The 57,192-nt window shown below is 37.2% G+C and carries 66 protein-coding genes, 1 tRNA gene, 1 other RNA gene, 3 pseudogenes and 1 riboswitch (2 of these 72 only partly in view); of the genes and pseudogenes, 53 read left to right on the forward strand and 18 right to left on the reverse strand.

Annotated elements, in window-relative coordinates; translation table 11 throughout:
- The 3 genes in view from VK90_RS02690 to VK90_RS02700 are tightly spaced (at most 51 nt apart) and all read right to left on the reverse strand, a layout consistent with a single transcriptional unit that may run on beyond the window.
- On the reverse strand, positions 1 to 362 hold the 5' portion of the coding sequence (locus tag VK90_RS02690) for a flavodoxin family protein (protein WP_048370277.1). The gene continues 184 nt to the left of window position 1, outside the view; 362 of the gene's 546 nt are visible here — the first part of the coding sequence; its start codon is at positions 360 to 362; the stop codon falls past the left edge of the window.
- 4 nt (positions 363 to 366) lie between these two features.
- Positions 367 to 735, reverse strand: a complete 369-nt coding sequence (locus VK90_RS02695; RefSeq protein ID WP_048370279.1) for a MerR family transcriptional regulator — start codon at positions 733 to 735, stop codon at positions 367 to 369.
- Positions 736 to 786: 51 nt separating this feature from the next.
- Positions 787 to 1,680: a LysR family transcriptional regulator gene (locus VK90_RS02700; protein WP_048370280.1), complete on the reverse strand. Its 894-nt coding sequence runs from the start codon at positions 1,678 to 1,680 to the stop codon at positions 787 to 789.
- Positions 1,681 to 1,832: 152 nt separating this feature from the next.
- Here VK90_RS02700 and VK90_RS02705 point away from each other — a divergent pair, with 152 nt between their 5' ends.
- Positions 1,833 to 2,855, forward strand: coding sequence for a YeiH family protein (locus tag VK90_RS02705; protein WP_002174197.1), 1,023 nt, complete (start codon positions 1,833 to 1,835; stop codon positions 2,853 to 2,855).
- Positions 2,856 to 2,876: 21 nt separating this feature from the next.
- On the opposite strand, the gene VK90_RS27940 is transcribed toward VK90_RS02705, so the two are convergent.
- Entirely contained in the window at positions 2,877 to 3,890 is a 1,014-nt protein-coding gene (locus VK90_RS27940) for a phosphotransferase enzyme family protein (protein ID WP_082147756.1), read from the reverse strand.
- Between the two features lie 96 nt (positions 3,891 to 3,986).
- Between VK90_RS27940 and VK90_RS27500 the strand changes: the two genes are divergently transcribed.
- The 21 genes and pseudogenes from VK90_RS27500 to VK90_RS02805 all read left to right on the forward strand — a co-directional run bounded on the left by VK90_RS27500 (position 3,987) and on the right by VK90_RS02805 (position 22,771).
- On the forward strand, positions 3,987 to 4,175 hold the full coding sequence (locus VK90_RS27500; protein ID WP_082147757.1) for a helix-turn-helix transcriptional regulator: 189 nt from the start codon (positions 3,987 to 3,989) through the stop codon (positions 4,173 to 4,175).
- 11 nt (positions 4,176 to 4,186) lie between these two features.
- Complete coding sequence (locus tag VK90_RS02715; RefSeq protein WP_048370281.1) at positions 4,187 to 4,441, forward strand: hypothetical protein; 255 nt, start codon at positions 4,187 to 4,189, stop codon at positions 4,439 to 4,441.
- 27 nt (positions 4,442 to 4,468) lie between these two features.
- Positions 4,469 to 4,696, forward strand: coding sequence for a hypothetical protein (locus VK90_RS02720; protein WP_048370283.1), 228 nt, complete (start codon positions 4,469 to 4,471; stop codon positions 4,694 to 4,696).
- Positions 4,697 to 4,796: 100 nt separating this feature from the next.
- A complete protein-coding gene (locus VK90_RS02725) occupies positions 4,797 to 5,558 on the forward strand; it encodes a MerR family transcriptional regulator (protein ID WP_048370285.1) in 762 nt (253 codons plus the stop codon).
- Positions 5,555 to 6,175, forward strand: a complete 621-nt coding sequence (locus VK90_RS02730; RefSeq protein ID WP_048370286.1) for a hypothetical protein — start codon at positions 5,555 to 5,557, stop codon at positions 6,173 to 6,175. Before VK90_RS02725 ends, VK90_RS02730 begins: the two co-directional genes overlap by 4 nt.
- 83 nt (positions 6,176 to 6,258) lie before the next feature.
- A pseudogene (locus VK90_RS31330) lies at positions 6,259 to 6,357 on the forward strand (DUF4362 domain-containing protein); the annotation flags it as partial.
- Between the two features lie 151 nt (positions 6,358 to 6,508).
- A complete protein-coding gene (gene uvrB / locus VK90_RS02735; RefSeq protein ID WP_048370288.1) occupies positions 6,509 to 8,485 on the forward strand; it encodes an excinuclease ABC subunit B in 1,977 nt (658 codons plus the stop codon).
- A gap of 5 nt (positions 8,486 to 8,490) precedes the next feature.
- The gene (gene uvrA, locus VK90_RS02740; RefSeq protein ID WP_048370291.1) at positions 8,491 to 11,361 is read left to right on the forward strand and encodes an excinuclease ABC subunit UvrA; all 2,871 of its coding nucleotides are present in this window, start codon (positions 8,491 to 8,493) and stop codon (positions 11,359 to 11,361) included.
- Between the two features lie 239 nt (positions 11,362 to 11,600).
- Complete coding sequence (locus VK90_RS02745) at positions 11,601 to 11,981, forward strand: phage holin family protein (protein WP_002174188.1); 381 nt, start codon at positions 11,601 to 11,603, stop codon at positions 11,979 to 11,981.
- A 156-nt stretch (positions 11,982 to 12,137) separates the two neighbouring features.
- Positions 12,138 to 13,067: an HPr(Ser) kinase/phosphatase gene (hprK, locus tag VK90_RS02750; RefSeq protein WP_053081318.1), complete on the forward strand. Its 930-nt coding sequence runs from the start codon at positions 12,138 to 12,140 to the stop codon at positions 13,065 to 13,067.
- Between the two features lie 24 nt (positions 13,068 to 13,091).
- Positions 13,092 to 13,904, forward strand: a complete 813-nt coding sequence (lgt, locus tag VK90_RS02755; RefSeq protein WP_048370294.1) for a prolipoprotein diacylglyceryl transferase — start codon at positions 13,092 to 13,094, stop codon at positions 13,902 to 13,904.
- Positions 13,905 to 13,970: 66 nt separating this feature from the next.
- Positions 13,971 to 14,618, forward strand: coding sequence for a pyrophosphatase PpaX (gene ppaX, locus VK90_RS02760; protein WP_048370380.1), 648 nt, complete (start codon positions 13,971 to 13,973; stop codon positions 14,616 to 14,618).
- A gap of 120 nt (positions 14,619 to 14,738) precedes the next feature.
- On the forward strand, positions 14,739 to 15,245 hold the full coding sequence (locus VK90_RS02765; protein ID WP_048370296.1) for an acyltransferase: 507 nt from the start codon (positions 14,739 to 14,741) through the stop codon (positions 15,243 to 15,245).
- A gap of 145 nt (positions 15,246 to 15,390) precedes the next feature.
- Complete coding sequence (locus tag VK90_RS02770; RefSeq protein ID WP_048370300.1) at positions 15,391 to 16,902, forward strand: tetratricopeptide repeat protein; 1,512 nt, start codon at positions 15,391 to 15,393, stop codon at positions 16,900 to 16,902.
- A gap of 84 nt (positions 16,903 to 16,986) precedes the next feature.
- Complete coding sequence (trxB, locus tag VK90_RS02775; RefSeq protein WP_002174182.1) at positions 16,987 to 17,943, forward strand: thioredoxin-disulfide reductase; 957 nt, start codon at positions 16,987 to 16,989, stop codon at positions 17,941 to 17,943.
- 163 nt (positions 17,944 to 18,106) lie between these two features.
- Positions 18,107 to 18,913 carry a DUF368 domain-containing protein gene (locus VK90_RS02780; RefSeq protein ID WP_048370302.1) on the forward strand — a complete coding sequence of 269 codons (807 nt, stop codon included), beginning with the start codon at positions 18,107 to 18,109 and terminating at the stop codon, positions 18,911 to 18,913.
- 228 nt (positions 18,914 to 19,141) lie between these two features.
- Positions 19,142 to 19,600, forward strand: a complete 459-nt coding sequence (locus VK90_RS02785) for an NUDIX hydrolase (RefSeq protein WP_001190083.1) — start codon at positions 19,142 to 19,144, stop codon at positions 19,598 to 19,600.
- 20 nt (positions 19,601 to 19,620) lie between these two features.
- On the forward strand, positions 19,621 to 20,502 hold the full coding sequence (gene rapZ / locus VK90_RS02790) for an RNase adapter RapZ (protein WP_025148220.1): 882 nt from the start codon (positions 19,621 to 19,623) through the stop codon (positions 20,500 to 20,502).
- 3 nt (positions 20,503 to 20,505) lie between these two features.
- On the forward strand, positions 20,506 to 21,459 hold the full coding sequence (locus VK90_RS02795) for a gluconeogenesis factor YvcK family protein (protein WP_025148221.1): 954 nt from the start codon (positions 20,506 to 20,508) through the stop codon (positions 21,457 to 21,459).
- Positions 21,460 to 21,548: 89 nt separating this feature from the next.
- Positions 21,549 to 22,499: a DNA-binding protein WhiA gene (gene whiA, locus VK90_RS02800; protein ID WP_002174179.1), complete on the forward strand. Its 951-nt coding sequence runs from the start codon at positions 21,549 to 21,551 to the stop codon at positions 22,497 to 22,499.
- Between the two features lie 23 nt (positions 22,500 to 22,522).
- On the forward strand, positions 22,523 to 22,771 hold the full coding sequence (locus VK90_RS02805; RefSeq protein WP_048370305.1) for an HPr family phosphocarrier protein: 249 nt from the start codon (positions 22,523 to 22,525) through the stop codon (positions 22,769 to 22,771).
- A gap of 333 nt (positions 22,772 to 23,104) precedes the next feature.
- On the opposite strand, the gene clpP is transcribed toward VK90_RS02805, so the two are convergent.
- The 8 genes from clpP to VK90_RS02845 form a co-directional block, all read right to left on the reverse strand.
- On the reverse strand, positions 23,105 to 23,686 hold the full coding sequence (gene clpP / locus VK90_RS02810) for an ATP-dependent Clp endopeptidase proteolytic subunit ClpP (RefSeq protein ID WP_001049156.1): 582 nt from the start codon (positions 23,684 to 23,686) through the stop codon (positions 23,105 to 23,107).
- A gap of 241 nt (positions 23,687 to 23,927) precedes the next feature.
- Positions 23,928 to 24,797 (reverse strand): DUF421 domain-containing protein, encoded by an 870-nt coding sequence (locus tag VK90_RS02815; RefSeq protein WP_025148223.1) that lies wholly within the window; start codon positions 24,795 to 24,797, stop codon positions 23,928 to 23,930.
- Positions 24,798 to 24,817: 20 nt separating this feature from the next.
- On the reverse strand, positions 24,818 to 25,024 hold the full coding sequence (locus VK90_RS02820; protein WP_002174176.1) for a DUF1657 domain-containing protein: 207 nt from the start codon (positions 25,022 to 25,024) through the stop codon (positions 24,818 to 24,820).
- Between the two features lie 11 nt (positions 25,025 to 25,035).
- The gene (gene spoVAE / locus VK90_RS02825) at positions 25,036 to 25,386 is read right to left on the reverse strand and encodes a stage V sporulation protein AE (RefSeq protein ID WP_002174175.1); all 351 of its coding nucleotides are present in this window, start codon (positions 25,384 to 25,386) and stop codon (positions 25,036 to 25,038) included.
- Positions 25,383 to 26,399 (reverse strand): stage V sporulation protein AD, encoded by a 1,017-nt coding sequence (gene spoVAD / locus VK90_RS02830; RefSeq protein ID WP_048370307.1) that lies wholly within the window; start codon positions 26,397 to 26,399, stop codon positions 25,383 to 25,385. Before spoVAD ends, spoVAE begins: the two co-directional genes overlap by 4 nt.
- A complete protein-coding gene (gene spoVAC / locus VK90_RS02835; RefSeq protein ID WP_025148225.1) occupies positions 26,400 to 26,876 on the reverse strand; it encodes a stage V sporulation protein AC in 477 nt (158 codons plus the stop codon).
- Positions 26,877 to 26,905: 29 nt separating this feature from the next.
- On the reverse strand, positions 26,906 to 27,394 hold the full coding sequence (locus VK90_RS02840) for a YhcN/YlaJ family sporulation lipoprotein (RefSeq protein WP_048370310.1): 489 nt from the start codon (positions 27,392 to 27,394) through the stop codon (positions 26,906 to 26,908).
- Between the two features lie 114 nt (positions 27,395 to 27,508).
- Entirely contained in the window at positions 27,509 to 27,715 is a 207-nt protein-coding gene (locus VK90_RS02845) for a DUF1657 domain-containing protein (protein ID WP_000216167.1), read from the reverse strand.
- A 206-nt stretch (positions 27,716 to 27,921) separates the two neighbouring features.
- Here VK90_RS02845 and VK90_RS02850 point away from each other — a divergent pair.
- The 9 genes from VK90_RS02850 (at position 27,922) to eno (ending at position 36,977) form a co-directional block, all read left to right on the forward strand.
- A tRNA-Arg gene (locus VK90_RS02850) sits at positions 27,922 to 27,997 on the forward strand.
- A 257-nt stretch (positions 27,998 to 28,254) separates the two neighbouring features.
- A complete protein-coding gene (rpoN, locus tag VK90_RS02855; RefSeq protein ID WP_048370313.1) occupies positions 28,255 to 29,562 on the forward strand; it encodes an RNA polymerase factor sigma-54 in 1,308 nt (435 codons plus the stop codon).
- 9 nt (positions 29,563 to 29,571) lie between these two features.
- On the forward strand, positions 29,572 to 29,817 hold the full coding sequence (locus VK90_RS02860; protein ID WP_002174170.1) for a glutaredoxin family protein: 246 nt from the start codon (positions 29,572 to 29,574) through the stop codon (positions 29,815 to 29,817).
- 135 nt (positions 29,818 to 29,952) lie between these two features.
- Complete coding sequence (gene cggR / locus VK90_RS02865; protein ID WP_002174169.1) at positions 29,953 to 30,981, forward strand: gapA transcriptional regulator CggR; 1,029 nt, start codon at positions 29,953 to 29,955, stop codon at positions 30,979 to 30,981.
- Positions 30,982 to 31,008: 27 nt separating this feature from the next.
- Complete coding sequence (gene gap / locus VK90_RS02870) at positions 31,009 to 32,013, forward strand: type I glyceraldehyde-3-phosphate dehydrogenase (protein WP_000161236.1); 1,005 nt, start codon at positions 31,009 to 31,011, stop codon at positions 32,011 to 32,013.
- Between the two features lie 139 nt (positions 32,014 to 32,152).
- The gene (locus tag VK90_RS02875; RefSeq protein ID WP_001036331.1) at positions 32,153 to 33,337 is read left to right on the forward strand and encodes a phosphoglycerate kinase; all 1,185 of its coding nucleotides are present in this window, start codon (positions 32,153 to 32,155) and stop codon (positions 33,335 to 33,337) included.
- Between the two features lie 32 nt (positions 33,338 to 33,369).
- The gene (tpiA, locus tag VK90_RS02880; protein ID WP_002174167.1) at positions 33,370 to 34,125 is read left to right on the forward strand and encodes a triose-phosphate isomerase; all 756 of its coding nucleotides are present in this window, start codon (positions 33,370 to 33,372) and stop codon (positions 34,123 to 34,125) included.
- On the forward strand, positions 34,122 to 35,651 hold the full coding sequence (gene gpmI, locus VK90_RS02885; protein WP_001231161.1) for a 2,3-bisphosphoglycerate-independent phosphoglycerate mutase: 1,530 nt from the start codon (positions 34,122 to 34,124) through the stop codon (positions 35,649 to 35,651). Before tpiA ends, gpmI begins: the two co-directional genes overlap by 4 nt.
- Positions 35,652 to 35,681: 30 nt before the next feature.
- Entirely contained in the window at positions 35,682 to 36,977 is a 1,296-nt protein-coding gene (gene eno, locus VK90_RS02890) for a phosphopyruvate hydratase (protein ID WP_048370317.1), read from the forward strand.
- A gap of 56 nt (positions 36,978 to 37,033) precedes the next feature.
- Here the strand turns inward: eno and VK90_RS31335 are convergent.
- Positions 37,034 to 37,108 (reverse strand): annotated as a pseudogene (locus VK90_RS31335) (nucleoside hydrolase); the annotation flags it as partial.
- Positions 37,109 to 37,452: 344 nt separating this feature from the next.
- Between VK90_RS31335 and VK90_RS02895 the strand changes: the two are divergent.
- The 13 genes from VK90_RS02895 to VK90_RS02950 all read left to right on the forward strand — a co-directional run bounded on the left by VK90_RS02895 (position 37,453) and on the right by VK90_RS02950 (position 50,865).
- On the forward strand, positions 37,453 to 37,830 hold the full coding sequence (locus tag VK90_RS02895) for a CidA/LrgA family holin-like protein (protein WP_175546533.1): 378 nt from the start codon (positions 37,453 to 37,455) through the stop codon (positions 37,828 to 37,830).
- Positions 37,827 to 38,519, forward strand: coding sequence for an LrgB family protein (locus tag VK90_RS02900; RefSeq protein ID WP_002174165.1), 693 nt, complete (start codon positions 37,827 to 37,829; stop codon positions 38,517 to 38,519). The genes VK90_RS02895 and VK90_RS02900 overlap by 4 nt, the downstream gene beginning before the upstream one ends.
- A gap of 94 nt (positions 38,520 to 38,613) precedes the next feature.
- Positions 38,614 to 38,847: a preprotein translocase subunit SecG gene (gene secG, locus VK90_RS02905; protein ID WP_002174164.1), complete on the forward strand. Its 234-nt coding sequence runs from the start codon at positions 38,614 to 38,616 to the stop codon at positions 38,845 to 38,847.
- 163 nt (positions 38,848 to 39,010) lie between these two features.
- Positions 39,011 to 39,751, forward strand: coding sequence for an alpha/beta hydrolase (locus VK90_RS02910; protein WP_165615140.1), 741 nt, complete (start codon positions 39,011 to 39,013; stop codon positions 39,749 to 39,751).
- Between the two features lie 166 nt (positions 39,752 to 39,917).
- Positions 39,918 to 42,350 carry a ribonuclease R gene (gene rnr, locus VK90_RS02915; protein ID WP_048370321.1) on the forward strand — a complete coding sequence of 811 codons (2,433 nt, stop codon included), beginning with the start codon at positions 39,918 to 39,920 and terminating at the stop codon, positions 42,348 to 42,350.
- Positions 42,351 to 42,597: 247 nt separating this feature from the next.
- Positions 42,598 to 43,065: an SsrA-binding protein gene (gene smpB, locus VK90_RS02920; RefSeq protein ID WP_048370323.1), complete on the forward strand. Its 468-nt coding sequence runs from the start codon at positions 42,598 to 42,600 to the stop codon at positions 43,063 to 43,065.
- Between the two features lie 125 nt (positions 43,066 to 43,190).
- Positions 43,191 to 43,545, forward strand: a transfer-messenger RNA (tmRNA) gene (ssrA, locus tag VK90_RS27955).
- A 614-nt stretch (positions 43,546 to 44,159) separates the two neighbouring features.
- Positions 44,160 to 45,320 (forward strand): DUF4046 domain-containing protein, encoded by a 1,161-nt coding sequence (locus VK90_RS02925; protein WP_048370325.1) that lies wholly within the window; start codon positions 44,160 to 44,162, stop codon positions 45,318 to 45,320.
- Between the two features lie 312 nt (positions 45,321 to 45,632).
- Positions 45,633 to 46,340 carry a response regulator transcription factor gene (locus VK90_RS02930; protein ID WP_048370327.1) on the forward strand — a complete coding sequence of 236 codons (708 nt, stop codon included), beginning with the start codon at positions 45,633 to 45,635 and terminating at the stop codon, positions 46,338 to 46,340.
- Positions 46,340 to 47,326, forward strand: coding sequence for a sensor histidine kinase (locus tag VK90_RS02935; RefSeq protein WP_048370329.1), 987 nt, complete (start codon positions 46,340 to 46,342; stop codon positions 47,324 to 47,326). Before VK90_RS02930 ends, VK90_RS02935 begins: the two co-directional genes overlap by 1 nt.
- Before the next feature lie 132 nt (positions 47,327 to 47,458).
- Entirely contained in the window at positions 47,459 to 48,229 is a 771-nt protein-coding gene (locus VK90_RS02940) for an ABC transporter ATP-binding protein (RefSeq protein WP_048370331.1), read from the forward strand.
- Positions 48,204 to 50,150 carry an FtsX-like permease family protein gene (locus VK90_RS02945; RefSeq protein ID WP_048370332.1) on the forward strand — a complete coding sequence of 649 codons (1,947 nt, stop codon included), beginning with the start codon at positions 48,204 to 48,206 and terminating at the stop codon, positions 50,148 to 50,150. Before VK90_RS02940 ends, VK90_RS02945 begins: the two co-directional genes overlap by 26 nt.
- A 34-nt stretch (positions 50,151 to 50,184) precedes the next feature.
- Entirely contained in the window at positions 50,185 to 50,865 is a 681-nt protein-coding gene (locus VK90_RS02950) for a lipoprotein BA_5634 family protein (RefSeq protein WP_048370334.1), read from the forward strand.
- Between the two features lie 296 nt (positions 50,866 to 51,161).
- On the opposite strand, the gene VK90_RS02955 is transcribed toward VK90_RS02950, so the two are convergent.
- Both VK90_RS02955 and VK90_RS02960 read right to left on the reverse strand, forming a co-directional pair.
- Complete coding sequence (locus tag VK90_RS02955; RefSeq protein WP_442853648.1) at positions 51,162 to 51,521, reverse strand: ArsR/SmtB family transcription factor; 360 nt, start codon at positions 51,519 to 51,521, stop codon at positions 51,162 to 51,164.
- Positions 51,484 to 51,723, reverse strand: a complete 240-nt coding sequence (locus VK90_RS02960) for a hypothetical protein (RefSeq protein WP_048370336.1) — start codon at positions 51,721 to 51,723, stop codon at positions 51,484 to 51,486. Before VK90_RS02960 ends, VK90_RS02955 begins: the two co-directional genes overlap by 38 nt.
- A gap of 138 nt (positions 51,724 to 51,861) precedes the next feature.
- Here VK90_RS02960 and VK90_RS30480 point away from each other — a divergent pair.
- The 7 genes and pseudogenes from VK90_RS30480 to VK90_RS02990 form a co-directional block, all read left to right on the forward strand.
- A pseudogene (locus VK90_RS30480) lies at positions 51,862 to 52,146 on the forward strand (nuclease-related domain-containing protein); the annotation flags it as partial.
- 55 nt (positions 52,147 to 52,201) lie between these two features.
- A complete protein-coding gene (psiE, locus tag VK90_RS02965; protein WP_048370338.1) occupies positions 52,202 to 52,606 on the forward strand; it encodes a phosphate-starvation-inducible protein PsiE in 405 nt (134 codons plus the stop codon).
- Positions 52,607 to 52,748: 142 nt separating this feature from the next.
- Complete coding sequence (speG, locus tag VK90_RS02970; protein ID WP_048370341.1) at positions 52,749 to 53,264, forward strand: spermidine N1-acetyltransferase; 516 nt, start codon at positions 52,749 to 52,751, stop codon at positions 53,262 to 53,264.
- A gap of 153 nt (positions 53,265 to 53,417) precedes the next feature.
- Positions 53,418 to 53,624: a DUF3955 domain-containing protein gene (locus tag VK90_RS02975; protein WP_048370343.1), complete on the forward strand. Its 207-nt coding sequence runs from the start codon at positions 53,418 to 53,420 to the stop codon at positions 53,622 to 53,624.
- Between the two features lie 33 nt (positions 53,625 to 53,657).
- The gene (locus VK90_RS02980) at positions 53,658 to 54,137 is read left to right on the forward strand and encodes a DUF2975 domain-containing protein (RefSeq protein WP_048370346.1); all 480 of its coding nucleotides are present in this window, start codon (positions 53,658 to 53,660) and stop codon (positions 54,135 to 54,137) included.
- An 11-nt stretch (positions 54,138 to 54,148) separates the two neighbouring features.
- Positions 54,149 to 54,361 (forward strand): helix-turn-helix domain-containing protein, encoded by a 213-nt coding sequence (locus tag VK90_RS02985; RefSeq protein WP_025148244.1) that lies wholly within the window; start codon positions 54,149 to 54,151, stop codon positions 54,359 to 54,361.
- Positions 54,361 to 54,573, forward strand: coding sequence for a DUF3955 domain-containing protein (locus VK90_RS02990; RefSeq protein ID WP_048370348.1), 213 nt, complete (start codon positions 54,361 to 54,363; stop codon positions 54,571 to 54,573). Before VK90_RS02985 ends, VK90_RS02990 begins: the two co-directional genes overlap by 1 nt.
- 294 nt (positions 54,574 to 54,867) lie before the next feature.
- On the opposite strand, the gene VK90_RS02995 is transcribed toward VK90_RS02990, so the two are convergent.
- Complete coding sequence (locus VK90_RS02995; protein ID WP_002174148.1) at positions 54,868 to 55,146, reverse strand: hypothetical protein; 279 nt, start codon at positions 55,144 to 55,146, stop codon at positions 54,868 to 54,870.
- Positions 55,147 to 55,311: 165 nt separating this feature from the next.
- Between VK90_RS02995 and VK90_RS03000 the strand changes: the two genes are divergently transcribed.
- The gene (locus tag VK90_RS03000; protein ID WP_048370350.1) at positions 55,312 to 55,551 is read left to right on the forward strand and encodes a DUF3947 family protein; all 240 of its coding nucleotides are present in this window, start codon (positions 55,312 to 55,314) and stop codon (positions 55,549 to 55,551) included.
- A 32-nt stretch (positions 55,552 to 55,583) separates the two neighbouring features.
- Here VK90_RS03000 and crcB (VK90_RS03005) read toward each other — a convergent pair whose 3' ends face one another.
- Complete coding sequence (crcB, locus tag VK90_RS03005; protein WP_048370352.1) at positions 55,584 to 55,940, reverse strand: fluoride efflux transporter CrcB; 357 nt, start codon at positions 55,938 to 55,940, stop codon at positions 55,584 to 55,586.
- Entirely contained in the window at positions 55,937 to 56,341 is a 405-nt protein-coding gene (gene crcB, locus VK90_RS03010; protein WP_048370354.1) for a fluoride efflux transporter CrcB, read from the reverse strand. Before crcB (VK90_RS03010) ends, crcB (VK90_RS03005) begins: the two co-directional genes overlap by 4 nt.
- Before the next feature lie 54 nt (positions 56,342 to 56,395).
- A riboswitch (Fluoride riboswitch) is annotated at positions 56,396 to 56,455 on the reverse strand.
- Positions 56,456 to 56,614: 159 nt separating this feature from the next.
- Between crcB (VK90_RS03010) and VK90_RS03015 the strand changes: the two genes are divergently transcribed.
- Positions 56,615 to 57,192 carry the 5' portion of an endonuclease/exonuclease/phosphatase family protein gene (locus VK90_RS03015; RefSeq protein ID WP_048370356.1) on the forward strand. The gene runs 481 nt beyond the window's last position, so 578 of the gene's 1,059 nt are visible here — the first part of the coding sequence; the start codon lies at positions 56,615 to 56,617; the stop codon falls past the right edge of the window.

Consider the following 57,192-nt stretch of genomic DNA (forward strand, 5'->3'; position numbering starts at 1 on the left):
TTATCTCCACCAACGATGACAACGTACATTTTTTTACCTTTCATTTTTTCTTTGAAATGAAGGGATTTATCGCGTAGACTTTGAGACCAGCGATCGACGAAGTTCTTCATATGACCGCTCATTCCATACCAGTATAGCGGCGTTGCAAAGATGATTGTATCGTGTTCTAGCATGCGCTCAATTAACTGTTGGTAATCGTCATTTACAGGTTGGAATCCTTCCGCATCATGGCGCTGATCTGTAATAGGATGAACGGTATGGTCGCGCAAATAAATTTGCTCCGCTTCGGTTCCGTCAATCATCATATGTGTTAAGGCTTCCGTATTTCCGTTTTCTCTTGAACTACCGTGTATAACAAACATGTCATCATTCCTTTTCTTTTGCTTGTTTTAAGAGTGAAACGTGTTTTTGCAAGTTGGCTTGAATACTAGAGAGCAATTCGATTTGTTTCGTAACTTCACATAGCTTATCTTCGTAAAGTGTGAGAATGCTACTGCATGGATTTTCGTATAAATGCGGCTCGATTTCAAGGCAGCGCAGCATTCGTGCTGTTTCTTCTAAATTTAGGCCAAGCTGTAAGTACATTTGAATAAGTGCTACCTTTTCGATGGCACTTTTATCAAAATCACGATAACCATTTTCGAGACGGTTTGAAGGGAGCAATCCCTTTTCTTCGTAATGTCTTAGTGAACGTTCGCTAACCCCTGTTTCTTTTGATAACTCCCCAATTCGCACTGTATTTCACTCCTTTTACATGTATTGTAAACCTTCACACTAATGTGAAGGTCAACTCTGTTTTTTTGCAAAAGAATCTACATGATTTAAAAAGACTTGAATGGCTTTAGAAGGGATGAAATATTTGCCGCGTACGATGGAGAACGGGCGGATTAGCTTTTCGTTAGGTACGGGGACGTGGAATAGTTCTTTTGCTAATAATTCTTTCCGCACGGTCCAATCCGAAAGTATAGCGATGCCAAGCCCAGCAGCGACGGCTTCCTTCACGCTTTGTATACTGCTGAATGTAAAGAAGCGCTTCATTTTTAAGTGATGTTGGTGTATAAAGCGATCGCTATAGGCGCGTGTGCCAGAACCGCTCTCCCTTAATACCCAGACTTGATCTTGGAGAGTATTTTCATTTATTTCCTCGGTATGGAGCAATGGATGGTTTGGCGTGACGACAAGCTTCATCTCATCTTGCATAAAAGTTTCAACATCTACGTCGGCGTATACGACTTGGCCTTCCACTAAGCCGATATCAATTTGATTAGAGCGAATGCTTTGCAAAACTTCTTCTGTATTGGAGATGAATGTATGAACTTCGACGTGCGGGTTTTCATTAGCATAGCGCGCTAATATTTTGGGAAGTAAGTATTCACCAATTGTAAAGCTAGCGCCGATCCGCAGCGTTCCCGTTACGACGTTGTGCAATTCATTAATTTCTTGTTTCGCATCTTCATAAAGTGAGAGCATTTGCTTTGCGTGTATGTATAAAATATTTCCTGCCTCTGTAACTTGGACGTGCTTTGGGGAGCGCTGAATAAGTGTAGTTCCAAACTCATTTTCTAAGTTGCGAATGTGCATACTAACACCAGGTTGTGAAAGATTTAATAGCTCTGCAGCGCGCGAGAAATGCTTTTGTTCAACAACGGTCACAAAAATCTTTAAAATGTCGACGTTCATCGGATGTGCTCCTTTATTTTTGCTTTCATTTTATCATAAGTTTTTTTGATGATTGAGATTTAATATTGATATTAAACTTATCATTAAAACTCTCTTATAATGTAACTAGAAAGAACATGCATGTTCCAATACGATTATTGGGGTGGTACAAAGTGGAACAAACACTTGTTATACAAAAGAAGAAGCGTCTTGGTTTTTCGCAAGGGGTTGGGATTACGTTATTAATCGCCATTGCTGCGAAATATTTAGCGGAGCTTCCATTTTTAAATATTATGGGACAATTAGTAATCGCTATTCTAATCGGGATGGTTTGGCGAGCAGCGATTGGAATCCCTCACGAAGCGATAGCGGGAACGAACTTTGCGAGTAAGAAGTTGCTTCGCTTCGGAATCATCTTACTTGGAATGCGATTAAATCTTGTAGATATTGCGAAGGCGGGGCCGAAAGTATTGGTCATCGCTGCGGTTGTTATTACATTTACAATTTTCGTTGTCTATGGACTAACGAAAGTATTTAAAGTAGAAAAGAAATTAGGAATTTTAACAGCATGCGGGACGGCAATTTGTGGCGCGGCTGCGGTCGTGGCAATTGCACCGCAAGTGAAAGCGAAAGATGAGGAAACAGCAGTTGGGGCAGCGATTATTGCTATTTTAGGTACGATATTTACACTTATTTATACGCTATTATATCCAGTGCTTGGCTTTTCTCCGTATGGTTACGGCGTATTCTCAGGCGCGACACTACATGAAATCGCTCATGTTATCGCGGCCGCGGCTCCAGGCGGAAGTACGGCAGTTGATATTGCTGTTATCGTAAAATTAACACGCGTTGCAATGCTTGTACCAGTAGCGATATTAATTGGATTATGGTTTGGTAAGAGCGAGGGAAGCAAAGAAAAAGGATCGTGGCGCGATCTTCCGATTCCTTGGTTCATCTTCGGATTTTTAGCAATGAGTGCGGTGCATTCGCTTGGGATTATCCCAGAAGTTGTTGCCGGATATATTGTAGTAATTGCGTACATGCTTATCGCAATGGCGATGGCAGGGCTCGGTTTAAATGTCGAGTTTAAAACGTTCCGCAAATTAGGAAGTAGAGCATTTGTGGCAGGGCTGATTGGCTCGGTTTGTCTTTCGGTGCTTGGATACGTTCTTGTATATGCGTTAGGATTTATGTAGTAGCAAAGAAGGAGGCATCCCTTAGATGCCTCCTTCTTTTTCGTAATGTAATAAATTAAGCATAATTGATAATTGTCTTTCTACTTCAGTAAATTGTTTCTCTCTCACAAGTTTGATGATTTTTTGAGTTCGCCTAAAGCGAAATGGACGTACGACTTGGATAATCAGAGGTAAGGTTTTCATTTCTAATCTAGAGAGAGGCCTTTCCTTCATATAAGCATATAAAAATTCGTAAAAACAATCATCTTTATCATCACCCATAAGTTCATAAGCTAAAAAGATCCCTTCTCCGGCGAGGTGATTAATAAATACCTCATCTCCGGCAATATTGAAATCAATTAGCGATTCGAATACATCGCTATCGTCTAATAAAATATTGTTAGGAGAGAAGTCACCTTGTACAGCCCCTTTTGGTAAGTCATTCCATACCATTTGTAACTTCTTTCGTTTTTTATAAAAAAGTGTAAATACTTCATTCACTAATGTTTGATCAACTTCAGCATCTTTTAAGCTGTCTTTTAAAAGGTTGGATTCTAATTCTATATCATCATATACGCCAGGTGCATCAGAAGTATTCCCTCCAAACATTCCCCAATATGTGCCGTAATCGAAATGAATGTGGTGTTTTTCGGAAATAGCGTGCGTTTTACCTAGCAAACTTCCTAAAGTATGTAGTAGCGATTTATTTATTTCCTCGTCTGCTACCTCTCTTCCAGGCATCCATTCTTCCACGGTAATAGGAAATGGGATTTCAAATGAATGGGCAGGTAAGTAATATCGTCTATCATTCGTTTTAAATCGTCGTGGTACTGGAATATCATTTTCGATAAGAGCATGGCAAAATTCTCCTTGTATTTGAAGTCCTTCTAGCGTGGTGAAAGGGTCTCTATAAAACCGGATTAATAGTTTGTAATTAGTTGTAGTACAGGTGATGAGTATATCTTTATCTTTAGAAAAGCGTATTACTTCATAGTGAAAGGGTTCTTCTATACAGAATGCTTGTAACAAGCATTGTATTGTAGTGTTTTCAAACATAATAGTTTCCTCCGATATAAGGTACTTAAATGTATATTTCCATACGGCGAAAATTTTACCTTTTTTTGTAAAGATATCTTCACTTGAAACTGGAAAATATTTATAATTAAAGAATTGCGAAAACAAAATCATATAACACAAATTGAAATGGCGAAGGCGATGCAAGTGACACGGCAGACAATCGTGGTGATTGAGAACCATCACTATAACCCGAGTCTAGAGTTAGCCCTAAAAATCGCTAAATATTTTGGAATGAAAGTGGAGGAAATATTTACGCTGGAGTAAGGAGAGAGAAAATGCAAGATGAGTTTGAGAGATTTCAATCGGATAAAGCGTTTAAATATGTAGGGTTATTTTTCGCGATTAGTTTAGCTGTATGGAGTTTGTATAATTTAATTGTTTACGGAAGCGCTGGAACACCGTTCATTCTATTTGATGTTGGACAGTTTGTATATTACGGTGTGAATTATTGGCCAAAGTGGAAATTTAGAAATAAGAAAGAGGCTGATAATGAGTATGGCATCAACGAGTGTGTTAGCAACAAAGACTAGTAAATAGATAGATAAAGGGGAAGCGGAATGGGATTACCGATATTATGTGTCGCTACGGCTATATTTGCTTTATTTTGGGGAATGCAAAATTTCTCTCGTAATCCAGTGCCAAGTGTATGTATTATGATTGGTACTGTAGGCTTATCGTACTATTTATTAAATTCAGCACATTATCATAAAACGGCAACGAGTGTTGTTATTGGAGTGATTATATTATCGTGTGGGTGCGCTATACAAAAGGTGTTATTTCCATAAAAGCTGTTTATACAAAAAGTATAAACAGCTTTTTGTATTTTTTTTACAAATCACTTGAAAGTTACGTTACGTCATCTTTTATAATGAAAGAGAAGAGGTGATGGCAGTGATTTCGATTCAAGAACTTACGAAGGAAACAGGGGTTACGGTAAGAACGTTACGCTATTATGATCAAATCGATTTATTAAAGCCGAGTGGGAAAACAGATGGAGGACACCGGTTATATAGCGAGAGAGATGTTATTCGTTTGCAGCAAATTTTATTTTTAAAAGAAATGGGTTTTTCATTAAAAGAGATTACGAATATGTTAATAACAGGTGAGCTCAATTTAAAAGTATCGCTTGAAAAGCAACTTAAGTTTGTGCAAGAAGAACAGAAAAAGTTCAATCGAATGGAACGTATTTTACAGGCAGTTGTTTATTCAGTGGATGTGGAAGGGGAACTGGATTGGAAAGTTATGTTTGAACTCATTCAGCTTTCGAAACAGTCTCCTCGTATACGTGAAATGTTTCAAAATGAAGTTTTTTCCAAACAAGAACAAAAGTTGCTTCATAATTTACCGAACATGAGTGAAGAAGACCCAAACGTTTTAGAATGGGTCGATTTATTAAAGCAATTACGTAACTTTATGAAAGACGGTAAGGAAGCATCTTGTGATGAAGTACAAGGGGCAACAAAGAAATTAATGCAGAAATGTTTAGAGATGGCAAATGGTGATGAAGCATTTTTAGATAAATTGTGGGAAGTAAGAAAGTCAAAGGAAGATTCGCAGAAAATGAGTATGTATCCAATTGAAGAAGAGCTTCTAGTATATATGGATGAGGCTTTTCGTATATATGACGAAAGGGAGAAGGATAAATGAGTATACTCGCAGAATATCGATGGTATTTTTTAATTGGGGCAGAGATTGTATTTTGGTTATCCGCTATCGGCTTCTTTTTACTAAGGTATGGATTTCGCTTGAAAAAGGCGAGCTTTATTATGGGGATTGTGCTGCTAGTCAATGAAGTATTTATTTTAACTTTAGGGGTAGTGGATTATTATCAAACAGGGAAGTTCTCTAATTTCCAGATCATTACGGTAATCATCTTATTATATGCAGTTTTTTATGGGAAAAAGGATTTGAGAAAACTAGATATATTTGTGCAGAAACTAGTTGCGAAATGGCGCAATGAACCGATTCCTATTATTGAAGAACAAATCGAATTGACAGGTATGGCTTATGCGAAGCAGGAAATGAAAAATTGGGCTTTGCATCTTATTTTATTCGTTGCTGTTCATATGTTCTTTTTCTTCGTGTATGGGCTTATCCCATTTGAACAATGGGGAAATTGGTTAGAGTCAGGAATCGTTTTAAATAAAGCAGCAAGTCGTGTAAGCCAAGTGTGGGCGATTATTCTTTTAGTGGATACAGTTATTTCATTTTCATATGTGATTTTTCCTAAGAAGGAGAAAGGGAAAGAGAAGCTACTTTCATAGAGGAAAGTAGCTTTTGTAATTTTAGTATAGGTTTCTTTTTAGGGTATACAAACAGTTTGTATAGGAGAGGATGACAATAGGAAAAAGAGTCGCGTGAAGTAGAGGTTGTTTATAGGTTAATAGATTGTACGAGTGAAAATGGATGCAATGGATATGACTTATTATATGTACCTATAAAATAAAATTGATAGAGGAAGGTAGTGTTTACTCCTTCCTTTTTCTATGTATAACTTGTCGAAAATTTTACCGAATATCTGTTCGTTTTTTTAGGTTTTTTATGGGTATTCGTGTTAAAATAATAATACAGATTTTTATGAGGAGGTCGGTTTTTAGTTGGAACATCAATTTGAAATTATCTCAGCGTATTCCCCGCAAGGTGATCAACCAGTAGCGATAGAGAAGCTTGTAGAGGGAATTAATAGTGGAAAGAAAAAGCAAGTGTTGCTTGGAGCGACAGGAACGGGTAAGACATTTACGATTTCAAATGTCATTAAAGAAGTGCAGAAGCCAACACTTGTAATGGCTCATAATAAAACGTTAGCTGGACAGTTATATAGTGAGTTGAAAGATTTTTTCCCTAACAATTCTGTTGAGTATTTTGTTAGTTATTACGATTATTATCAGCCAGAAGCGTATGTGCCGCAAACAGATACGTTTATTGAAAAAGATGCACAGATTAATGATGAAATCGATAAATTACGCCACTCGGCAACGTCTGCTTTATTTGAACGAGATGATGTTATTATCGTTGCGAGTGTGTCGTGCATATACGGTTTAGGTTCTCCGGAAGAATACCGCGAGTTAGTTGTTTCACTTCGAGTTGGTATGGAAAAGGACCGCAATCAATTGCTTCGTGAACTTGTTGATGTACAGTATGGACGTAATGATATTGATTTCAAGCGTGGTACATTCCGTGTGCGCGGAGATGTAGTTGAAATCTTCCCGGCATCACTTGATGAGCATTGTATTCGAATTGAATTTTTCGGTGATGAAATCGATCGTATTCGTGAAGTAAATGCATTAACAGGTGAAGTATTAGCAGAACGTGATCATGTAGCAATCTTCCCAGCATCTCACTTCGTTACACGTGAAGAAAAAATGAAGGTCGCTATTGAAAATATTGAAAAAGAATTAGAAGAGCGTTTAAAAGAATTAAACGATAACGGTAAGTTGTTAGAAGCGCAGCGTATAGAACAACGTACACGTTATGATTTAGAAATGATGCGCGAGATGGGCTTTTGTTCAGGGATTGAAAATTATTCCCGTCATTTAACACTTCGTCCAGCGGGTGCAACACCGTATACGTTATTAGACTATTTTTCAGAGGATTTCTTAATTGTTATGGATGAGTCGCACGTATCAGTGCCGCAAGTAAGAGCGATGTATAACGGGGACCAAGCACGTAAGCAAGTGCTTGTGGATCATGGATTCCGTCTGCCATCAGCTTTAGATAATAGACCGCTCATGTTTGATGAGTTTGAAGAGAAAACGAATCAAGTTATTTACGTTTCGGCAACGCCAGGACCATACGAGTTAGAGCAGTCACCGGAGGTAATAGAACAAATTATTCGTCCAACAGGGCTTTTGGATCCACCAATTGATATACGACCAATTGAAGGGCAAATTGATGATTTATTAGGAGAGATTCAAGATCGCATTGCAAAAAATGAACGTGTATTAATTACGACTTTAACGAAAAAAATGTCAGAGGATTTAACGGATTACTTAAAAGATGTAGGAATTAAAGTGAACTATCTTCACTCTGAAGTTAAAACGTTAGAACGTATTGAAATCATTCGTGACCTTCGTCTTGGTAAGTTTGATGTACTTGTCGGTATTAACTTATTACGAGAAGGATTAGATATTCCAGAAGTATCACTTGTAGCTATTTTAGATGCTGATAAAGAAGGATTCCTACGTTCAGAGCGTTCGTTAATTCAAACGATTGGTCGTGCAGCACGTAATGAAAACGGTCAAGTTATTATGTACGCAGATCGCATAACAAGATCAATGGGAATTGCGATTGAAGAAACGCAGCGTCGGCGCCAGTTGCAAGAAGCTTACAATAAAGAGCATGGTATTACACCGAAGACGATTCAAAAAGGAGTACGTGACGTTATTCGTGCGACAACAGCAGCTGAGGATACGGAAACATATGAAGCAGCACCAGCTAAGAAGATGACGAAAAAAGAACGTGAAAAGACAATTGCAAAGATGGAAGCAGAGATGAAAGAAGCAGCAAAAGCGTTAGATTTCGAGCGTGCAGCTGAATTAAGAGACTTACTATTAGAATTAAAAGCGGAAGGGTGACAAGAGTGAGTAAAGATTTTATTGTTGTAAAAGGTGCTAGAGCGCATAATTTAAAAAATATTGACGTAACCATTCCGAGAAATCAGCTTGTTGTTGTGACGGGATTGTCTGGTTCGGGGAAATCATCGTTAGCATTCGATACGATTTATGCAGAAGGACAGCGCAGATATGTGGAATCTTTATCTGCGTACGCACGTCAGTTTTTAGGACAAATGGATAAGCCGGATGTTGATATGATTGAAGGCTTATCTCCAGCGATTTCAATTGATCAAAAAACGACGAGTCGTAATCCTCGTTCAACGGTTGGAACGGTAACGGAAATTTATGATTATTTACGTTTATTATTCGCGCGAATTGGTACGCCGATTTGTCCGAATCATGGAATTGAAATTACATCACAAACAGTGGAACAGATGGTAGACCGTGTACTTGAATATCCTGAACGTACGAAGTTGCAAGTGCTAGCGCCTATCGTGTCAGGGCGTAAAGGTGCACACGTGAAAGTACTAGAAGATATTAAGAAGCAAGGTTATGTTCGTGTGCGCGTGGATGGAGAGATGCTGGATGTATCTGAAGAGATTACGTTAGATAAAAATAAGAAGCATTCAATTGAAGTTGTTATTGACCGTATTGTTGTGAAAGAAGGAATTGCAAGCCGACTTGCAGATTCACTCGAAAGTGCTTTAAAGCTTGGCGGAGGCCGAGTTTTAATCGATGTAATGGGAGAAGAAGAACTTCTATTTAGTGAACATCATGCTTGTCCGCATTGTGGTTTTTCAATCGGGGAATTAGAGCCACGTATGTTCTCCTTCAATAGCCCATTTGGTGCATGTCCTTCTTGTGATGGACTAGGTTCAAAGCTAGAGGTAGATTTAGAACTTGTTATTCCGAACTGGGATTTATCACTAAATGAACATGCGATTGCTCCTTGGGAACCGACAAGTTCGCAATATTACCCGCAATTATTAAAATCTGTGTGTAATCATTACGGCATCGATATGGATATGCCGGTGAAAGATATACCGAAAGATTTATTTGATAAAGTGTTGTACGGAAGCGGTGAAGAGAAGGTTTATTTCCGCTATGTGAATGAATTTGGTCAAGTAAAGGAAAATGAGATTTTATTTGAAGGCGTTATTCCAAATATCGAGCGTCGTTATCGTGAGACGAGTTCTGATTATATTCGCGAACAAATGGAAAAGTATATGGCAGAGCAAGCTTGTCCGAAGTGTAAAGGCGGACGCTTAAAGCCTGAGAGTTTAGCTGTTTTCGTTGGTGATAAAACGATTGCCGATGTAACAAAATATTCCGTTCAAGAAGTACAGGACTTCTTTTCAAATGTTGAATTAACCGAGAAACAACAAAAAATTGCTCATTTAATTTTGAGAGAAATTCAGGAGCGCGTTGGGTTCTTAGTAAACGTCGGTTTAGAATATTTAACGTTAAGTCGTGCCGCAGGAACTTTATCAGGTGGTGAAGCGCAGCGTATCCGTTTAGCGACGCAAATCGGTTCTCGTCTTACGGGCGTACTTTACATTCTTGATGAGCCTTCTATCGGTTTGCATCAGCGCGATAATGATCGTCTTATTCGTACATTGCAGGAAATGCGAGATTTAGGAAATACGTTAATCGTTGTTGAGCATGATGAAGATACGATGATGGCCGCCGATTATTTGCTTGATATCGGACCTGGTGCAGGTATCCATGGTGGTCAAGTTGTATCAGCAGGTACACCAGCTGAAGTTATGCAAGACGAGAATTCATTAACAGGAAAATATTTAAGCGGTAAAGAGTTTATTCCAGTACCACTTGAACGACGTAAAGGTGACGGACGTAAAGTGGAGATTGTCGGTGCGAAAGAAAATAACTTAAAGAACGCGAAAATGTCATTTCCTCTAGGTACATTTGTCGCAGTAACAGGCGTATCTGGTTCTGGAAAAAGTACGATGATTAATGAAGTGTTATACAAATCGTTAGCTCAGAAGCTATATAAATCGAAAGCGAAGCCAGGGGCTCATAAAGAAATTAAAGGTCTTGAGCAGTTAGATAAAGTTATTGATATTGATCAATCACCAATCGGGCGTACACCACGTTCCAACCCAGCAACATATACAGGTGTATTCGATGATATTCGTGATGTGTTTGCGCAAACGAATGAGGCGAAAGTGCGTGGGTATCAAAAAGGGCGTTTCAGCTTTAACGTAAAAGGCGGCCGTTGTGAAGCGTGCCGTGGGGATGGAATTATTAAAATCGAAATGCACTTCTTACCAGATGTGTATGTTCCGTGTGAAGTTTGTCACGGTAAACGTTACAATCGTGAAACGTTAGAAGTGAAATATAAAGATAAGAACATTTCTGAAGTGTTAGAGATGACGATTGAAGATGGGGTAGAATTCTTTGCTAATATCCCGAAAATTAAGCGTAAACTTCAAACACTTGTAGATGTAGGGCTTGGTTATATGAAATTAGGACAACCAGCTACGACATTATCAGGTGGTGAGGCGCAGCGTGTGAAATTAGCTTCTGAATTACACCGTCGTTCTACAGGGCGTACGTTATACATTTTAGATGAGCCAACGACTGGTTTACATGCACATGATATTGCACGTCTTCTGGAAGTGTTGCAGCGTCTTGTTGAAAGTGGCGAGACAGTACTTGTAATCGAGCATAATTTAGATGTTATTAAAACAGCTGATTATATCGTTGATCTTGGGCCAGAAGGTGGAGACAAAGGTGGACAAATCGTTGCTTCCGGAACGCCAGAGCAAGTGGTGAAAGAAGAACGCTCGTATACAGGTAAGTATTTAAAAGAGATTTTAGATCGTGATAAAACAAGGATGAAAGAGAAAATAAAAGAAGTAGAGTTATCACAATAAGTTTGTTAGTGAAAACCGAGTGTAAAGATAAAAAATACACTCGGTTTTTATTTTATGGGGAGAAAATGGAATTTATAGAGGTTCTGCGAAAGAAAAACACCAAGGGAAATTGGTAAGATTGTTAGTAGGTATACAAGTATAAAAAATAGAATAAGCTGTTATAAGTGTTTGTACGATACTTGCGTTTATTATCTATTAGCGTATGATGAAATATATATGTTAAAAGGATGTGTAAGGAAATGAGATGGATTGTATCACTTCTTGTAAATAGCGTTGTGTTAATCGCTGTATCCGGACTTTTAAAAGGGGTTGCACCAGACGCATTTTACGTAGCAAATATACAAACTGCAATTATTGCGAGTATTATATTGGCGATTTTAAATGTGTTCGTAAAGCCGTTTTTAATTTTAATTACGCTACCAATTACTGTTGTAACTTTCGGCTTCTTCTTAATTGTTATTAATGCGATTACGTTAGAAATAGCAGATTCATTATTAGGGGATGCTTTTAATATATCCGGATTTGGTGTAGCGATTGTCGCGGCAATTTGTATTTCGATTTTTAATATGATAATTGAAAAGGCAATTGTTGAACCATTATATGAAAAAAAGAGAAAATGACAAAAAGAAAAACATTTCATCATTCGTATGAAATGTTTTTTTCTATTTATTAGAAAGCGTGTTTCTTGTTTTAAGAAAAAAATGGTACAATATCCGTTAGAATGGAATTTCACATCAAATGAGACTGAACCCGCAGCGGAGTGGAGGTTTATACATATGCCGAAAGTAAGGACAAAAGATTTAATGGAACAATTTCAATTGGAGTTAGTAAGTGGTGAAGAAGGAATTCATCGTCCGATTGATACAAGTGATTTATCACGACCTGGAATTGAAATGGCAGGATTTTTTACATATTATCCAGCTGATCGCGTGCAGCTTCTTGGAAAAACGGAGCTTACGTTCTTTGATACGTTAACGACAGAGCAAAAGCAAGAGAGAATGAAAGTGCTTTGTACTGAGGAGACACCTTGTATTATTGTAACTCGTAATCAAGATGTGCCGGATGAGTTATTACAAGCATCACGTGAATCAGGCGTGCCTTTATTACGTTCTTCTCAAACGACGACGAGATTATCAAGTCGTTTAACAAACTATTTAGAAGGTAAGTTAGCGCCAACAACTGCTGTTCATGGTGTGCTAGTAGATATTTATGGCGTTGGTGTTTTAATTACAGGTCAAAGTGGTGTCGGGAAAAGTGAGACAGCACTTGAGCTTGTAAAGCGTGGCCACCGTCTAGTTGCGGATGATAGTGTAGAAATTCGTCAAGAAGATGAAGACACATTAGTAGGAAGCTCACCTGATTTAATTGAGCACTTATTAGAAATTCGTGGTCTAGGTATCATTAACGTAATGACGTTATTCGGTGCAGGGGCGGTACGAAATTATAAGCGTATTACACTTGTTATTAATCTTGAAATTTGGGATCAAAAGAAAAATTATGATCGCTTAGGTCTTGATGAAGAGAAGATGAAGATTATTGATACAGAACTTACGAAGATTACACTTCCAGTTCGTCCTGGTCGAAACTTGGCTGTTATTATTGAAGTAGCAGCGATGAACTTCAGGTTAAAACGTATGGGAGTCAATGCGGCACAACAGTTCTCTGAACGATTAATGAGTGCGATTGAGTTAGGAAATCAAGAGTAAACTCTGGAGAGGGAGGTCATACATATGCTGTTAGGTTCTGTACCACAGCTTGACCGTGTAGCAATCCAACTTGGACCGTTCCCTGTTTATTGGTATGGGGTTATTATCGGTACAGGCGTGCTATTAGGTCTTTGGCTAGCGACTCGCGAGGGAGAAAGGCTAGGTATTCCAAAAGATACATTTATTGATCTTGTATTAATCGCAGTACCAATCGCCATTCTTTTTGCGAGAATGTACTATGTTATTTTTGAATGGGAATATTACTCTCAAAACCCGAGTCAAATTATTAATATTCGTCAAGGTGGTTTGGCGATTCATGGTGGTTTAATCGGGGCTGTTATTACAGGAATTATTTTTGCGAAAAAACGCGGACTTTCGTTTTGGAAGCTAGCGGATATTGCTGCACCGAGTATTTTACTAGGACAAGCAATTGGCCGATGGGGAAACTTTATGAACCAAGAGGCACACGGTGGTGAAGTAACGAGACAGTTTTTAGAAGGGCTTCATTTACCACAGTTTATTATTAATCAAATGTATATCGATGGTGTGTATTATCACCCGACGTTTTTATATGAATCATTATGGAACTTTGCAGGTGTTATTTTACTGCTTGCATTACGAAAAGTGAATTTACGCCGCGGTGAGCTGTTCTTTACATACTTGATTTGGTATTCAATTGGGCGCTTCTTCGTAGAAGGTTTACGTACAGATAGTTTAATGTTAGGACCACTTCGTATTGCACAAGTAATGTCAATTGGGATTGTTGTTCTTTCTATCATTTTCATTATTGTGAGACGAAAAATGGGGCAATCTGATAAAAGATATTTAGAAAATTAGAGAAAAGTAGCATCTTATATAAGATGCTGCTTCTTTCATATTCGGGCAGCGAAAGGACTAGAGATGATGAAAATAAATACAGTGTTATTTGATTTAGATGGAACGTTAATTAATACAAATGAACTTATTATTTCTTCTTTTTTACATACGTTACATACCTATTATCCAAATCAGTATAAGCGAGAAGATGTATTGCCATTTATCGGTCCATCTTTGCACGATACTTTTAGTAAGATTGATGCAAGTAAGGTTGAAGAGATGATTACATGCTATCGCCAATTTAATCACGAGCATCATGATGAATTAGTAGAAGAATATGAAACTGTATATGAAACTGTTCAAGAATTGAAGAAGCAAGGTTATAAAATCGGCATTGTTACAACGAAAGCGAGACAGACGGTTGAAATGGGATTAAAGCTTTCGAAACTTGATCAATTTTTTGATGTGGTCGTGACAATTGATGATGTGGAACATGTAAAACCACATCCAGAACCGCTTCAAAAAGCGTTGAAATTATTAGAGGCAAAACCAGAAGAAACATTGATGGTTGGTGATAATCATCATGATATTGTCGGTGGGCAAAATGCAGGTACGAAAACAGCAGCGGTTTCATGGACATTAAAAGGTAGAGCGTATTTAGAAGCGTATAAACCAGATTATGTGCTAGATAAAATGAGTGATTTACTACCAATTTTGTCCCGCATTAACGGGTAGCAAGGAAGTTATGTGGGAAGTTTGCCTGTAAAAGCCCGATTGGTTCAACTAATAATCAGTGGGGGATGAATCCCCCCACTGATTAAAGTTTCACTTTATCTGAGTAGAGGAGAGAGTTAAGTGCGACGGACAACGCGCTACCCTGTTTCAGGAGAAAATTCATTGTGGAATGTGTATAAAACTGTTTCTTTTTGGAAGGTAATGAAAAACTTTATTATTATCCAAGTCGCACGTTACACGCCATTTTTATCCGTGAAAAATTGGTTGTATCGAACGTTTTTACGGATGGAAGTAGGAAAGAAAACATCGTTTGCACTTATGGTAATGCCAGATATTATGTTTCCAGAAAAGATTACTGTGGGAGACAATTCAATTATCGGCTATAATACGACGATTTTAGCACATGAATATTTAATTCGTGAGTATCGGCTTGGAGAAATCGTCATAGGGAATGAAGTTATGATTGGAGCAAATACGACGATTTTACCAGGTGTAACGATTGGAGATGGCGCTATCGTTTCAGCTGGTACACTTGTCCATCGAGATGTACCAGCTGGATCTTTCGTAGGCGGAAATCCGATGCGTATTATTTATACGAAAGAAGAAATGGCTGCTAGAGAAGGTTGATGTTAAAAATGTAACATTTCCCTTCTCTTTTTATGAATAAAAAGGAAATAATTGATTATAATATACTGTTTTGTTTTTTACGGAATCGTTTATACTTATAGATAAAAGAATGTGTGAACGAAGAAAACAAAAAACTGGAGGATATATGGGGAAAAATCAAAGAATATATAAGGAGAACGGACAAGTTATCTCTTTTAATCAATTAGCGGATTTCTTTTATAAAAAAGGGATGAGGGCTTATAAAGGGCAAAAATTGCAAGATGCAATTAAATATTTTCGAAGAGCGGCACAAAGCGAGAAGGAGCCGTTTATTTTATGCCAATTAGCAATAGCGTTATCTGAAGCTGGTGAATATCAAGAGTCGAATCAAACATTTCTAAAGCTTGTTAGATCTAACCCGGAACTTGAACAATGCTATTATTTTATTGCAAATAATTATGCGTATATGGGCTTGTTTCAACAGGCGAAGAAGTATGCAGAGCGTTATTTAGAAGTTGCGGTGGAGAAGGAATTCGTAGAAGATACATTAGAATTGCTTGAGATTATGGAAGAGGAAGCAATGGGTCCGGAAGAGATTGAGGATGAAGATGAGCTAATTGTCATGCAGGAAGAGGCGAATCGATACATTCGTAACGGACAATTAGAAGAGGCCATTGCTACACTAGAAGTTGTTACGAAAGAATATCCAGAATTTTGGTCGGGCCATAATAATTTAGCGATTGCACATTTTCAATCAGGTAATGTAGATCAAGCGCTCAAGTTAACAGAAATGATTTTAGAGAAAAACCCTGGTAATATGCATGCGCTTTGTAATACGCTTATTTTTCTATATTCAATTGGAGAGCATAAGCAAGTAGAGACATTAGCAGGGCAGTTAGTTTCGGTATATCCAATTTCATTTGAGCACCGTTTGAAACTTGGAACAACACTTGCAACAATCGGTCATTTCGAACATGCATATAAATGGTTCAAAGTATTAAAGCGTCAAGGATACGAAGGAGACGTTAGTTTCTATTATTGGTTTGCATACTCTGCTTATATGGTGGAAGATCAGCAAGTAGCTGAAAAGATGTGGCAACATGTTGTAGAATTGCATCCTGATAAAAAGGGAAAAGAACCGTGGAATGCACTGAATTTAGCAGATGAGGGGCAAAACCTTTTATTTGAAGAATTACGAAAATCATTTCAGCAAAGTGCGACGCTAGAAGAGCAAATGCTAGCTTTATATTTAATGAATGAATTGTCAACGCCAGAGAAGGTTGGTTTCTTCTTTGATGTAACGCAAGCGAAAAATGGTGTTCCAATCGTATCGCAACTTGCAAAGTATTTCTTTTTACTTAATAGTCATAAAAGCATTCCGGCTGATTTACAGCAATTTGAACAGTGCGTGCGAATCGCGGATGCATTATACAATTATACGAAAAAAGATGATGAATTAATCGAAGAGTGTTTACATTTTTGGTTTTGTACGTTCATACGTTTATATACATCTGGGGCAATCTTTACAAATGTGTACGGTTGGTCAGCAGCAATTGAATATATTGTGCGTGGCGAACAAAGAAATAAGATGACACAGGCGGAGCTTGGAAATGTATATAATGTATCTGTAGCCACTGTACGAAAGTATGTGCAGGCTGTTAAGCGTACGCACACATAAGATAAGCAAATCATTGGGAAAAAAATGATGCTAACAGTATAATGAGGTTAACTTAACGTGTATGAATGAATAGGAGTGAATAGTGTGTCAGAAGAAAAAATTTATGATGTCATTATTATTGGTGCAGGACCAGCTGGTATGACAGCTGCAGTATATACATCTCGTGCGAATTTAAGCACACTGATGCTTGAGCGCGGTATTCCAGGCGGACAAATGGCAAATACGGAAGATGTAGAAAACTATCCAGGTTATGAGTCTATTTTAGGACCAGATCTATCAAATAAAATGTTTGAGCACGCGAAGAAATTTGGTGCTGAATATGCATACGGTGATGTGAAAGAAGTCATCGATGGTAAAGAGTACAAAACAATTGTAGCTGGTAAAAAAGAATATAAAGCACGTGCAATTATCGTTGCAAGCGGTGCAGAATATAAAAAAATTGGTGTGCCTGGTGAAAAAGAACTTGGCGGCCGTGGTGTATCATATTGTGCAGTATGTGATGGCGCATTCTTTAAAGGGAAAGAACTTGTTGTAATTGGCGGGGGAGACTCTGCTGTTGAAGAGGGTGTATATTTAACACGCTTCGCATCAAAAGTAACAATCGTTCACCGTCGTGACACTCTTCGTGCACAGAAAATTTTACAAGATCGTGCTTTCCAAAATGAGAAAGTAGATTTCATTTGGAATCACACTATAAAAGAAATTAACGATACAAATGGTAAAGTAGGAAGTGTAACACTTGTAGATGTAAACAGCGGTGAAGAACAAGAAGTCAAAACTGACGGCGTTTTCGTATACATCGGTATGCTACCATTATCAAAACCGTTTGTTGAGCTTGGTATTACAAATGAAAATGGTTATGTTGAAACGAATGAGCGTATGGAAACGAAAGTTCCTGGTATTTTCGCAGCTGGTGATGTTCGCGAAAAAATGCTTCGTCAAATTGTAACTGCAACAGGCGATGGCAGTATTGCGGCACAAAGTGCACAACACTATGTAGAAGAATTATTAGAGGAACTAAAAACTGCAACAGAAAAATAAGGGGTAATATACCTTTTGAGAAGAAAGCTACCGATAGGAGCTTTCTTTTTTTTATGTAAAAATGTCAAAATTTTGTCAAAAATAATTAGGATTATAAGCTTTCCAATTGATATACTGGACTTTACGGAAAAAATTACTATAAGAAATGAGGAATTTATTCAGTATGGAATGGCGTAATATATATCGTGGATTTTGTATGGGCGTTAGTGATTTAATTCCTGGTGTGAGCGGCGGAACAATCGCTGTTGTGTTAGGGATTTATGAACAATTGCTTGCAGCAATTAGCGGTTTCTTTAGTCGTGAATGGAAAAAACATTTAGGGTTTTTGATTCCACTTGCAGCTGGTGTGGCGGCAGCGTTCTTGACATTAAGTCATGTTATTAAATACTTACTTGCAAATCATTATGAACCAACCCAGTTTTTCTTCCTCGGTTTAATTATTAGCATTTTACCAATGTTAATGAGAGAAGCTGATGCGAAAGAAACATTTAAAGGAAATCATATCGTCGTATTGGTAATTGCAGCAATTCTTGTAGCTATAACGGCCTTCTTCAAGCCGGATAAAGCGGCAGATCCGATTACGACGTTAACAATTTTAAATACAATTGGTTTATTTTTCGCAGGATGGATGGCTAGTATGGCTATGCTTCTTCCTGGAATTAGTGGATCGTTTATTTTGTTAATTATTGGTGTGTATCCAACAGCAATTAACGCTTTAACTACATTGAATTTACCATTAATCGTGGTTATTGGTGCCGGAGTTATGGCTGGATTTGTTGTAAGTAGTAAAGGAATTAGTTATCTATTAGAGCGTTATAAGAGTATGACGTTTGCAGCAATTATTGGACTTGTTATCGGATCGATTGTAATTGTGTTCCCTGGCATTCCGACTGGTGGAATGTCAATTGTAAGTTCAATCATTACTTTTATTTTAGGATTTGCGATTGTTACTTATTTCGGTAAGAAATAAGTACTTTAATCCCCTTGATGATAAAAATCGTTAAGGGGATTTTTATGCGTTTTAATGGGAATCAGAGCGTTTAGATTGCTTGTTATAGAAAGCTTTTTTACAATTGTTTCATGTTATGTGCTTAGCAAAAGGGGACTGGCTCCTTCGTTGTAGCAATTTGTTTTTGATAGTATAATGAAATGAGTATGCAGTGAGAAATTTTGCTGCAAGTAGCTGAGGTGAAGAAACATGCAAAGAGTGACAAACTGTGTGTTAATTAGAGATAATGAAGTACTCTTACTTCAAAAACCTCGCCGAAATTGGTGGGTTGCACCAGGTGGAAAGATGGAACGTGGTGAGACGGTAAGAGAATCAGTTGTTCGCGAGTATCGTGAAGAAACAGGTATTTATTTAAAGAACCCAGCGTTAAAGGGGGTCTTCACCTTTGTCATCCAAGAAGGTGATAAGGTTGTTTCTGAATGGATGATGTTCTCCTTTTTAGCAACAGATTTTGCAGGAGAAAACAAATTAGAGAGCGAAGAAGGCATCATTGGTTGGCATACATTTGATAAAATTGATGATTTAGCAATGGCACCAGGAGATTATCACATTATTGATTATTTAATTAAAGGGAATGGTATAATCTACGGTACATTTGTATATACCCCAGATTTTGAGTTGCTTTCATATCGATTAGATCCGAGTTAAACCTTCAAGGAGAGGATACGATGACAGAGAATAATGATATAAAAATGGTAATTATTACAGGAATGTCTGGAGCTGGAAAAACGGTAGCGTTACAAAGTTTTGAAGATTTAGGATATTTTTGTGTAGATAATTTACCACCGATGTTATTGCCGAAGTTTATTGAACTTATGGCAGATTCAAAAGGAAAAATGAATAAAGTTGCACTCGGTATTGATTTACGTGGCCGAGAATTTTTTGAATATTTATGGGGAGCACTTGACGATTTATCAGAACGTACATGGATTATCCCTCATATTTTATTTTTAGATGCGAAAGATAGCACACTTGTAACTCGTTATAAAGAAACGAGACGTTCGCATCCACTTGCGCCAACTGGCTTGCCGTTAAAGGGAATTGAAGCAGAGCGTAGTTTATTAACTGATATGAAGGCGCGAGCGAATATTGTGCTTGATACATCTGATTTGAAACCGAAAGAATTACGAGAAAAAATTGTTCACTTGTTCTCAACAGAAACTGAGCAAGCATTCCGTGTAAATGTTATGTCGTTTGGATTTAAGTACGGAATTCCAATTGATGCTGATTTAGTATTTGATGTGCGTTTTTTACCAAATCCATATTATATTCCACATATGAAGCCATTAACAGGACTAGATGAAGAAGTTTCGTCATATGTGTTGAAATTTAATGAAACACATAAGTTTTTAGAGAAATTGACGGACCTCATCACTTTCATGCTGCCTCATTATAAAAGAGAAGGTAAGAGTCAACTTGTAATTGCGATTGGATGTACAGGTGGACAACATCGTTCTGTTACGCTTACAGAGTACCTTGGGAAACATTTGAAACCAGAGTATAGCGTTCATGTATCTCATCGTGATGTGGAGAAGAGAAAGGGCCATTAAGGGATGAAAAAAGAGAGAAAACCTAGAATTGTCATCATGGGAGGAGGAACTGGACTTTCTGTTTTATTAAGAGGATTAAAACAATATCCTGTTGATATCACAGCAGTTGTAACGATAGCCGACGATGGAGGCAGTTCAGGTAGACTACGTGATGAGTTAGAAATTCCACCTCCAGGTGATATTCGTAACGTACTTGTTGCGTTATCGGATGTAGAACCATTAGTGGAAGCTTTATTTCAGCACCGTTTTACAACTGGAGACGGACTGAAAGGGCATGCGTTAGGAAATTTACTATTGGCAGGTATGACTTCGATTACAGGAGACTTTTACCATGCGATTACGGAAACGAGTAAAGTGTTAAATGTCAGAGGACGTGTATTGCCAGCAGCGAATCAAAGTGCGGTGCTTCATGCAGAACTAGAAGATGGAGAAATTGTAACAGGTGAATCAAAGATCCCTTATTTCGGGAAGAAGATTAATCGTGTCTTTTTAACTCCAGAAGATGTAGAACCGCTATATGAAACGTTGACTGAAATTAAACGAGCTGATTTGCTTGTTTTCGGTCCAGGAAGTCTGTACACGAGTATATTACCGAATTTAGTTGTTAACAAAATTGGGGACGCTGTTCTTGCTGCAAAAGCGAAGAAGGTATATGTATGTAATGTTATGACGCAAGCGGGTGAAACGATGGGGTATACTGCGTTTGATCATGTGCAGGCGTTGCATGATCATTTAGGTAAACCGTTTATTGATACTGCAATTGTAAATAATCGTGATATCCCTTGTGAATTACGTAAGTTATATGAGGAAGAAATGTCGGAACCAGTTGTAGTGGATGAAGACCGTTTTGCTGAAAATGGTATTGATGTAATTCAAGATCAATTAGCGAAGTATGATGATCGTGTTGTAAGACATGATACATTAAAGTTAGCTTCTATTTTATATTCACTGTTATAAATGTGCGTTATCTCTTGATGAGGTAACGCTCCTCATTCATATAGGACAAGATTTTTGTTCCACAATAATAGTATAAGGAGGTGTTGACTGTGTCATTTGCATCAGAAACAAAGAAAGAGTTGACCAATCTTGAAGTGAAGGAATGCTGTGAGAAAGCAGAATTATCGGCGTTGCTTCGAATGAACGGATCGCTTTCTTTTTCAAATCGTCGCCTATCTATCGATATTCAAACGGAAAATGCAGCAATTGCAAGAAGGATTTATACGCTTTTGAAAAAAGGATATGATGTGACGGTAGAATTACTTGTTCGTAAAAAAATGCGATTGAAGAAAAATAATGTATATATCGTGCGGCTTGTTGAGAAGTCTCGCGAAATACTAGCAGATCTTCACATTGTTCGAGATGATTTTTCGTTTATTCGAAATATATCACAGGAATTAATTGAGAAGAAATGTTGTAAACGATCGTATTTGCGCGGTGCATTTTTAGCAGGTGGTTCAGTAAATAACCCAGAAACATCATCTTATCATTTAGAAATCTTTTCGTTATATAAGGAACATAATGATTCTATATGTGAACTGATGAACGGATTTGATTTAAATAGTAAGACGTTGGAAAGAAGAAAAGGGTACATTACGTATTTGAAAGAAGCTGAGAAAATTACAGAGTTTTTAAATATTATAGGTGCCCATAATGCACTTTTAAGATTTGAAGATATTCGAATTGTTCGCGATATGCGTAATTCAGTAAATCGTTTAGTTAACTGCGAAACGGCCAATTTAAATAAAACAATTGGTGCAGCGTTAAGGCAAATTGAGAATATCCGCTATATTGATGAGACGGTTGGTCTTGATATTTTGCCAGATAAACTAAGAGAAATTGCACAGTTACGGATAGATTATCAAGATGTAACATTGAAAGAGTTAGGTGAGATGGTATCCGGGGGGAAAATTAGTAAATCGGGTATTAATCATCGTTTGCGTAAAATCGATGAGATTGCAGAGAAATTACGCGCGGGAGAAACGGTAGCAAAAAAATAAGAGGTTAAAGGGGAAATGGAGCTGTGGTTCAAAAACGGGTTAAAGTTTCATTAAAAAACGGCTTACAAGCACGTCCGGCTGCGTTGTTTGTACAAGAGGCAAATCGTTTTCATTCTGATATTTTCATCGAGAAAGATGGAAAGGCAGTTAACGCAAAGAGCATAATGGGGATTATGAGCTTAGCAATCGGAACGGGTAGCATGATAACAATTACAACAGAAGGTTCAGATGCAGAAGAAGCTTTAGAAGCATTAGCTGCATATGTGCAATAAAAGGCTATCGCGCGTGCGCGATAGTTTTTTTATTTTGGGAGTAGTCCGATTGGTGTATGTTAACAATTAGCGGGGTATGTGGATGGTTTGCGTTTGTCGGGAATTGTCGGTAAGTCGATATATTTGTTCGAATACTAGATTGGGTATGTAAACAGGAGATTACATGATATAAAAAAGCGCCCTTTTGATAGGGCGCTTCCGCTTTTAAATGTATCCAGCTCCAGCGGCTAGAATGGTCGGTGGCTTCGCTTCTTCCGCCGAGGTAAAAAGTACCTCTTTGTCAGAAGCTCCATCCCCCTCCCATTCTAAACGAGCCGCTTCTGCTTTTAGTTATTAACGATTTGTAAAGATCTTATCGATTAAACCGTATTCTAAAGCTCTTTCAGCTGTCATGAAGTTATCGCGGTCTGTGTCGCGTTGTAAAACTTCAAGTGGTTGACCTGTACGGTCAGCAAGGATTTGGTTTAATTTTTCACGTAAGAATAGGATACGTTTTGCAGCGATTTCGATTTCAGTCGCTTGACCTTGTGCTCCGCCAAGTGGTTGGTGAATCATTACTTCACTGTTTGGAAGAGCGAAACGTTTTCCTTTTTCACCTGCTGCAAGTAAGAATGCACCCATAGATGCAGCCATACCGATACAGATTGTTGATACTTGTGGTTTAATAAACTGCATTGTATCGTAAATTGCCATACCTGCTGTGATAGAACCACCAGGGCTGTTGATATAGATGTGAATATCTTTTTCTGGATCTTGAGATTCCAAGAATAAAAGCTGGGAAACGATTGAGTTTGCTACGTTGTCATCAATTGCGCTACCAAGCATAATGATGCGGTCTTTTAATAGTCGAGAGTAAATATCGTAAGCGCGTTCTCCACGATTTGTTTGTTCAATTACTGTAGGAATTAAATTCATCTGTTATTTCCTCCTTTGAAAGCTTTCTTAGTCTTATAATACAATTATGGTCAATAAAGGTCAAACGAAACCACTTTAAATCAAAAAAATATGTAGTTGTACCATGATTTATTCGCTATGTTTTTGAAATTCCCTGCTTATGTATCTTCAACATCATAACCGAATTACATAAATTTAAACGTGATTAAAGCTGTATAAAAGGTAAAAGAACGCCTTTTATACAGAAGCGTTCTTTCATTACCTATTCTTTTAAAAGATAGGTTACTTTATTTAAGATGTTCTCGATTTGTTCCGCGTTTTTACTATACATATCACTCGCTGATTTTGATTTCGTTTCTAAAGAGAATAATTCAAGATCAGCATGGCATTTTTTTAAAGATGCTAATAATAAAGGTTTGTTCTGAGGGGATGGCATTTGGAGTTTATCATTGTAAATGTCGATAGTAAGTTGTCCGTATGAATCAACTTGAGCGAGAAAGACATTTTCAATGACAACACCAAGTTTTTCTAATTCTGAATGTAACCAAGCGCGGTTATGCCCGCTAGCAGAAAGAGGTTCATCTAGTACATTTCCATCCATAATAACAGTTTGTGTTTCTTTTTCATTTGGCACTTTTAACCCGATGTCTTTTGCTGTAAGTGGCTGGCGATCTTTCTTCAATAATACATTTAATTCACCGCTCGGTTCCAATACAGCAAATTCAACATCAGCTACGCTGAACGCATCTTTTCCTCGGAGTAGTTCAAGTAATTCGTCACTTGTATATTTTTCTTTCTTTAAGTTATCTTCGAGTATTTTTCCATCTTTTATTAATACGGTAGATTTCCCTTCAAAGAAGTCCCGAGCTGTTTTGTTCTTTAAGGAGAGGATTCCTGTGAAAAAAGGTACCACAGCGAAAATGAGTATCGCAAAGACGCCGTGGAAAAATTTTGAATCGAGCCCTGTAGATACTTGGGCAGCGATGTCACCGATTGTCATTCCGGCTATGTATTCAAAAAAGGAGAGCTGAGAGATTTGTCTTTTCCCTAACCATTTCGTAATAGCGAATAAAATGATTAATATGAATACAGAGCGGAGAATGACAAGTGTCCATTCGGGTAGGTGAGACATAGTAAATTCCTCCAGTCTACTTAAAACCCTTTATATTGAGGTTCTTCACGTTCTAATACTGAAATTCTATCCTTTAAATCAGCGATAACGCTGTCCATTTCTAACATACATTCATGAAATACGCGTTTTGCTTCTTCATCTTGTGAATTTAATGAAAGGGAGCTTAAACTTGCTTGAGCGCCCCTTACACTAGCAAGACAAGTTTTTACGCTAGCGATAACAGTCATACAAACACCTCTTATCCTTTCGGTTTAAATAGTAATGCACCGATGAATCCGAAAATAATAGCTGCGGATATACCAGCACTCGTTACTTTAAACATACCGGTAATGACACCGACGATTCCATGTTTAGCCGCTTCTTCCATCGCACCGTGAACGAGGGCGTTACCGAAGCTTGTAATTGGTACGGTTGCTCCGGCCCCAGCGAAATCAATTAATGGTTCATAAAGATTAAGCCCATCTAATATTGCGCCGATAACAACGAGTGTTGCCATTGTATGAGCTGGCGTTAACTTACCGACATCAAACATTAGTTGCCCAATTACACATATAAGTCCACCAATGACGAAAGCCCAGAAAAAAATCATTGCGTTGCACCTCCAAATTCAATCGAAACAGCGTGAGCGATACAGGGGATTGTTTCTTCTTGCTGGAATGTCAGCGGAGATAGTAAAGCACCTGTTGCAACGACAAGTATCTTATTAAATTCTCCCCTTTTCATTCGATTTAATAAATGACCGTACACGACTGTTGCAGAACATCCCGGGCCACTTGCACCAGCTATGACAGGTTGCCCGTCTCTATAAATGATGATTCCGCAATCTTGGAATTGCTCGCTCGTTATTTTTGTTCCATGTTTATGTAGTAGGTCGTAGGCAATTTCGCGACCAACATGTCCAAGGTCACCTGTTACAATTAAGTCGTAGTAACTGGCGTCAATTTGTCGTTCACGTAAATGGGCTTCAATCGTATCGACAGCCGCTGGGGCCATCGCGCCACCCATATTAAAGGGATCAGTTAATCCCATATCGACAACGCGACCAATTGTTGCGGATGTTACTTGTGGACCATATCCAGTGTCACTTAAAATAGCTGCGCCTGCACCGGTCACTGTCCACTGGGCAGTAGGAGGTTTTTGACCACCGTATTCAGTTGGATATCGGAATTGTTTTTCTACGGCAGCGTTATGGCTTGATGCTCCAGTTAATAAATATTTCGCCCCTTTTGCATTTACAATGCTTGCCCCAAGTGCTAATCCTTCCATAGAAGTAGAGCAAGCTCCAAATAATCCGAGATAAGGTGTTCCGAGTGTACGACATGCAAAGCTCGTTGGAGTTATTTGATTAATTAAATCTCCTGCGAGTACGAATTGAATATCGTCTTTACGAAGTTTTGCCTTTTCGGTAGCGCGGCTACAAGCTTCTTCAAATAAAATTTTATGTGCCTTTTCGTAAGAATCTTGTCCAAGCCATAAATCTTCATGGAGGGTGTCGAAGTCTTCAGGGATATTTCCCTTTGCTTCAAATGGTCCACCGACTACCCCGGTTGAGATAATGACTGGTTTGTTTTCAAATACCCACGTTCGGTGTCCTTGTAACATTTATAGCCCTCCCCATTGAACGAGAATCGTTTTAATAAGTGCGATGACGAAAGCAGAAAATACACCAAATAAAATAACAGAGCCAGCTAGTTTAAACATGTTACCTCCAACACCAAGAACGAATCCTTCAGTCCGGTGTTCGATACAGGCTGCGATTACCGAGTTTCCAAATCCAGTAACAGGTACAGCTGTGCCTGCTCCAGCAAATTGTCCGAGGCGGTCATATACACCGAATCCAGTTAGTAACATCGAGATGAAAATAAGAGTTGCGACTGTTGGATTTCCTGCTGAACGCTCAGTGAAATCAAAATATGTGATGTAAAAAGTAGAAATAAACTGTCCAATTAAACAAATAAAACCACCGACGAAAAAAGCTTTTATACAATTTTTCAAAACAGGACGCTTGGGCTCCCGTTCTTGCTCGAATTTTTTATATTCCTGTTGTACAGGGGTTAAGTTTTTATCTTTACTAGACATTTCAATCCTTCCTTTTCTATTAGAAAGCGTTAAGTGTTAGATTCCATTTCTGATCCGATAAGCTTTAACTGTTTTTTGATTTCATCTTTATTTACTTCTTTTCTCTTAATTTTGATTTCAAGCTTTTCGAGTAACATGAAGATCTTTTTATCTGTACTGACACGAACATCGAAAGTAGGATTTTCATCACTTAATTGCTTTTGAAGTTTTTTGCGCAGTGGTTTCAGTCCAAACCTTTCATGATGTTCAGGTTTAACCGCTATGTAGAGGTCTAAATTTGAATTAACTGCGGTGCTTTTTATAATTTCATCCATAGCGAGAGCTTTTTTCTTTGCTTCTTGCGATATAGATTGATTAAAGGATTCCGTGCTCATCTTCGTTAATTTGGGGCCTTTTTCTTTCTCTGTTCGTTTTGCTTCTTCGTTCTTTACCTTTTTATCTAAGGGGCTATTATCACAGCCAGTAAAAGAGCTAAATAGAAGTACAAATAACGCGGTTATAAGTCCGATCTTTCGCATAATCATCATTCCATTTCTATTGCATTATGTAATGTGAGAGAAAAAGGATGACTGCATATCATCCTTTTTCTGTTTCACAGCAATGTATACCATTAGATGAAATGGTACTTTTAGTTATTGCTGTGTGTATTGTGGTTCTTCTTGTTGGACTTCTTCAACACGTGGGTTTAAAGAATCGATAATTGTTTGTGTTTGCTGCGCAGCTGTTTGGAAAAGTTGCTTTGCTTGTTGGTTATCCGTATCAAGAGCGAATCCCTCTAAGCTAGCTTGTGCACTTTTTAATCCAGAAACAGTTTGCTTTAGTTTTGTAATAACAGTCATTGAATGAAGCCCCCTTTGGAATATCAATTCAAAGATTATAATTTGTGAGTTGGGGGGAATTTATGATTGGAAAATTTAGGGGAGGGATATGTATTTATATGCTTCCAGCTAAGGGGCATAAAGGATTAAGGGTATATTTTTATTGCTTTAGATGGATTTTATTGCTATTATTATGAGAAGAAAATGAAGTGTTTTTTTATAATCATGCGCCCATAGCTCAGTCGGATAGAGCGGTGGTTTCCGGTACCACGTCTGCCGGGGGTTCGAATCCCTCTGGGCGCGTCAAAAAGTCCTAACTTACGTTTTGTAGGTTAGGACTTTTTTATTTTTCTCTTGTTATATCTAGTGATAAGATTTACTATTAGTACTTGGTGATAATGTTGTGGTTTATTATTTTATTTCAATATTATTCATTTTTAGGTTGTAAGATGTAAATCTCATTAATACATATAAATTAATAATATTTTGGAATGGGTGTCTGCGATAGGATTCTCCTTTTACCAAACTTATTGTACAATAGAAACAAGGGGGAGATTAGTTTGAAGGCAAGTCTTTTACAAGAACAAAGCTTACGTTTGGCAATGACACAAGAGTTAAGGCAAGCGATTACAATGCTCCAGTATAATGTACAAGAATTATCGGAGTTTTTGTATGAGCAATCGTTAGAGAATCCCCTTATTGAGTTAGGTGGTTTTGAGAGGGAGAAGAAAAAGAGCTCTAACACAAGTAAAAGTACCGGCAAACAAGTCGAGAATCAGATGGAAATCTACAGTGTGGATTCAACAACGATTCAGCAACATTTATTAAATCAAATACAGTATTATAAAATAGATGAAGAAGAGCGAAAAATAGCTTCTTTCATTATTATGAACATGGATGGAAATGGGTATTTACAAGAAACGAATGAAGAGCTATCAGAGCTTCTTTCTGCGTCGATGGATGTAGTAGACCGTTCTGTGGAGCTTGTCCAATCTTTAGAGCCAGCAGGGGTAGGGGCGCGTAATATTCAGGAATGTCTAACCTTGCAATTGAAGCGCTTACAAAGACGGAATGGATTAGCGGAAGAGGTTGTAGAGGAGCACTTCACTTACTTCGTGAAGAAAGATTGGCGAAAGCTCGTTCAAGTGTTGAAGTGTAGTAATGAGGAATTACAGCATGCGGTAAATTGTATTACGTCATTACAACCAAAACCAGGTCTTGCGTTTTCTTCTGATAAACCACTTTATATTGTGCCTGATATGGCGGTGAAAAAAGAAGGTGATCGTCTCGTTTTACAGATGAACGAGAGAAATATGCCGAGAATTGAAATTCATTCTGAGTATAGTGCGCTTCTTAATAATAGTGAAAGAGAAGTTGCTTCTTACGTATCGGAGAAGTATCAACATGTGCAATGGATTATGCGCAGTTTGAAACAGAGAAAACAAACACTCTTACAAGTGATGACTATTATTATGGAAAAACAGCGTGATTTCTTCTGGAAAGGCCCAGAGTATTTAAAGCCACTTGCCTTAAAAGAAGTAGCGGAAGAGTTAAGTGTGCACGAGTCTACAATTAGTCGTGCAACGCGAAATAAGTATGTGCAAACACCGCACGGTTTATTTGAGATGAAATCTTTCTTTAGTAATGCTGTTTCGACGACAGAGGATGAGGCTGTTTCAACGAAGCGGGTGAAACAGTTTATTCAAACGCTTGTGGAAGCGGAAAATAAGAAAAAGCCACTTTCGGATCAAAAGATTTCAAAATTATTAGAAGAAGAGCATGAAGTCGTTATTTCTCGAAGAACAGTTGCGAAATATAGAGAACAAATGCACATTCCTGCTTCGTCTCTAAGAAAAACAATTGGATAGGTGAAGAAGATGAAAGTTGTACTATATACAAAAAAAGATTGTGGTCTTTGTGAAAAGGCGAAACAAGTTTTACAGGAAGTACAATGTGAATATTCTTTTCAAATCGAGGAAATAGATATATATGAAGATAATGACCTTTTAGAAAAATATCATTTAATGATTCCGGTTGTAGAAATAGGCGGAAAACAAGTAGAATATGGTAACATTCACAAAGGTGTCATAATAAACTATATAAACAATGCAGTTAAGAGTTGAATAAGTTTCAATCTCCTGTTACAATAATACACGTAGCAGGGATTATTTTTTTAACCTATGTGGGACATAAAATGTCACTACGGGACACAAAGTGACCACGAGGAAAAATGAACCAATGTAGTGAGGAGAAAAGATATGCGCTCATGGATTCAGAACACAAAAAAATTATTACCTGATCTGCTACCTGTTATGCAAACGAGAATGCAAGTTCTTCAGTACATCAGGCTTATGCAGCCGATTGGAAGAAGAAACTTATCTGCAAGTCTTGGTATGACAGAACGAGTATTGCGAAGTGAAGTTCAAGTTTTGAAAGAACAAAACTTAGTTCACGTCGCTTCTTCTGGAATGACTTTGACAGAAGAAGGAACAGCTTTAGTTCTTGCTTTGGAAGACTTTATGAAAGAAATTTCCGGGTTAAAGGTTTTAGAAAAACAACTTAAGGAAACATTAGATTTGGATGAAGTTTTCGTTGTCCCTGGTGATAGTGATGAATCACCTTGGGTCAAACTGGAGATGGGCCGTGCTTGTGTGACTTGTATAAAAGACCGTCTGACAGCGAATAATATCGTTGCTGTGGCTGGAGGAACTACGCTAGCTGCTGCTGCGGACATGATGCAACTTGATTGCAAAGATTTACATATGCTATTTGTCCCAGCACGTGGTGGAATTGGAGAAGGTGTTGAGTTAGAAGCCAATACCATTTGTGCCAAAATGGCACAAAATACGATGAGTAATTATCGCTTATTGTATGTTCCAGATCACGTTAGTAGCGAAGCATATGCGTCCATTGTAACAGAGCCATCCGTGAAAGAAGTTCTTGAGTTGATTCGATCTTCCAATATCGTCATTCATGGAATCGGTGATGCGTTAACAATGGCACGTCGCAGAAATACTTCAGAAGCAGATTGGTTAAAGATTCAGGCAAGCGAAGCAGTTGGCGAAGCTTTCGGTTACTACTTTAATGAACAAGGAAATGTTGTTCATAAAGTAAGAACAGTTGGTATGCAACTTGAAGATTTACAACATGTATCTCACGTTGTTGCAGTCGCTGGAGGTTCTTCAAAGGCAAAGGCAATACAGGCTGTAATAAAGCAAGGGCACACTTCAATTCTAATTACAGATGAAGGTGCAGCAAAACAGTTAACAAAGGGTATTACCCTTTAAATATAATCCCCCAAGGAGGAAATTCAAATGACTAAAATTGGTATTAATGGATTTGGACGTATCGGACGTAACGTATTCCGCGCAGCTCTTAACAACTCTGAGGTAGAAGTAGTAGCAATCAACGACTTAACAGATGCTAAAACATTAGCTCACCTTTTAAAATATGACACAGTTCACGGAACTTTAAATGCAGAAGTATCTGCTAACGAAAACAGCATCGTTGTTAACGGTAAAGAAATTAAAGTTATCGCTGAGCGTGACCCTGCTCAATTACCATGGAGCGACTACGGAGTAGAAGTAGTAGTAGAATCTACTGGTCGTTTCACTAAAAAATCAGACGCTGAAAAACACTTAGGTGGATCAGTTAAGAAAGTTATCATCTCAGCTCCAGCTTCTGACGAAGATATCACTGTAGTTATGGGTGTTAACCACGAACAATACGATGCAGCTAACCACAACGTAGTATCTAACGCTTCTTGTACTACAAACTGTCTAGCTCCATTCGCTAAAGTATTAAACGAAAAATTCGGCGTAAAACGCGGAATGATGACAACAATTCACTCTTACACTAACGACCAACAAATCTTAGACTTACCACACAAAGATTTACGTCGTGCTCGTGCAGCAGCTGAAAACATGATCCCAACATCTACTGGTGCTGCTAAAGCTGTAGCATTAGTATTACCAGAACTTAAAGGTAAATTAAACGGTGGCGCTGTACGTGTTCCAACTGCTAACGTTTCTCTTGTTGACTTAGTTGTTGAACTTGACAAAGAAGTAACAGTTGAAGAAGTAAACGCAGCATTCAAAGCAGCAGCTGAAGGCGAATTAAAAGGTATCCTTGGATACAGCGAAGAGCCATTAGTATCTATCGACTATAACGGATGCACAGCTTCTTCTACAATCGACGCATTATCTACAATGGTAATGGAAGGTAACATGGTTAAAGTACTTTCTTGGTACGATAACGAAACTGGTTACTCTAACCGCGTAGTAGACCTAGCTGCATACATGACTTCTAAAGGTCTTTAATTCTTAAGTATATAAGCAATCAATGACAAAACGAGGGAGAGGGTTTGTTCCCTCTCTCTCTTCTTTCGTTTTAGAAGCAAATGTGTTAAGCTTTTGAATGGGTTTTGTCAATCCTAACTAGTAGTCGGAGGGAAAACCAATGAACAAAAAATCAATTCGTGACGTAGATTTAAAAGGTAAGCGTGTATTTTGCCGCGTTGATTTCAACGTACCTATGAAAGAAGGCAAAATTACAGATGAAACTCGTATCCGTGCAGCTCTTCCTACAATTCAATATTTAGTAGAGCAAGGTGCGAAAGTTATTTTAGCAAGCCACTTAGGCCGTCCAAAAGGTCAAGCAGTAGAAGAATTACGTCTTACTCCAGTAGCAGCACGTTTAGGCGAGCTTCTTGGTAAAGATGTTAAGAAAGCGGACGAAGCATTCGGACCAGTTGCACAAGAAATGGTTGCAGCAATGAACGAAGGCGACGTATTAGTTCTTGAAAACGTACGTTTCTATGCGGGCGAAGAAAAGAACGATGCAGAACTTGCGAAAGAATTTGCAGCTCTTGCTGATATCTTCGTAAACGATGCATTCGGTGCAGCTCACCGTGCTCACGCTTCTACAGCAGGAATCGCAGACTACCTACCAGCAGTATCTGGTTTACTAATGGAAAAAGAGTTAGATGTATTAGGTAAAGCACTTTCTAACCCAGAACGTCCATTCACAGCTATCATCGGTGGTGCGAAAGTAAAAGATAAAATCGGTGTAATTCGTCATCTATTAGACAAAGTAGATAACTTAATCATCGGTGGCGGACTTGCTTACACATTCGTTAAAGCTTTAGGTCATGAAATTGGTCTATCTCTATGTGAAGACGACAAGATTGAACTAGCTAAAGAATTTATGCAACTTGCAAAAGAAAAAGGCGTAAACTTCTACATGCCAGTTGATGTTGTAATCACAGAGGAATTCTCTGAAACTGCAACAACTAAAATCGTTGGTATCGACTCTATCCCTTCTAACTGGGAAGGCGTGGACATCGGTCCTAAAACACGTGAAATTTATGCAGATGTAATCAAAAACTCTAAGCTTGTTGTATGGAATGGACCAATGGGTGTATTCGAAATGACTCCATTCGCAGAAGGTACAAAAGCAGTAGGACAAGCATTAGCAGATGCAGAAGATACATACTCTGTTATCGGCGGTGGGGACTCTGCAGCAGCTGTTGAAAAATTCGGTATGGCTGATAAAATGAGCCACATTTCTACTGGCGGCGGTGCGTCATTAGAATTCATGGAAGGTAAAGAGCTTCCAGGTGTAGTTTGTCTTAACGACAAATAAGTAGCAGCCAAAGAAAAAGGACGGTGCAAAGCATGCGTAAACCAATTATCGCAGGTAACTGGAAAATGAATAAAACTCTATCTGAAGCAGTTAGCTTCGTAGAGGAAGTTAAAGGTCAAATCCCAGCAGCTTCAGCTGTTGATGCAGTAGTTTGCTCTCCAGCTCTATTCTTAGAGCGCTTAGTAGCGACAACTGAAGGAACTGACTTACAAGTAGGTGCACAAAACATGCACTTCGAAAAAAATGGTGCATTCACTGGCGAAATTAGCCCAGTAGCACTTAGCGACTTAAAAGTAGGCTACGTAGTACTTGGCCACTCTGAGCGTCGTGAAATGTTTGCTGAAACAGACGAATCAGTAAACAAAAAGACTCTTGCAGCATTTGAACATGGTTTAACACCAATCGTTTGCTGTGGTGAGACTTTAGAAGAGCGCGAAAGCGGAAAAACATTTGATCTAGTAGCAGGTCAAGTGACAAAAGCACTTGCAGGTTTAACAGAAGAGCAAGTTAAAGCAACTGTTATCGCTTATGAGCCAATCTGGGCTATCGGTACAGGTAAATCTTCTTCTTCTGCAGATGCAAACGAAGTATGTGCGCACATCCGTAAAGTTGTTGCAGAAGCTGTTTCTCCAGAAGCTGCAGAAGCTGTTCGTATTCAATACGGCGGTAGCGTAAAACCAGAAAACATTAAAGAGTATATGGCACAATCTGACATCGACGGCGCTTTAGTTGGCGGTGCTAGCTTAGAGCCTGCTTCGTTCTTAGGTCTTCTGGGGGCGGTAAAATGAGAAAGCCAACAGCTTTAATCATTCTTGACGGTTTCGGACTACGTGAAGAAACTTACGGGAATGCTGTAGCACAAGCTAAGAAACCTAATTTTGATGGTTACTGGAACAAATTCCCTCATACAACGCTTACAGCTTGTGGTGAGGAAGTAGGTCTTCCAGAAGGTCAAATGGGTAACTCTGAGGTTGGTCACTTAAATATCGGTGCTGGCCGCATAGTATATCAAAGCTTAACTCGCGTAAACGTTGCAATTCGTGAAGGTGAGTTTGATCAGAACGAAACTTTCCAAAATGCAATTAAAAGCGTAAAAGAAAAAGGTACTGCTCTTCATTTATTCGGTTTACTTTCTGATGGTGGTGTGCACAGTCACATGAACCATATGTTTGCTCTTCTTCGCTTAGCAGCAAAAGAAGGTGTGGAGAAAGTTTATATCCATGCATTCTTAGACGGCCGCGATGTTGGACCACAAACAGCAAAAGGTTATATCGATGCAACAAATGAAGTAATTAAAGAAACAGGAGTAGGACAATTCGCGACTATCTCTGGTCGTTATTACTCCATGGACCGTGACAAGCGTTGGGATCGCGTAGAAAAATGTTACCGTGCTATGGTGAATGGTGAAGGCCCTACTTATAAATCAGCAGAAGAGTGTGTAGAAGACTCTTATGCAAATGGTATCTACGATGAATTCGTATTGCCGTCTGTAATTGTTAACGAAGATGACACGCCAGTTGCAACAATCAATAATGATGATGCAGTTATCTTCTATAACTTCCGTCCAGACCGTGCAATTCAAATTGCTCGTGTATTTACAAACGAAGACTTCCGTGAGTTCGATCGTGGTGAAAAAGTACCTCACATTCCTGAATTCGTTTGTATGACACATTTCAGTGAAACTGTAGATGGTTACGTGGCATTTAAGCCAATGAACCTTGATAACACATTAGGTGAAGTTGTTGCGCAAGCGGGATTAAAGCAACTTCGCATCGCGGAAACTGAAAAGTATCCGCACGTTACATTCTTCTTTAGCGGTGGTCGTGAGGCTGAATTCCCAGGAGAAGAGCGTATCTTAATTAACTCACCAAAGGTTGCAACGTATGACTTGAAACCTGAAATGAGCATTTACGAAGTAACGGACGCTTTAGTAAATGAAATCGAAAATGATAAACATGATGTTATCATTCTTAACTTTGCGAACTGTGATATGGTTGGCCATTCTGGGATGATGGAACCAACAATTAAAGCAGTAGAAGCAACTGACGAATGTTTAGGAAAAGTTGTAGAAGCGATTCTTGCAAAAGATGGTGTAGCACTTATTACTGCTGACCATGGTAATGCTGATCAGGAGTTAACTGCTGATGGTGGACCAATGACAGCTCATACAACTAACCCGGTTCCTTTCATCGTTACAAAAAATGATGTAGAGCTTCGTGAAGGTGGTATTTTAGGAGATATCGCCCCAACAATGCTTACACTTTTAAATGTAGAACAACCGAAAGAAATGACAGGTAAAACAATTATTAAATAATTTGCTTATATAAAAAGGAGAGAATTTATTATGTCAACAATTATTGATGTTTATGCTCGCGAAGTCCTTGACTCTCGTGGTAACCCAACTGTAGAAGTAGAAGTTTACACAGAAAGCGGCGCATTCGGACGCGCTATCGTACCAAGTGGTGCATCTACTGGTGAGCACGAAGCAGTAGAATTACGTGACGGTGACAAATCTCGTTACCTTGGTAAAGGTGTTATGAACGCAGTAAACAACGTTAACGAAGCAATCGCTCCAGAAATCGTTGGTTTCGACGTAACTGACCAAGCTGGTATCGACCGTGCTATGATCGAATTAGATGGCACTCCAAACAAAGGTAAACTAGGCGCTAACGCTATCCTTGGTGTATCTATGGCAGTAGCTCACGCAGCAGCTGACTTCGTAGGTCTTCCATTATACCGTTACCTTGGTGGATTCAATGCAAAACAATTACCAACTCCAATGATGAACATCATCAACGGTGGTTCTCACGCTGATAACAACGTTGACTTCCAAGAGTTCATGATCTTACCAGTTGGTGCTCCAACATTCAAAGAATCAATCCGTATGGGTGCTGAAGTATTCCATGCACTTAAAGCTGTATTACATGACAAAGGTCTTAACACTGCAGTAGGTGACGAAGGTGGATTCGCTCCAAACCTTAGTTCTAACCGTGAAGCATTAGAAGTAATCATCGAAGCTATCGAAAAAGCTGGTTACAAAGCTGGCGAGAACGTATTCTTAGGAATGGACGTTGCTTCTTCTGAGTTCTACAACAAAGAAACTGGTAAATATGACCTTGCAGGCGAAGGCCGTACTGGCTTAACTTCTGCAGAAATGGTTGATTTCTACGAAGAGCTTTGCAAAGACTTCCCAATCATCTCTATCGAAGATGGTTTAGACGAAAACGACTGGGATGGTCACAAATTATTAACTGAGCGTATCGGTGATAAAGTACAATTAGTTGGTGACGATTTATTCGTAACTAACACTCAAAAACTTGCTGAAGGTATCGAAAAAGGTATCTCTAACTCAATCTTAATTAAAGTTAACCAAATCGGTACTTTAACTGAGACTTTCGAAGCAATCGAAATGGCTAAACGTGCTGGTTACACAGCAGTTGTATCTCACCGTTCTGGTGAAACTGAAGATGCTACAATCGCTGACATCGCAGTTGCAACTAACGCTGGCCAAATCAAAACTGGTTCTATGAGCCGTACTGACCGTATTGCTAAGTACAACCAATTATTACGCATCGAAGACGAACTAGGCGAAATCGCTGTTTACGATGGTTTAAAATCTTTCTACAATATCAAACGATAATTGTAGAAAATAACGACAGACCGTGAGAAATCACGGTCTGTTTTTTTATGCTAAAATTATTCATCTGTCATAAGTGACATGAAGTATTTAAAGAAAAGGTTATAATCAAAATCGATAGCAATGTATTGCGAGGAGGAGGAGGGCTATCGTATCATCGATTCCAGGATCGCAAAAAATGAGAACTTTTTTAGACATATGTTCACTACCTATCTTGTTATATATATGTGCGAGAAGACAGAATAAAAATGGAGTGAAGGGTTTTGTTTTATTGAAATAGTAACCGTTAAAATTCAGAAAATATAAACTTTATATATTAGGTCAATGTTTTTGACGTAATTTAAGTTCAGAAATGCAGTCATATCAAGGGTGTAAGCGTATAACATGACGGTTTTTTGGTGTCGATTTGATAAATTGCAGCTTTTTACAATTTATACTATGATAAAGATATTAACAGAAGATCGTATAAACATGAGGGATGATGAACATGAAATTTACAAAGATTCTTGTCCAAATTGCAGCTCTTTATGTGTTTTATATGGTTGGAAATTGGGTGCAAGAAATGTTGAATATTCCAATTCCAGGAAGTTTGATTGGGATGTTTTTTTTACTTGTTTTACTTAGCCTAAAAGTACTTCCAGTGAAATGGTTTGATTTAGGAGCAGAAACACTCGTTGCCATTATGCCGTTTTTATTAATTCCGCCAACGCTTGGCCTAATGAATTACGGTGCTTTTTTTATGAGTAAAGGAATTTCTCTTTTCATTACAGTTATAGCGAGTACGTTTTTAATTATTATTGTCGCCGGACATACAGGACAATATCTTGCGAATAGAAAGGAAAAAGAGACACAATGAGCCAAATATTAATCGGAATCGGTTGGGTTCTTTTTACGGTGCTATTATATCAATTATCTAAAAAAATCTATAAATTATTTCCAACACCATTTACCATTCCAATGCTTGTAGCAACAGGATTAATGGCTTTCTTATTTATAGTGCTTGATATACCATATCAAAATTACATGGAAAGCGGTGGTGGCTGGATTGCGAAGCTACTTGGACCAGGTGTTGTAGCATTTGCAATCCCGCTTTATAAACAACGTCATGTTTTGCAAAAATATGTTGTACCAATTGCTGGTGGTGTATTAGTAGGTACAACGGTTGCTATTGCAAGTGATTTCGCTATCGCCTCACTTATGGGAACAGATAAAAGCTTAATTTTATCTTCTTTACCAAAATCAGTGACAATGCCAGTTGCAATGAGTGTATCTGAACAAGTTGGTGGTGTCCCGTCCTTAACAGCAGCCTTCGTCGTTATCGCAGGTATTACTGGAACGATTACAGGACCAATTTTATTAAAATGGAGCCGCGTTACAAACTCGGTTGGTAAAGGGATTGGCTTTGGATGTGCTTCTCATATTATGGGTGTTATGAGAGCGATGAAGAATAATGAGCATGAAGGTGTTATTGGATCGGTAACAATGACATTAACAGCAATTTTGACATGTTTGCTCGGACCGTTATTCGCAATGATGTTTATGTAATAGAAGAAAAGCGAGAGCAATTCTATAGCTCTCGCTTTTCTATAAGATTTATGCTACATTTAAAATAACTGAATCTTTGTAGGAGGTACGCCAAGTGCATACGTTATTATCAGTTTTACTTATTATTGTATCGATCTTAATGATTGTTATGGTACTTATGCAGTCTAGTAATAGCTCAGGCCTTTCAGGCGCTATTTCAGGTGGTGCAGAGCAATTGTTTGGTAAGCAAAAGGCACGTGGAATTGAAGCGGTATTAAACCGTATTACAGTTGTTTTAGCTGTATTATTCTTCGTACTAACAATTGGTGTTACGTACTTCAATTTATAGAATTAAAAAGAAGAAGCGTTAGCTGATTTGTGCTAATGGTTCTTCTTTTTTTAATTTGTTATTCGAAAAAAGTTTCTAATTAGATTATAGAATTATAAATATGGTACACTAAGAATAGAAAAAATACGACTAGATTACAGAAGAGAAAGAGGAGAAATACATGATGAAATTAGCATCTCCAAAACCATTTACATTTGAAGGTGGAGACCGCGCTGTTTTATTATTACATGGATTTACAGGGAACTCAGCTGATGTACGTATGCTTGGACGTTTTTTAGAGAAGAAAGGCTATACTTGTCATGCACCAATTTATAAAGGGCACGGTGTACCACCAGAGCAGCTTGTTCATACAGGTCCTGAAGACTGGTGGAAAGATGTAATGAATGCCTACCAGCATTTAAAAGATCAAGGTTACGAGAAAATAGCTGCGGTTGGATTATCATTAGGCGGAGTATTTTCATTAAAACTTGCTTATACATTACCGATTTTAGGTGTTGTACCAATGTGTGCACCGATGTACATTAAGAGTGAAGAAATTATGTATCAAGGTATATTGGCATATGCACGCGAATATAAAAAACGTGAACAAAAATCACCAGAGCAAATTGAACAGGAAATGTTTGAATTTAAACAGACACCGATGAATACATTAAAAGCATTACAAGAGTTAATTCGTGACGTACGCAATAATGTTGATATGATTTATGCTCCAACATTCGTTGTACAAGCACGCCATGATGAGATGATCAATACAGATAGTGCTAACATTATTTATAACGGTGTAGAATCTACGTTAAAAGACATTAAATGGTATGAAGACTCTACGCATGTCATTACACTTGATAAAGAACGTGATGTGCTACATGAGGATGTATATAACTTCTTGGAGCAACTAGATTGGTAAGATCTAGTTGCCTCTTTTTTTCATAAGGGAATTTTTTATCCTGATTGGCGTGGGCTAATAATCAGTTGGAATGGACAAAATCCCAACTAACAAAAGTTTCACTTTATACATCCCCTATCTTTCGGATACACTAAATAATATAAGGGTTTAAAGGAGGTATTTCTACTTGGAAGAAATCATACAAGAACATATTGATAAGTTGTTATTATTTATGAGAGAAGAAGCGTATAAACCGTTAACGATACAAGAATTAGAAGCTGCATTTGGAATCGAAGGCTCTGAGGGCTTTAAAGATTTCGTAAAGGCACTTGTAATGATGGAAGAGAAGGGGCTTGTTGTTCGTACACGTAGCAACCGCTACGGTCTTCCTGAAAAGATGAATTTAGTACGCGGTAAGTTAATTGGACACGCACGTGGCTTTGCTTTCGTCGTTCCAGAGGAGAAGAAAACGGGAGACGATGATCTTTTCATCCCGCCTACAGAATTAAATGGTGCACTTCATGGTGATACAGTATTAGCGCGTGTTAGCTCGCAATCAAGTGGTTCACGTCAAGAAGGTACAATTATTCGCATTTTAGAGCGTGGAACGAAAGAACTAGTTGGTACATATACAGAATCGAAGAACTTTGGGTTTGTTATACCTGATAATAAGCGCTGGACAAGTGATATTTTCATCTTGAAAAGTGCATCTATGGGCGCTGTAGAAGGTCATAAAGTAGTTGTGAAAATTACGAGCTACCCAGAGAACCGTTTAAGTGCGGAAGGTGAAGTTATTCAAATTCTAGGTCATAAAAATGATCCAGGGGTAGATATTTTATCTGTTATTCATAAACATCATTTACCTTTAGCGTTCCCTGAAGAAGTGATGGAACACGCAAACAGTGTACCAGAAACGATTTCAGAAGAAGATTTAAAAGATCGTCGTGATTTGCGCGATCAAATGATTGTTACAATTGACGGTGCAGATGCAAAAGATTTAGATGATGCTGTTACAGTAACGAAGCTTGAGAACGGTAACTATAAGCTTGGCGTTCATATCGCGGATGTAAGTCATTACGTTCAAGAAGGTTCTCCAATTGATGTGGAAGCAGCTGAAAGAGCGACGAGTGTATATCTTGTTGACCGTGTAATCCCAATGATTCCGCATCGTTTATCTAACGGTATTTGTTCATTAAATCCGAAAGTAGATCGCCTTACATTATCGTGTGAAATGGAAATCAATAATTTAGGTGATGTTGTAAAACACGAGATTTTCCAAAGTGTTATTAAAACGACAGAGCGTATGACGTATGCGGATGTTAGAAGCATTTTAGAAGATGAGGACGAAGAGTTAATCAAACGCTATGAGCCCTTAGTACCGATGTTTAAAGAGATGGGCCAATTGGCACAAATTTTGCGTGAAAAACGTATGCGCCGCGGTGCAATCGACTTTGACTTTAAAGAAGCGAAAGTGCTAGTAGATGAAGAAGGAAAACCGACTGATGTTGTCATGCGTGATCGTTCTGTATCAGAGAAGTTAATTGAAGAGTTTATGCTTGTTGCGAACGAAACAGTAGCAGAGCATTTCCACTGGATGAACGTACCGTTTATGTACCGTGTCCATGAAGATCCGAAAGAAGATAAGCTAGAGCGTTTCTTCGAGTTTGTAACAAACTTCGGATATGCGGTAAAAGGACGTGCGAATGAAATACATCCTCGTGCATTGCAACAAATTCTTGAGATGGTTCAAGGGCAGCCTGAAGAAGTAGTAATTTCAACAGTTATGCTTCGTTCTATGAAGCAAGCACGTTACGATGCGGAAAGCTTAGGACATTTCGGTTTATCAACGGAGTTCTACACGCATTTCACATCACCAATTCGTCGTTACCCAGATACGATTGTTCATAGATTGATTCGTGAATATATCATTAACGGTAAAGTCGACAACGAAACGCAAGCGAAATGGCGTGAAAACTTACCTGAGATTGCAGAGCACTCTTCTAATATGGAACGCCGTGCTGTTGAAGCAGAGCGTGAAACAGACGAACTGAAAAAAGCAGAATATATGCTTGATAAGATCGGTGAAGAGTATGACGGTATGATTAGCTCTGTAACAAACTTTGGTTTATTCGTAGAGCTGCCAAATACAATTGAAGGTCTTGTACACGTTAGCTACTTAACGGATGATTACTACCGTTATGACGAGCAGCATTTCGCAATGATCGGAGAACGTACAGGTAACGTATTCCGCATTGGTGACGAAATTACAATTCGTGTTATTAACGTAAATAAAGACGAGCGTGCAATCGACTTTGAAATCGTTGGTATGAAAGGCACACCTCGCCGTAAATTTAAAGATCGTCCAGTTGTTATTGAACAACCAAGAACAGGTAGAAAGAAACGCGCTAGCCGTAGCGAGCGTAGTAATGAGCGCAGCGGTGAACGTGGCGGCGAACGTGGCACAGGAAGAAAGTTTGATCGTGGTGGCAAAGGAAAAGGAAGAGGATCAGCATCCGCGTCCGCTAGTCAGCCAGGGAAAAAAGATGGTAATGGTAAGAAGAAAAAAGCATTCTTCGAAAATGTACCAGGATTTAAGAAGAAAAAGAAAAAGCGTAAGTAAGAAAAGAGTGGCTTCGCTTCGATGAAAAGCGGAGCCGTTTTTCTTTTTTAGGTAGCTTGGAGGTTAGCCACTTCCGCTTTTTATGGAATCTAGCTACAGTGGCTAGAATGTTCGGCGGCTTCGCTTCTTCCCAAGAGGCAAAGAGCGCCTCAAGGTCAGAAGCTCCATCCACCTCACATTCTGAGCGAGCCACTTTCGCTTTTTGTTCACATTTGTTACAATAGTAAAAATAGAGGAGGGACGTTATATGCCAAAAGGTACAGGTAAGGTTATTGCACAAAATAAAAAAGCATTTCATGATTATTTCATCGAAGAAACATACGAAGCAGGGCTTGTCCTTCAAGGAACGGAAATTAAGTCGATTCGCGCTGGACGCGTGAACTTGAAAGATGCGTTTGCACGTATACATAATGGTGAAGTATGGGTTCATAATATGCATATTAGTACGTATGAGCAAGGGAATCGTTTCAATCACGATCCGCTACGTACAAGAAAATTACTTCTTCATAAAAAAGAAATTGATAAGTTAGCAGGAGCTGCAAAAGAAACAGGTTACGCATTAGTTCCACTTAGAATCTATTTGAAAAATGGATTTGCAAAAATGGCACTTGGTTTAGCTCGAGGTAAGAAGCAATATGATAAGCGTCACGATTTAAAAGAGAAAGAAGCAAAACGTGAAATTGCACGCGCGTTCCGTGATCGTCAAAAAATGTAATACAGATATTTACATTTGTAAAACGGCGCGCGTATGATATAATAACTTATGTAAGATTGTTGCACATTGAAAAACAGCTCTTAGTAGCTATCACGATATTTCTTCGTATGCTCCATTTCTATCATGGGGACGTTACGGATTCGACAGGGATAGTTCGAGCTTAAGTTGCGAGTCGAGGGGATCGGCCTCGTTAAAACGTCAAAGCCTATAATTGGCAAACAAAACAATCTTTCTTTAGCTGCTTAATTGCACTAAAGGTTCCTCCCTCCATCGTCCATGTGGTAGGGTAAGGGACTCAAACTAAGTGGACTACGCCGGAGTTCGCCGTCTGAGGGCGAAGGAAGAGAACAATCAGACTAGCAACTTGGAAGCCTGTCGATAGGCCGAAGAGTTCGCGAAATGCTAATATATCGACTACACTCGTAGAAGCTTAAGTGCCGATATTTTTGGACGTGGGTTCGACTCCCACCGTCTCCACCAATACATATTTGGTGGTTTTTTTATTTTGTTGTGTGATATGAACCATAAGTTTGCCGGAACGGCAAGCTTATGGTTCTTTTTGTTTGCGGCAAACATATGCTTCCAGGATTTGAAGAATATTTTTAATGTAGCTTTTAAATAAAGTCTATTTATTACCTATAAGGGGTTACTATATCATTGTTTTTATCTTTTAATTCACTCCATTTGTAAGTTTAAATTTTGATCCATGGTAGACACTCGAATATAACCAACCTTCATTCCTTTTTCTCTCCTTCTGTTCAATATTAACGTGTCCAGAAATATACAATTTTCTGGACAGATACAACAAAGTCTTGTATTAGAATTTAAAGTTTTCAGAAATATTACAAATATGTTAGCTTTTTGTCATGTTAATCAATATGAGAAAGGAAGTACCTTAGTTAAACTAGGGTTATATTAAGACAAGATAATAAGTTATGTAAAGAATGAAATTATAAAGTTCAGAATGGAATTTTTACTAATCCTCCTTGATATGAATCGAGGGGGATTATTGCTTAGAAATAAATTTGTAATTGCTGGTGATTTTTATCTAGTTTACTGTAAAAATCACTATAGAAAGAGAGAACAGGATTGTAATGGTAATAAAGATAGAAGAGATATACCAAGAGATATTGGACAGTAAAAGGAACAAATTTCCCGCAGGTACATGGAGTGATGATCGAGATAATAATCTAGCAAAACGTGTAATTAAGTATCTTATAGAAAAAGTTTTAAAGTGGGATAAAAAAGCAATTCTTAAGAGTTGGAAATCCCAATTAATTATTAAATATAAATTAGGTGGTTTACTTAGCGTTAAATATCATGATAGCCCATATGCAATGATAAATGATGTTTATCCGAATTGTTTTAAAGAATGGGAATTTCAAATGACACCTAGAAACTATTGGACAAAGGAAAAGGCATTGGGAGCATTAAAATGGACGATAGAAAAAAAAGAAAGGTTAACAGATAATAAATTATTGGAGGTTTATAACGTTCAGTGGTTATCTAATCATAATTTGAGTTCGCCTTGCCAAATTTTTTGGGGAAATAGTCCTTACATAATGATAAATGAATTATATCCAGACCATTTTAAGGAATGGGAGTTTAAAAAAACTCCTAGTCGTTTATGGACAAGAAAAAAAGCGTTGGAAGCATTAAAATGGACGATAGAGGAAAGAAAACAAATGAATAATGAGGAGATAAGAAAAAAAATTAGTGTAATTTGGTTTTCAGAAATAGGCTTAAGGACCCCATTGGAGAGATATTGGAATGATAGTCCATTTAGTATGATAAATGAGTTATATCCTGGATGTTTTAAAGAGTGGGAATTCCAGAAAACACCTAAAAACTACTGGACAAAGGAAAAGGCATTGGGAGCATTAAAATGGACGATAGAGGAAAAAGAAAAGTTAACTAATGAAGAACTTATAAAGGTCTATAGTAGAAGATGGATAATTAATCAAGGGTTAAGAACCCCATTAGATAGATTTTGGAAAAATAGTCCATATGTCATGCTACACGAGTTGTATCCAGAGAAGTTTAAAGAATGGGAATTAAATAGGGTCCCTCCTGGATTTTGGACAAAGGAGAAGGCATTAGAAGCATTGAAATGGACAATAGAGGAAAAAGAAAAATTAACAAATGAAGAACTAATAAGGGTGTATAGTAGAAGGTGGGTAATCAATCAAGGATTAAGAACCCCATTAGATAGGTTTTGGAATAAGAACCCACATGCTATGTTAAGTGAACTGTGATTTGAACCATAACTTTGCCGTTTCAGCAAGGTTATGGTTCTTTTTGTTTTGGGCGACTTTATGGTTTTCAATATAGCGTATATTAAAGGGAATCATATAAATAGGAATTAGGTAAGACAAAGTGAAAAAGCAGGAATGCTATAATTTTATATATTGTTATTTTATTTTCAGAAACATTACAAAACTGTTAGTTACTTTTTAAGTAATTCAATATGATTAATAAAATATTTTCTTTATACTAATACAAGATAAAAGTATGATTTGGATTCGTTCCAGATAATAAAAAATTCACAAATAAAGGGAGCACAATATATGCATAAAATTATGATTGTAGAAGATGATCAAAAAATTTCTAAGTTACTTCAATCTCATATCAATAAGTATGGGTATGAAGGGCTTATTACTACAGATTTTGATCATGTCTTGGAGAGGTTCAAAGATATCCAACCTGATTTAGTTTTATTAGATATAAATTTACCAAGTTTTGATGGCTATTACTGGTGTCGCCAAATTAGAACAATATCTACTTGCCCTATCATCTTTATATCAGCACGTAGTGGAGAAATGGAACAAGTTATGGCGCTTGAACATGGTGCAGATGATTATATTACCAAACCATTTCACTATGAAGTTGTAATGGCTAAAATCCGAAGTCATCTTCGACGTGTATATGGTGAGTACGCTCCAAAGGTAGAAGCAAGAATTATAGAACAATCAGGTTTAACACTTTATCCAGAAAGAATGGAATTACACTTAAATCACGCTACTTGTACACTCTCAAAAAAGGAAACGGTTTTATTGGAGATTCTTATGCAACGAGCTCCTAATATTGTAAGCCGTGAGAAAATTCTCGAAAAGCTTTGGGATGATTATACGTATGTAGACGATAATACATTAAGTGTAAATATTACGCGCGTTCGTAAAAAATTAGAAAGTATTGGAATAAAAAATGCGTTGGAAACAGTACGTGGTGCTGGATACCGTTTGAAAATAACATGGAATAATGATGAGGTATTGTGATGAAGCTATTTTTACGTGAACATGTACCTTTAATTGGTTTCTCAATTATTCAACTATTTGTCACTCTCTCGGTGTATTGGCTGGATGGGTATGATCATTTATCAACAGCTCTATACAGTGTATTTTTAGGGGTTTGTTTATTAATTGGATATCTAGCATTTCGTTATTTTAGTCACCGTAGATTGTATAACAAATTATCCACTCCTTCTAAAACGTTACATGAATCCATACAAGAGATGGATTCTGCTCCATTATCAGTAGCAATTCAGGATGTATTAGAAACGCAGTACAACTATTATCAACAACAACTGAAGACATGGGAGTATAAACAAAAAGAGCATCTCACGTTTATAAATCAGTGGGTACATCAGATGAAAACTCCTTTATCAGTTATTGAACTCATTACACAAGAAGAAGATGGGGAGAGTTTCGAAAGTATTGCGGAAGAAATAGATCGAATGAAATACGGATTAGAAATGGTTTTATATATGGAACGCCTAGAAACATTTGAACAAGATTTTTATGTAGAAAGAGTATCATTACAAGATATTGTGCAAGAAGTGGTCCGCGAAAATAAACTTCTATTTATCCGTAGTTATGTCTACCCAGAAGTGAAAGTAAATCCAAATCTAATAGTTGAAACGGACAGGAAATGGCTTCGATTTGTTATTAATCAAGTTTTATCTAATGCTATTAAGTATTCAGCAGGAAGTAGAAAGAACGTTACAATGGCTACGTTTGAAGAGGGACGTTCTATAATCCTTGAGATTCAAGATCATGGTGTAGGAATTCCAAAAGAAGACCTTCCTAGAGTGTTTCGTCCTTTTTACACAGGAGAAAACGGTCGGAAATTTAAAGAATCCACGGGTATGGGATTATATCTTGTGAAAAGTATTATAGAAAAAATGGACCATGATATTGAAATAGAGTCTGAAGTAGGAAAAGGAACAAAAATCCGTATCATATTCCCTTATGCTAGTCGTTAAAAATAATTTATTTTGATTTTTCAGAAAGGTTACAAACCTGTTAGGCAAATGAAAGGTAAATCAATATGAGAAAGGGAGTATCTTAGTTAAACTAGGGTTACATTCAAACAAGATAATAAGGGGAAAAACGATATGGACATATTAAAGGTTTGTGACCTAAGCAAAATCTATACAGGAAAGGTATCTTATGAAGCACTTTCAAATATTAATTTAAGTATCAAAAAAGGAGAGTTTGTAGGGATTATGGGGCCCTCAGGAAGTGGAAAAACAACTTTATTGAACATGGTTTCTACTATTGATTCTCCAACGTCAGGAGAGGTATTAATTAACGGAGAAAACCCGCATCAGTTATCTCCGAATGAGTTAGCATTATTTCGAAGACGTGAATTAGGGTTTGTGTTTCAAGCTTTCAACCTTCTAAATACGTTAACGGTGAAAGAGAATATCGTTCTTCCCCTAACACTAGATGGTACAAAAGTCGAGGATATGAATCATCGCGTAGAAGCCATCGCAGAGAAGTTAGGAATACAAGGCATATTAAATAAACGTACATTTGAAATATCAGGTGGACAGGCGCAGCGAACTGCAATCGCGCGTGCTCTGATCCATAAACCGAAATTACTACTAGCAGATGAGCCAACAGGAAATTTAGATTCAAAAGCGGCTAATGATGTAATGGATTTATTAAAGCGATTAAATAAGGAAGAAGAGGCAACAATGATGCTTGTCACACACGATCCAATGGCTGCAAGTTATTGTGACCGAGTTATATTCATTAAAGACGGCGAACTTTATAATGAGATTTATTGCGGGGACAATCGTGAAATGTTTTATCAAAAAATTATGGATGTACTTGCATTATTAGGAGGACGTAAGCATGACTTTTCGGCAATTCGCGTTTAATAATATCATACGTAGTAAACGAACCTATGCTGCGCACTTTCTAAGTAGTACATTTTCCGTAATGGTATTTTTCACATATGCGCTTTTACTTTTTCATCCTGGATTACAAGGAGAATTAGCTTCTACAAGTGCAACGATGAGCCAATTAGGAACAATGGGGATGAAAATCTCTCAATATCTCATTTTTATTTTTTCGTTCTTCTTCATCTTATATTCCGTGAGTTCTTTTTTGAAAACAAGAAAAAAAGAATTTGGAATTTTAATGATGCATGGGATGAGCCCTTCTCAATTGAATAAGTTAATATTTTTAGAAAATATGCTGATTGGAATCGCATCAATTACTTTCGGGATTGTAATTGGATTGATTTTCTCGAAGCTAACCCTACTACTAAGCGCAAATATATTGGCAATTGATAATGGACTTCCTTTTTACATTCCAATCAAAGCAGTCTTCATGACAGCTGGCGCATTTTTGATTTTATTTCTATTCATTTCGTTGTTTACTTCCAAAATGGTAAAAGTAAATAAGTTAATTGAATTGATGAAATCAGGGGAAAAACCGAAACCAGAGCCAAAAGCATCCAAGGGGCTAGCGTTACTTTCCCTTGTATTAATTGGATTAGGATATGGACTTGTATTCTATTTTGTAAAAGATAGAGACTTCGATATGCCTCATTATTTAGTTATGGGGGTAGGCTGTGTAGTTGTAGGAACCTATTTTTTATTTTCACAGTTAAGCGTGTATGTAATACGTGTTTTAAAGAAGAAAGACTCTGTATTTTTCAATAAAACGAACCTTCTTACGATTTCAGAATTAGCGTATCGTATGAAGGATAATGCAACCATGTTCTTTATGTTAGCAATTATCTCTGCTGTAGCCTTCACTGGAATTGGTACATGTCTAGCAATGGGAAATAGAGGGATAGCCGAGATGACCAACCCATTTGCATTTACCTATACTTCTTTCGGTGAAAATAAGCAAGAAGAAGGACACATTGCAGAGATAAAAAAACAACTGACTAATTCGAAATTTTCTTATCAAGTCGATGCGATCAGTCCAAAAATTACAGAGAATAATTACACGCTTATAAAATTAAGCGAGTATAATCGGTTTGCAAAACTCTATGGTCGTGAAACCGAAAAACTAGATAATAATCAAGAAATTATTTTAGTACCAACATCAGTTGCACAAAAAGAAAAATATGTAAGAGGTAAAGGCATTCCTTCAACACTAGATATAGTACAAGGAAACTTGGAAATGACTTTGAAAGTAAAAAAAGCGATACCATATCTAACTTTTCCTATTAAGAACAGTGCTACGATTGTGATTTCTGATTCCTTATATGATAAACTTCCGAATATTAAAACGGAAGATAATTCTATGGTAATTAATAAGATATACGGATTTTTAGTAAAAGATTTTGAAAAAACAAAAGACGTTACCAAAAAACTGGAGAAGACCATGGGGAATGAAAATATGGTGAAGTCGCATCATTCTTTTGAATTCGAATCTCTGTATTCTAATTGGATTTCTTCCAAACAAGAGAATGGTATTTTGCTTATCGTCAGTGCATTAGTAGGGATTGTATTCTTCACCTTTGCAGCAAGTCTATTATATTTCCGACTATATGCAGATTTAGAAAGAGAACAACAACAATATGAAATGATTGCAAAGGTTGGATTAAGCAGAAAAGAATTAAAGAAAATTGTAACACGTCAACTTATTTTAATGTTCTTTTTACCGATAACTTTAGCAGTTATTCATAGTGGCGTAGCTTTTATAGCTCTACAACAGCTAGTGGACTTTTCAATTTTAAAAACGTCCATTTACATTTTCGTAGCCTTTATAGCTATTCAAAGCGTATACTTTTTCACAGTCCGATGGCGTTATTTACAACAGTTATATAAAAAAATTATGTAATTTATATATGCAAAACAAAAAGGAGCACAAAAAAATGAAAAAAGTAATGAAATTATGTATGGTAGGAATCGTTTCCATTTCAATGTTAGGAGCATGTTCTTTTGGAAAAAAAGAAGAGCCAAGAAATGGTGCTTTACTCATTGGAGAAGAACAATCATTAAAAGAAATAGTAAGTCAAAATAAAAATGACATCAAATCAAGTGATTTATATAAAGTAAAGAGAGCAGAAAGTAACGGAAAACAAGTATTGATTATGAATCAAAAAACAGCAGAGGATGTTGTGAAAAAAGGGATATTAAGAGAGAGTGATAATGATAAGGATTTGAATAGCTCTGATCCTATCACATCTTTACCAACCATCCCAAAAGGAAAAGCTGTGATGTTTACCAATCCCAAAAATAAAGCTATAAATGAAATTACAGTAAACGATAAAAAGATTAATGTACAATATGAAAGCAATACTTGGTTAGGGCACGAGCGCACTTCAAATTATGAAGATATAATTTTAATTGTGGACAATGCAACATTTAAAGAAGTACCTGTAGCAGAAACAGATATGGAAATTTTACAGTTTAATAAATCCTATGGGGAAGATAAGCCATTTAACCGTGATGATGCAGAAGCTATGCAAAAAGAAACTGAATGGACAAAACTTACTAAAGGTATGGAGAAACAGGTGGATTCAATTGATTCACTTTCAATCATAAAAAAGTAAAAGTTATAATGTAACGCTGTGAAGAACCAGGATGAATATCTAAATTTATCCTGGTTTTTTTATTGTGTCTGAACTTACAATTTATATCTGGATTTTTGATAATGTAGGATTTTTTTCTTATTCAGCAATCGGGCCATATAATTGAATAACTCACTTCCAAGACTGTTGGATAATTATAGTAGGGTAGATTGTAAAGATTTGTACTAAAAGTAACGGGGCAATATAGTTGAAAAAGGACATGAAAACAAAATAAGAGAACCAATATTGTTAATAGCACAATCTCGGTTCTCTTATAACTAATTGTTGTCTTCCTCTACAAATCTTTTAAGAGCTGAAAGCTTATCCTCCCAATCATGTTTAAAAAAGGACAGCCAATTTTGTATATTCACTAATGGTTCTGGTTTAAGCATATAACGGGTTTCACGTCCTACCTTTCGACTTCTTACAATACCAGAGTCAGATAGAATATGAAGATGCTTATTCACTGCTGTACGACTTATTGAGAAATATTTTACAATTTCAGCTATTGACATTTCCCTTCCAGCTAGAATTTTTAACATCCTGCGACGGATAGGGTCTGAAATTGCTTGGAAAACATCGTGTTTATATTGGTTGACCTTATTTATTTCCGAATTCTCCAGAAAATCGATTTGCAACTGCTTGTACTTCCGCTAATTTTTCTGGTTTTAATAGACTAATCATCTTAGGGATAAACTCTTGAATATCTTCTTGTGAAAAAGTGCCTTCATCTTGTTTCCTGAAGTTTTCTGTAAGGATTTCTCTTGCTTCATCTTCCTTGCCCTCTTGAACTCTTTCTAAAATAAAACTTAAAAACTTTTCTTGTCCTTGCTTGTCCATTCTTGTTGCCTCCTAATAAAATTAAATTTATAACACCTTTTGGTTTCGTTTTTTATTATAACACCAAAAGGTGTTATGTAAAAATATTTTATTTTAGATTTTCCGAAATCGTTTAGTCGTATTCAACTAATGGGGGCTAAAGAAGAATTATTAAAGGGGAGAAAATGTGAGGAATGCTTGGCGTTGTCAATGTTAAAAGAAAAACATGGATGATGTTGCTCGAACTGTAATAGCGTGTCTAAAAATGCTCATTTGGATGCTTTACGAGAGTATGTGCTTCTGCTTGGAATGACAATTACAAATAGCGAATTAAGAGAGTTTCTTAATATACAATCCAGTTCTACGGTCAAAAGACTCCTCCATACAATGAGCTTCCCACACACCGGAAACAAAGGCAGAAAATATGATTTAACACTCCTATAATTGTAATTTTGCTATAATGAACAAGTACTTATACGAAGGGGAGTTTAAAGAGAAAATGAAATCATTTAACATCGATCATTTTATTGCGAGTGTTTTACAGTGGATATTAAATTTTGCTCTAATCATATTATCCATTGTCTTATCTATTTTTTTAATTAATGAGACAATCACATTTGTTCAATACATATTTTCAGCGAAGAAGTATACATCCTACAAACTAGTTGAAAGTATTATCGTCTACTTCTTATACTTTGAGTTTATCGCATTAATTATTAAGTATTTCAAATCGAATTATCATTTCCCGTTACGTTATTTTATTTATATTGGAATTACGGCATTAATTCGATTAATTATTGTATCTCATGATGAACCGTTTGAGACGTTATTATATGCAGGATCCATTCTTGTTTTAGTCATTGCTTTATACATATCAAATTTGAGAGATTTAAGAAAAGAGTAGTAGTGCAGGCATAAGTTTGCACTACTTTTTTACGTCTTGACCTTCAAGTAACTTGAAGGTTTACAATGTAATTAGGGCGTTTGAAATCGAAAAAAATAGAGAAATTAAGTGAAGAGGTTTCTTTTATTTGGAGGTTATAGGAATGAATCAGGAATTGAAGTTACGTCCATTAGAACGAGAAGATTTAAAGTTTGTACACGAACTTAATAATAACGCACATATTATGTCTTATTGGTTTGAAGAACCGTATGAGGCATTTGTGGAGCTGCAGGATTTATATGATAAACATATACATGATCAAAGTGAGCGCCGGTTTATCGTTGAGAAAGATAATGAGATGGTTGGATTGGTCGAATTAGTAGAAATTGATTATATTCACCGTAGAACTGAATTCCAAATTATTATTAATCCTAATTATCAAGGACACGGTTATGCAGCTGATGCAACGCGTTTAGCGATGGATTACGCTTTTTCTGTATTAAATATGCATAAGATATATTTAGTTGTCGATAAAGAGAATGAAAAGGCTGTACATGTGTATAAAAAGGTTGGATTTATGGTGGAAGGTGAGTTACAAGACGAGTTTTTCGTTGATGGCACTTACCATAATGCGATAAGAATGTGTATGTTCCAAAAGGCATATTTAGAAGCAAAATGATTGAGTGATAAGGCTATAGACAGTGATTTGTCTATAGTCTTTTTATTATGTTAAACAACAACTATTTATCGTAAAACGATAAATAGTTGTTGACTTATAATGTGGTTGGATTTATTATGATGGTAGCAAGCATAGTGAAAAGGAGAGTATATTATGAAAAGTAAATATTTGGTATCTATAACTTTAATGATTTTAGGGGTTACTTGTTTAACAATTCATGTGACAACTAGTAAAGTAGCAGCAAATGGTTTGCTTGTAGAACCATTCTTGTTTCTAGTACCAATAAGTTATTTACTGTTCTTTAGTGGTATTGGTGTGTCGCTATTTGGAATTATTACTTCAAAGTTGAAAAAACAGTAATAGATACACACTGTTAGTTCAGGAGGTTATTTTGTGAAACAAAAAGAATTGTCATTATGGCTAAAGTTGATTATCGTACTTTGTGGATGTTTTGGTTTATTGTTCTGTATATATATTGGGCCAGAAACGGGAAGAGCGGTATTGTTAGCTTCAGAAAGTTTGAAGGGACTATATGAGCCATTTGTAACATTCATTTGGATCACGGGGATTCCATTTTTCAGCGCTTTATTTTTAGGATGGAAAATATGTTCAGACATTGGTTCAGACAAAGCCTTTACTGTAAAAAATGCGAATAGATTAAAGATAATTAGCATCTTATCAATGACTGAAGGTGTTATATATATTGGAGCATTATTATATATTTTCATAGCGGGAAGTTATCATACGAGCATTTTAGTTATTCTGTTACTTATTTTGTTCTTCTCGGTCGTTATATCTATTTTTACTTCCTTACTTTCTCATTTAGTTAGAAAAGCAAGTGAAATAAAAGATGATAATGACTTAACGATTTGAGGTGTTCTGTTATGGCGATTGTAGTAAATCTCGATGTAATGTTAGCGAAAAGAAAAATGAGCGTGACAGAGCTATCTGAGAAATTAGGAATTACAATGGCGAATGTCTCGATATTAAAAAATGGAAAAGCAAAAGCAATTAAATTCTCAAGTTTAGAGAAAATATGTGAAGTTTTAGAGTGTCAGCCAGGTGATATTTTAGAGTATGAAAAGGAGAAATTATGATGAAGAAAAAGTATTTATTAGCGTCTAGTCCGATATTTTTAGGAGTGTTATGTATAATTATGTTTAATATAATTGGTTCGGAAGTGAAGCCGGATGGAACTTTAGTGGAACCATTTTTCTTAATTCCATTAGCTTATTTACTTGCTTTAATTGGAATTATTACGATTTTGTTCGTAGCTATTTTCTCGATGTTTAGAAAAAAACAGGTATAATTTTATCCCGCATTAACGGGCAGTAAGACTCCCACCTCAAAATTCGGCTGTAAAGCAAAGGAGTTAGGTGGGAGATCAACTGTCCGTAAAAGCCCGATTGGTTCAACTAATAATCAGTAGGGGATGAACAAAACCCCCACTGATTAAAGTTTCACTTTATCACGCATTAATGGGCAGCCCGATTGATGAGGGCTAATAATCAGTGGGGATGAACAAAAATCCCACTGATTAAATTTTCACTTTATATGTAATTGAAAAGACCGTATTTTTACGGTCTTTTATGTTTTATTTACTTTAGTATGGAGTAGGAAGCGGGGATCCTGGTGGTCTCCACCAAGATTCAACGGTTTTCCAAGCGGTATTATAATCGTAACCTCTTCCAAGTAAGTAGCCGATAGCAACAGCTTCGGTTAATGCGTGTTGATAGCCGAGATGAGCAGCTTCACGTAATCCGTGAGAAACAGCAGGACCAATTATAGTGATTGTTTGGTGTTTTAGTGGATTCTGGGGATGCCAATGTTGATCTCGATAATAGTCATCTTGAGTAAAAGGTTGTTGTTCGTAGAAACTCATATTCTCACTCCTTTTCATATATTGGTGGGCATTTATATACTCTATGAAGGTGTTTTATGTATGGGTTGGGCTAAAAACATGTTTTATGTAAATTTAAAACACTCACATCGTATGTAAACATAACATGTAAAAGGAATTTACTCTGTATATAAAGTGAGCTGAATAATGATGAACCATTATTTTTACACTGGAAGACAAGCAGGGCCGGCTATTACACTGGCCGGGGCACAGGAGACAATTCAAGCAGTACATCAGGCTATTCAAATGCAACAACAAGCACAGATAGAGCAAATGATGCAGAGTCAGTATATGCCGTATACACAGTATCCGATGCATATTGTACATTATAATGTGTATCCAGCCGGTTTATTTTCAATTCCTTATGGTGCAACATACTTTTTATGAAAGAAAGCGACTGATAAGAGTCGCTTTCTTTTTTATATTCCGCCTAACTTCATCCCAAGGAATGCGAATGTAATACCGATTATATAAGTAGCACTTAAATATAGAAATAGTATGCCGAATTTTTTATGATTGAAAAGCTGAACGGACTCTAATTTAAATGTTGAAAATGTAGTGAAGGCGCCCATGAATCCTGTGCCTAATAATAATTGCCAACTTGTAGTTATCCCTTTGCCAATTATATATCCGAGTAAAAATGCTCCCATTATATTAATGAGAAATGTAGCAATTGGAAATGAAGTTTTGTTTCTTTCTTTAAACCAATTGCTAATCGCAAATCGTGTGATGGCACCGAAGAATCCGCCGATGGCTACTAATAAAGTACTAATCATGATTTTCCACCTTCCCCAAGGCGTTTTTGTAGTGAAAGGTTGCCAAGTTTATAGCCGAGTCCAGACATAATTAGACCACCTAGCATGCTGCATAATACATATAAAAAGGCGATACCTAACTCAGAATGATTGATTAGTTTTACAGTTTCGACGCTAAATGTTGAAAACGTCGTAAATGAACCGATAAAGCCGGTTCCAATCCCGGTGATAACTTCGGAAGGTAAGATGTTGAGCCGAGCGATATAAGTGGTCAACCAAGCTAGTAAGAAACAGCCAATTAAGTTAATCGTTAATGTAGCGAATGGTAATGAATGATGCCAAAACATATCGATAGTAAGGCCTAAATAATAACGGGAAAGGGCTCCTAATATACCAGCTATGCCAACAATAATATATATCAATTTCTTCACCTCTCTAATAGTTTACTCAAAAAAAATAGACTCCTACCAGTGTACATACTGGTAGGAGTCATTAGCTATGCAGCGGTTATGGCGAACTCCATCGCCTATAAGTTCTATTTATAGTTTACTAAATATTATTTTGGATTGCCAATAAATATGTTAATGTTAAGTTTTTCTTATGGTAAAATATCTCTTGTGTTTTTAATGTACTTTCGTTTAACTAAAAATACAGAAAAGTAAAATATTATTTCGTGAATAAAGGAGCCATATGTTTTGAAGAAATTTTTAAAGATAGTATTAATATTTATTTTGATAGTGGCTGGCATTCTAGGTGGTTTTTTAGCGTATATGACACTTACAAAAGAGCGGCCGGCGGACGTTATAGACGTAAAGGTTGAAAATAATAAAGAGCGAGTATTACAGTCAGGAAATGAATTTAAAGTTACAACATTTAATATTGGATATGCTGGATTAGATAAGGATCAAGATTTCTTTATGGACGGGGGAAAAGGTTCGGGTTCGAGTAGTAAGGAGCAAACCGAGACTAATTTAAAAAATATACTTTCGTTTTTACAAAGTGAGAATAGTGATTTTACATTGTTACAAGAAGTTGATAAAAAATCTCTTCGCTCATTTGATATAAATGAGCATGAATTTTTGAAACAAGGATTATCAGATTATGCTACAACGTTTGGGAAGAATTATGATACAAAGTGGGTTCCTGTCCCGGTCACAAAGCCGATGGGATATGCTGAGGGAGGACTAAGTACATTTTCTAAATACACAGTTCAAAAAACAACGCGATTCCAACTGCCAGGAATGGAGCCTTGGCCGAAGCGTTTATTCGATTT

Origin of the sequence: Bacillus sp. LK2 (assembly GCF_001043575.1) — a bacterium.
In the GTDB taxonomy this organism is placed as follows: domain Bacteria; phylum Bacillota; class Bacilli; order Bacillales; family Bacillaceae_G; genus Bacillus_A; species Bacillus_A paramycoides.

Bases quoted from the DNA above. Each gene is read 5' to 3' on its own strand.
- VK90_RS02700 (WP_048370280.1), bottom strand. From the start codon at position 1,680: ATGAACGTCGACATTTTAAAGATTTTTGTGACCGTTGTTGAACAAAAG.
- VK90_RS27940 (WP_082147756.1), bottom strand. From the start codon at position 3,890: ATGTTTGAAAACACTACAATACAATGCTTGTTACAAGCATTCTGTATA.
- VK90_RS02715 (WP_048370281.1), top strand. From the start codon at position 4,187: ATGCAAGATGAGTTTGAGAGATTTCAATCGGATAAAGCGTTTAAATAT.
- VK90_RS02720 (WP_048370283.1), top strand. From the start codon at position 4,469: ATGGGATTACCGATATTATGTGTCGCTACGGCTATATTTGCTTTATTT.
- VK90_RS02725 (WP_048370285.1), top strand. From the start codon at position 4,797: ATGGCAGTGATTTCGATTCAAGAACTTACGAAGGAAACAGGGGTTACG.
- VK90_RS02730 (WP_048370286.1), top strand. From the start codon at position 5,555: ATGAGTATACTCGCAGAATATCGATGGTATTTTTTAATTGGGGCAGAG.
- VK90_RS02745 (WP_002174188.1), top strand. From the start codon at position 11,601: ATGAGATGGATTGTATCACTTCTTGTAAATAGCGTTGTGTTAATCGCT.
- hprK (WP_053081318.1), top strand. From the start codon at position 12,138: ATGCCGAAAGTAAGGACAAAAGATTTAATGGAACAATTTCAATTGGAG.
- lgt (WP_048370294.1), top strand. From the start codon at position 13,092: ATGCTGTTAGGTTCTGTACCACAGCTTGACCGTGTAGCAATCCAACTT.
- ppaX (WP_048370380.1), top strand. From the start codon at position 13,971: ATGAAAATAAATACAGTGTTATTTGATTTAGATGGAACGTTAATTAAT.
- VK90_RS02770 (WP_048370300.1), top strand. From the start codon at position 15,391: ATGGGGAAAAATCAAAGAATATATAAGGAGAACGGACAAGTTATCTCT.
- VK90_RS02780 (WP_048370302.1), top strand. From the start codon at position 18,107: ATGGAATGGCGTAATATATATCGTGGATTTTGTATGGGCGTTAGTGAT.
- VK90_RS02785 (WP_001190083.1), top strand. From the start codon at position 19,142: ATGCAAAGAGTGACAAACTGTGTGTTAATTAGAGATAATGAAGTACTC.
- rapZ (WP_025148220.1), top strand. From the start codon at position 19,621: ATGACAGAGAATAATGATATAAAAATGGTAATTATTACAGGAATGTCT.
- VK90_RS02795 (WP_025148221.1), top strand. From the start codon at position 20,506: ATGAAAAAAGAGAGAAAACCTAGAATTGTCATCATGGGAGGAGGAACT.
- clpP (WP_001049156.1), bottom strand. From the start codon at position 23,686: ATGAATTTAATTCCTACAGTAATTGAACAAACAAATCGTGGAGAACGC.
- VK90_RS02815 (WP_025148223.1), bottom strand. From the start codon at position 24,797: ATGTCTCACCTACCCGAATGGACACTTGTCATTCTCCGCTCTGTATTC.
- VK90_RS02820 (WP_002174176.1), bottom strand. From the start codon at position 25,024: ATGACTGTTATCGCTAGCGTAAAAACTTGTCTTGCTAGTGTAAGGGGC.
- spoVAE (WP_002174175.1), bottom strand. From the start codon at position 25,386: ATGATTTTTTTCTGGGCTTTCGTCATTGGTGGACTTATATGTGTAATT.
- spoVAD (WP_048370307.1), bottom strand. From the start codon at position 26,399: ATGTTACAAGGACACCGAACGTGGGTATTTGAAAACAAACCAGTCATT.
- spoVAC (WP_025148225.1), bottom strand. From the start codon at position 26,876: ATGTCTAGTAAAGATAAAAACTTAACCCCTGTACAACAGGAATATAAA.
- VK90_RS02840 (WP_048370310.1), bottom strand. From the start codon at position 27,394: ATGCGAAAGATCGGACTTATAACCGCGTTATTTGTACTTCTATTTAGC.
- VK90_RS02845 (WP_000216167.1), bottom strand. From the start codon at position 27,715: ATGACTGTTATTACAAAACTAAAGCAAACTGTTTCTGGATTAAAAAGT.
- VK90_RS02860 (WP_002174170.1), top strand. From the start codon at position 29,572: ATGAAAGTTGTACTATATACAAAAAAAGATTGTGGTCTTTGTGAAAAG.
- cggR (WP_002174169.1), top strand. From the start codon at position 29,953: ATGCGCTCATGGATTCAGAACACAAAAAAATTATTACCTGATCTGCTA.
- gap (WP_000161236.1), top strand. From the start codon at position 31,009: ATGACTAAAATTGGTATTAATGGATTTGGACGTATCGGACGTAACGTA.
- VK90_RS02875 (WP_001036331.1), top strand. From the start codon at position 32,153: ATGAACAAAAAATCAATTCGTGACGTAGATTTAAAAGGTAAGCGTGTA.
- tpiA (WP_002174167.1), top strand. From the start codon at position 33,370: ATGCGTAAACCAATTATCGCAGGTAACTGGAAAATGAATAAAACTCTA.
- gpmI (WP_001231161.1), top strand. From the start codon at position 34,122: ATGAGAAAGCCAACAGCTTTAATCATTCTTGACGGTTTCGGACTACGT.
- eno (WP_048370317.1), top strand. From the start codon at position 35,682: ATGTCAACAATTATTGATGTTTATGCTCGCGAAGTCCTTGACTCTCGT.
- VK90_RS02895 (WP_175546533.1), top strand. From the start codon at position 37,453: ATGATGAACATGAAATTTACAAAGATTCTTGTCCAAATTGCAGCTCTT.
- VK90_RS02900 (WP_002174165.1), top strand. From the start codon at position 37,827: ATGAGCCAAATATTAATCGGAATCGGTTGGGTTCTTTTTACGGTGCTA.
- VK90_RS02910 (WP_165615140.1), top strand. From the start codon at position 39,011: ATGAAATTAGCATCTCCAAAACCATTTACATTTGAAGGTGGAGACCGC.
- smpB (WP_048370323.1), top strand. From the start codon at position 42,598: ATGCCAAAAGGTACAGGTAAGGTTATTGCACAAAATAAAAAAGCATTT.
- VK90_RS02925 (WP_048370325.1), top strand. From the start codon at position 44,160: ATGGTAATAAAGATAGAAGAGATATACCAAGAGATATTGGACAGTAAA.
- VK90_RS02930 (WP_048370327.1), top strand. From the start codon at position 45,633: ATGCATAAAATTATGATTGTAGAAGATGATCAAAAAATTTCTAAGTTA.
- VK90_RS02935 (WP_048370329.1), top strand. From the start codon at position 46,340: ATGAAGCTATTTTTACGTGAACATGTACCTTTAATTGGTTTCTCAATT.
- VK90_RS02940 (WP_048370331.1), top strand. From the start codon at position 47,459: ATGGACATATTAAAGGTTTGTGACCTAAGCAAAATCTATACAGGAAAG.
- VK90_RS02945 (WP_048370332.1), top strand. From the start codon at position 48,204: ATGACTTTTCGGCAATTCGCGTTTAATAATATCATACGTAGTAAACGA.
- VK90_RS02950 (WP_048370334.1), top strand. From the start codon at position 50,185: ATGAAAAAAGTAATGAAATTATGTATGGTAGGAATCGTTTCCATTTCA.
- VK90_RS02960 (WP_048370336.1), bottom strand. From the start codon at position 51,723: ATGGACAAGCAAGGACAAGAAAAGTTTTTAAGTTTTATTTTAGAAAGA.
- psiE (WP_048370338.1), top strand. From the start codon at position 52,202: ATGAAATCATTTAACATCGATCATTTTATTGCGAGTGTTTTACAGTGG.
- speG (WP_048370341.1), top strand. From the start codon at position 52,749: ATGAATCAGGAATTGAAGTTACGTCCATTAGAACGAGAAGATTTAAAG.
- VK90_RS02975 (WP_048370343.1), top strand. From the start codon at position 53,418: ATGAAAAGTAAATATTTGGTATCTATAACTTTAATGATTTTAGGGGTT.
- VK90_RS02985 (WP_025148244.1), top strand. From the start codon at position 54,149: ATGGCGATTGTAGTAAATCTCGATGTAATGTTAGCGAAAAGAAAAATG.
- VK90_RS02990 (WP_048370348.1), top strand. From the start codon at position 54,361: ATGAAGAAAAAGTATTTATTAGCGTCTAGTCCGATATTTTTAGGAGTG.
- VK90_RS02995 (WP_002174148.1), bottom strand. From the start codon at position 55,146: ATGAGTTTCTACGAACAACAACCTTTTACTCAAGATGACTATTATCGA.
- VK90_RS03000 (WP_048370350.1), top strand. From the start codon at position 55,312: ATGATGAACCATTATTTTTACACTGGAAGACAAGCAGGGCCGGCTATT.
- crcB (WP_048370352.1), bottom strand. From the start codon at position 55,940: ATGATTAGTACTTTATTAGTAGCCATCGGCGGATTCTTCGGTGCCATC.